Origin of the sequence: Mesorhizobium sp. M6A.T.Cr.TU.014.01.1.1 (assembly GCF_004022765.1) — a bacterium.
Lineage (GTDB): Bacteria > Pseudomonadota > Alphaproteobacteria > Rhizobiales > Rhizobiaceae > Mesorhizobium > Mesorhizobium mediterraneum.
This window is the reverse complement of record NZ_RZPG01000022.1, coordinates 1-56,002: the sequence shown is the minus strand read 5'-3', so window position 1 is coordinate 56,002 and position 56,002 is coordinate 1. Positions and strand designations below refer to the sequence as shown.

At 63.1% G+C, this 56,002-nt stretch carries 53 protein-coding genes and 1 riboswitch (1 of these 54 cut by a window edge); of the genes, 22 read left to right on the top strand and 31 right to left on the bottom strand.

Features of this window, described 5'->3' with window-relative positions; all coding sequences use genetic code 11:
- Positions 1-863, bottom strand: partial view of a LysR family transcriptional regulator gene (locus tag EN885_RS23265; protein WP_128243463.1) — the 5' portion only. Its footprint begins 49 nt before the window's first position; 863 of the gene's 912 nt are visible here — the first part of the coding sequence; its start codon is at positions 861-863; the stop codon falls past the left edge of the window.
- Positions 864-1,021: 158 nt separating this feature from the next.
- Between EN885_RS23265 and EN885_RS23260 the strand changes: the two genes are divergently transcribed.
- Positions 1,022-1,918 (top strand): MBL fold metallo-hydrolase, encoded by an 897-nt coding sequence (locus tag EN885_RS23260; protein WP_206616841.1) that lies wholly within the window; start codon positions 1,022-1,024, stop codon positions 1,916-1,918.
- A gap of 223 nt (positions 1,919-2,141) precedes the next feature.
- Here the strand turns inward: EN885_RS23260 and EN885_RS23250 are convergent, their stop codons facing one another.
- On the bottom strand, positions 2,142-2,960 hold the full coding sequence (locus tag EN885_RS23250; protein WP_128243460.1) for a phosphosulfolactate synthase: 819 nt from the start codon (positions 2,958-2,960) through the stop codon (positions 2,142-2,144).
- Positions 2,961-3,076: 116 nt separating this feature from the next.
- Between EN885_RS23250 and EN885_RS23245 the strand changes: the two genes are divergently transcribed.
- Complete coding sequence (locus EN885_RS23245) at positions 3,077-4,204, top strand: CapA family protein (protein ID WP_128243459.1); 1,128 nt, start codon at positions 3,077-3,079, stop codon at positions 4,202-4,204.
- A 27-nt stretch (positions 4,205-4,231) separates the two neighbouring features.
- On the opposite strand, the gene EN885_RS23240 is transcribed toward EN885_RS23245, so the two are convergent.
- The 3 genes from EN885_RS23240 to EN885_RS23230 form a co-directional block, all read right to left on the bottom strand.
- A complete protein-coding gene (locus EN885_RS23240; protein ID WP_128243458.1) occupies positions 4,232-4,636 on the bottom strand; it encodes a c-type cytochrome in 405 nt (134 codons plus the stop codon).
- A gap of 163 nt (positions 4,637-4,799) precedes the next feature.
- Positions 4,800-5,417 carry a cupin domain-containing protein gene (locus tag EN885_RS23235; protein ID WP_126107012.1) on the bottom strand — a complete coding sequence of 206 codons (618 nt, stop codon included), beginning with the start codon at positions 5,415-5,417 and terminating at the stop codon, positions 4,800-4,802.
- A 113-nt stretch (positions 5,418-5,530) separates the two neighbouring features.
- Positions 5,531-5,890, bottom strand: a complete 360-nt coding sequence (locus EN885_RS23230) for a hypothetical protein (RefSeq protein WP_128243457.1) — start codon at positions 5,888-5,890, stop codon at positions 5,531-5,533.
- A 357-nt stretch (positions 5,891-6,247) separates the two neighbouring features.
- Between EN885_RS23230 and EN885_RS23225 the strand changes: the two genes are divergently transcribed.
- Complete coding sequence (locus tag EN885_RS23225; RefSeq protein WP_128243456.1) at positions 6,248-7,399, top strand: LuxR C-terminal-related transcriptional regulator; 1,152 nt, start codon at positions 6,248-6,250, stop codon at positions 7,397-7,399.
- A gap of 11 nt (positions 7,400-7,410) precedes the next feature.
- On the opposite strand, the gene EN885_RS23220 is transcribed toward EN885_RS23225, so the two are convergent.
- On the bottom strand, positions 7,411-8,112 hold the full coding sequence (locus EN885_RS23220) for a response regulator transcription factor (RefSeq protein ID WP_095485638.1): 702 nt from the start codon (positions 8,110-8,112) through the stop codon (positions 7,411-7,413).
- Positions 8,113-8,397: 285 nt separating this feature from the next.
- On the opposite strand from EN885_RS23220, the gene EN885_RS23215 reads away from it, so the two are divergent.
- On the top strand, positions 8,398-11,058 hold the full coding sequence (locus tag EN885_RS23215) for a PAS domain-containing sensor histidine kinase (RefSeq protein WP_128243454.1): 2,661 nt from the start codon (positions 8,398-8,400) through the stop codon (positions 11,056-11,058).
- A complete protein-coding gene (locus EN885_RS23210) occupies positions 11,055-11,768 on the top strand; it encodes a response regulator transcription factor (protein WP_128243453.1) in 714 nt (237 codons plus the stop codon). Before EN885_RS23215 ends, EN885_RS23210 begins: the two co-directional genes overlap by 4 nt.
- 49 nt (positions 11,769-11,817) lie before the next feature.
- Here EN885_RS23210 and EN885_RS23205 read toward each other — a convergent pair whose 3' ends face one another.
- Positions 11,818-12,513, bottom strand: coding sequence for a hypothetical protein (locus tag EN885_RS23205; RefSeq protein ID WP_128243452.1), 696 nt, complete (start codon positions 12,511-12,513; stop codon positions 11,818-11,820).
- A gap of 411 nt (positions 12,514-12,924) precedes the next feature.
- On the opposite strand from EN885_RS23205, the gene EN885_RS23200 reads away from it, so the two are divergent.
- Together EN885_RS23200 and EN885_RS23195 are read left to right on the top strand one after the other, a co-directional pair.
- Positions 12,925-13,233: a hypothetical protein gene (locus EN885_RS23200; protein WP_128243451.1), complete on the top strand. Its 309-nt coding sequence runs from the start codon at positions 12,925-12,927 to the stop codon at positions 13,231-13,233.
- Positions 13,234-13,335: 102 nt separating this feature from the next.
- Positions 13,336-14,202: an ADYC domain-containing protein gene (locus EN885_RS23195; RefSeq protein ID WP_095485633.1), complete on the top strand. Its 867-nt coding sequence runs from the start codon at positions 13,336-13,338 to the stop codon at positions 14,200-14,202.
- Between the two features lie 112 nt (positions 14,203-14,314).
- On the opposite strand, the gene EN885_RS23190 is transcribed toward EN885_RS23195, so the two are convergent.
- The 5 genes from EN885_RS23190 to EN885_RS23170 form a co-directional block, all read right to left on the bottom strand.
- Complete coding sequence (locus tag EN885_RS23190; protein ID WP_095485632.1) at positions 14,315-15,184, bottom strand: patatin-like phospholipase family protein; 870 nt, start codon at positions 15,182-15,184, stop codon at positions 14,315-14,317.
- A gap of 20 nt (positions 15,185-15,204) precedes the next feature.
- Complete coding sequence (locus tag EN885_RS23185) at positions 15,205-16,497, bottom strand: pitrilysin family protein (RefSeq protein ID WP_245465560.1); 1,293 nt, start codon at positions 16,495-16,497, stop codon at positions 15,205-15,207.
- Positions 16,498-16,723: 226 nt separating this feature from the next.
- Complete coding sequence (locus EN885_RS23180) at positions 16,724-18,088, bottom strand: pitrilysin family protein (RefSeq protein ID WP_126107022.1); 1,365 nt, start codon at positions 18,086-18,088, stop codon at positions 16,724-16,726.
- Positions 18,089-18,185: 97 nt separating this feature from the next.
- Positions 18,186-18,740 carry a 16S rRNA (guanine(966)-N(2))-methyltransferase RsmD gene (gene rsmD / locus EN885_RS23175; RefSeq protein WP_128243450.1) on the bottom strand — a complete coding sequence of 185 codons (555 nt, stop codon included), beginning with the start codon at positions 18,738-18,740 and terminating at the stop codon, positions 18,186-18,188.
- A complete protein-coding gene (locus EN885_RS23170; RefSeq protein WP_128243449.1) occupies positions 18,721-20,880 on the bottom strand; it encodes a pseudouridine synthase in 2,160 nt (719 codons plus the stop codon). Before EN885_RS23170 ends, rsmD begins: the two co-directional genes overlap by 20 nt.
- A gap of 77 nt (positions 20,881-20,957) precedes the next feature.
- On the opposite strand from EN885_RS23170, the gene EN885_RS23165 reads away from it, so the two are divergent.
- Complete coding sequence (locus EN885_RS23165; RefSeq protein ID WP_095485627.1) at positions 20,958-21,410, top strand: nucleoside deaminase; 453 nt, start codon at positions 20,958-20,960, stop codon at positions 21,408-21,410.
- A gap of 23 nt (positions 21,411-21,433) precedes the next feature.
- On the opposite strand, the gene EN885_RS23160 is transcribed toward EN885_RS23165, so the two are convergent.
- Complete coding sequence (locus EN885_RS23160; RefSeq protein ID WP_128243448.1) at positions 21,434-22,111, bottom strand: hypothetical protein; 678 nt, start codon at positions 22,109-22,111, stop codon at positions 21,434-21,436.
- Positions 22,112-22,421: 310 nt separating this feature from the next.
- Complete coding sequence (gene ileS / locus EN885_RS23155) at positions 22,422-25,421, bottom strand: isoleucine--tRNA ligase (RefSeq protein ID WP_127204653.1); 3,000 nt, start codon at positions 25,419-25,421, stop codon at positions 22,422-22,424.
- 43 nt (positions 25,422-25,464) lie between these two features.
- Here ileS and EN885_RS23150 point away from each other — a divergent pair, with 43 nt between their 5' ends.
- Entirely contained in the window at positions 25,465-25,650 is a 186-nt protein-coding gene (locus EN885_RS23150) for a hypothetical protein (protein WP_127204652.1), read from the top strand.
- 104 nt (positions 25,651-25,754) lie between these two features.
- Here the strand turns inward: EN885_RS23150 and EN885_RS23145 are convergent, their stop codons facing one another.
- Positions 25,755-26,567 carry a MipA/OmpV family protein gene (locus EN885_RS23145; protein WP_127204651.1) on the bottom strand — a complete coding sequence of 271 codons (813 nt, stop codon included), beginning with the start codon at positions 26,565-26,567 and terminating at the stop codon, positions 25,755-25,757.
- Positions 26,568-26,775: 208 nt separating this feature from the next.
- Between EN885_RS23145 and EN885_RS23140 the strand changes: the two genes are divergently transcribed.
- On the top strand, positions 26,776-27,330 hold the full coding sequence (locus tag EN885_RS23140) for an HdeD family acid-resistance protein (RefSeq protein ID WP_095485827.1): 555 nt from the start codon (positions 26,776-26,778) through the stop codon (positions 27,328-27,330).
- 58 nt (positions 27,331-27,388) lie between these two features.
- On the opposite strand, the gene EN885_RS23135 is transcribed toward EN885_RS23140, so the two are convergent.
- On the bottom strand, positions 27,389-28,372 hold the full coding sequence (locus EN885_RS23135; protein ID WP_128243447.1) for a bifunctional riboflavin kinase/FAD synthetase: 984 nt from the start codon (positions 28,370-28,372) through the stop codon (positions 27,389-27,391).
- A gap of 26 nt (positions 28,373-28,398) precedes the next feature.
- Entirely contained in the window at positions 28,399-29,259 is an 861-nt protein-coding gene (locus EN885_RS23130) for a TIGR01459 family HAD-type hydrolase (protein WP_128243446.1), read from the bottom strand.
- A gap of 340 nt (positions 29,260-29,599) precedes the next feature.
- Between EN885_RS23130 and EN885_RS23125 the strand changes: the two genes are divergently transcribed.
- On the top strand, positions 29,600-31,552 hold the full coding sequence (locus EN885_RS23125; protein ID WP_128243445.1) for a pilus assembly protein: 1,953 nt from the start codon (positions 29,600-29,602) through the stop codon (positions 31,550-31,552).
- A 172-nt stretch (positions 31,553-31,724) separates the two neighbouring features.
- Positions 31,725-32,357 (top strand): LysE family translocator, encoded by a 633-nt coding sequence (locus tag EN885_RS23120; RefSeq protein WP_127290471.1) that lies wholly within the window; start codon positions 31,725-31,727, stop codon positions 32,355-32,357.
- Positions 32,358-32,471: 114 nt separating this feature from the next.
- Here EN885_RS23120 and EN885_RS23115 read toward each other — a convergent pair whose 3' ends face one another.
- Both EN885_RS23115 and EN885_RS23110 read right to left on the bottom strand, forming a co-directional pair.
- Positions 32,472-33,299: a DUF2189 domain-containing protein gene (locus EN885_RS23115; protein WP_127290469.1), complete on the bottom strand. Its 828-nt coding sequence runs from the start codon at positions 33,297-33,299 to the stop codon at positions 32,472-32,474.
- A 233-nt stretch (positions 33,300-33,532) separates the two neighbouring features.
- On the bottom strand, positions 33,533-34,282 hold the full coding sequence (locus tag EN885_RS23110) for an SDR family oxidoreductase (protein WP_095485622.1): 750 nt from the start codon (positions 34,280-34,282) through the stop codon (positions 33,533-33,535).
- 94 nt (positions 34,283-34,376) lie between these two features.
- Between EN885_RS23110 and EN885_RS23105 the strand changes: the two genes are divergently transcribed.
- Positions 34,377-34,748 (top strand): helix-turn-helix domain-containing protein, encoded by a 372-nt coding sequence (locus EN885_RS23105; protein WP_095485621.1) that lies wholly within the window; start codon positions 34,377-34,379, stop codon positions 34,746-34,748.
- A 92-nt stretch (positions 34,749-34,840) separates the two neighbouring features.
- On the opposite strand, the gene EN885_RS23100 is transcribed toward EN885_RS23105, so the two are convergent.
- Complete coding sequence (locus tag EN885_RS23100) at positions 34,841-35,545, bottom strand: glutathione S-transferase family protein (RefSeq protein ID WP_128243444.1); 705 nt, start codon at positions 35,543-35,545, stop codon at positions 34,841-34,843.
- Positions 35,546-35,653: 108 nt separating this feature from the next.
- Here EN885_RS23100 and EN885_RS23095 point away from each other — a divergent pair, with 108 nt between their 5' ends.
- Positions 35,654-36,019 carry a helix-turn-helix domain-containing protein gene (locus EN885_RS23095; protein ID WP_128243443.1) on the top strand — a complete coding sequence of 122 codons (366 nt, stop codon included), beginning with the start codon at positions 35,654-35,656 and terminating at the stop codon, positions 36,017-36,019.
- A 270-nt stretch (positions 36,020-36,289) separates the two neighbouring features.
- Here EN885_RS23095 and EN885_RS23090 read toward each other — a convergent pair whose 3' ends face one another.
- The 5 genes from EN885_RS23090 to EN885_RS23070 are packed head-to-tail and all read right to left on the bottom strand — an operon-like array spanning position 36,290 to position 40,748.
- The gene (locus EN885_RS23090; protein ID WP_245493128.1) at positions 36,290-36,607 is read right to left on the bottom strand and encodes an acyl-CoA thioesterase; all 318 of its coding nucleotides are present in this window, start codon (positions 36,605-36,607) and stop codon (positions 36,290-36,292) included.
- Positions 36,604-37,539: a 3-keto-5-aminohexanoate cleavage protein gene (locus EN885_RS23085; protein WP_128243442.1), complete on the bottom strand. Its 936-nt coding sequence runs from the start codon at positions 37,537-37,539 to the stop codon at positions 36,604-36,606. Before EN885_RS23085 ends, EN885_RS23090 begins: the two co-directional genes overlap by 4 nt.
- A gap of 31 nt (positions 37,540-37,570) precedes the next feature.
- Positions 37,571-38,677: an ABC transporter ATP-binding protein gene (locus EN885_RS23080; RefSeq protein ID WP_128243441.1), complete on the bottom strand. Its 1,107-nt coding sequence runs from the start codon at positions 38,675-38,677 to the stop codon at positions 37,571-37,573.
- Positions 38,677-39,414 (bottom strand): GntR family transcriptional regulator, encoded by a 738-nt coding sequence (locus EN885_RS23075; protein ID WP_128243440.1) that lies wholly within the window; start codon positions 39,412-39,414, stop codon positions 38,677-38,679. Before EN885_RS23075 ends, EN885_RS23080 begins: the two co-directional genes overlap by 1 nt.
- Positions 39,414-40,748 carry an aminotransferase class III-fold pyridoxal phosphate-dependent enzyme gene (locus EN885_RS23070; protein WP_095485615.1) on the bottom strand — a complete coding sequence of 445 codons (1,335 nt, stop codon included), beginning with the start codon at positions 40,746-40,748 and terminating at the stop codon, positions 39,414-39,416. Before EN885_RS23070 ends, EN885_RS23075 begins: the two co-directional genes overlap by 1 nt.
- Positions 40,749-40,869: 121 nt before the next feature.
- Between EN885_RS23070 and EN885_RS23065 the strand changes: the two genes are divergently transcribed.
- From EN885_RS23065 to EN885_RS23035, 7 genes are all read left to right on the top strand, one after another.
- Positions 40,870-41,805 carry an ABC transporter substrate-binding protein gene (locus EN885_RS23065; protein WP_128335220.1) on the top strand — a complete coding sequence of 312 codons (936 nt, stop codon included), beginning with the start codon at positions 40,870-40,872 and terminating at the stop codon, positions 41,803-41,805.
- Between the two features lie 127 nt (positions 41,806-41,932).
- Positions 41,933-43,156 (top strand): ABC transporter permease, encoded by a 1,224-nt coding sequence (locus EN885_RS23060; RefSeq protein ID WP_206616840.1) that lies wholly within the window; start codon positions 41,933-41,935, stop codon positions 43,154-43,156.
- Entirely contained in the window at positions 43,153-43,962 is an 810-nt protein-coding gene (locus tag EN885_RS23055) for an ABC transporter permease (protein ID WP_095485612.1), read from the top strand. Before EN885_RS23060 ends, EN885_RS23055 begins: the two co-directional genes overlap by 4 nt.
- A complete protein-coding gene (locus tag EN885_RS23050) occupies positions 43,959-45,137 on the top strand; it encodes a M20 aminoacylase family protein (protein ID WP_128243438.1) in 1,179 nt (392 codons plus the stop codon). Before EN885_RS23055 ends, EN885_RS23050 begins: the two co-directional genes overlap by 4 nt.
- Entirely contained in the window at positions 45,137-46,570 is a 1,434-nt protein-coding gene (locus EN885_RS23045) for an FAD-binding oxidoreductase (protein WP_128243437.1), read from the top strand. The genes EN885_RS23050 and EN885_RS23045 overlap by 1 nt, the downstream gene beginning before the upstream one ends.
- A 3-nt stretch (positions 46,571-46,573) precedes the next feature.
- Positions 46,574-46,936, top strand: coding sequence for an AraC family ligand binding domain-containing protein (locus EN885_RS23040; protein ID WP_095485609.1), 363 nt, complete (start codon positions 46,574-46,576; stop codon positions 46,934-46,936).
- 177 nt (positions 46,937-47,113) lie between these two features.
- Positions 47,114-47,629 (top strand): CAP domain-containing protein, encoded by a 516-nt coding sequence (locus EN885_RS23035; protein ID WP_128243436.1) that lies wholly within the window; start codon positions 47,114-47,116, stop codon positions 47,627-47,629.
- 27 nt (positions 47,630-47,656) lie between these two features.
- Here the strand turns inward: EN885_RS23035 and EN885_RS23030 are convergent, their stop codons facing one another.
- The 6 genes from EN885_RS23030 to EN885_RS23005 all read right to left on the bottom strand — a co-directional run bounded on the left by EN885_RS23030 (position 47,657) and on the right by EN885_RS23005 (position 54,149).
- Positions 47,657-49,183 carry a DHA2 family efflux MFS transporter permease subunit gene (locus EN885_RS23030; RefSeq protein WP_128243435.1) on the bottom strand — a complete coding sequence of 509 codons (1,527 nt, stop codon included), beginning with the start codon at positions 49,181-49,183 and terminating at the stop codon, positions 47,657-47,659.
- A 451-nt stretch (positions 49,184-49,634) separates the two neighbouring features.
- The gene (locus EN885_RS23025; RefSeq protein WP_126107046.1) at positions 49,635-50,813 is read right to left on the bottom strand and encodes an HlyD family secretion protein; all 1,179 of its coding nucleotides are present in this window, start codon (positions 50,811-50,813) and stop codon (positions 49,635-49,637) included.
- Positions 50,810-51,289, bottom strand: coding sequence for a MarR family transcriptional regulator (locus EN885_RS23020; protein ID WP_095485822.1), 480 nt, complete (start codon positions 51,287-51,289; stop codon positions 50,810-50,812). The genes EN885_RS23025 and EN885_RS23020 overlap by 4 nt, the downstream gene beginning before the upstream one ends.
- An 81-nt stretch (positions 51,290-51,370) precedes the next feature.
- Positions 51,371-52,357, bottom strand: coding sequence for an iron ABC transporter permease (locus EN885_RS23015; RefSeq protein ID WP_128243434.1), 987 nt, complete (start codon positions 52,355-52,357; stop codon positions 51,371-51,373).
- Positions 52,358-52,386: 29 nt separating this feature from the next.
- Positions 52,387-53,334, bottom strand: coding sequence for an ABC transporter substrate-binding protein (locus EN885_RS23010; RefSeq protein ID WP_128243433.1), 948 nt, complete (start codon positions 53,332-53,334; stop codon positions 52,387-52,389).
- Positions 53,331-54,149, bottom strand: coding sequence for an ABC transporter ATP-binding protein (locus EN885_RS23005; RefSeq protein ID WP_128243432.1), 819 nt, complete (start codon positions 54,147-54,149; stop codon positions 53,331-53,333). Before EN885_RS23005 ends, EN885_RS23010 begins: the two co-directional genes overlap by 4 nt.
- 91 nt (positions 54,150-54,240) lie before the next feature.
- Positions 54,241-54,445, bottom strand: a riboswitch (cobalamin riboswitch).
- A gap of 278 nt (positions 54,446-54,723) precedes the next feature.
- Between EN885_RS23005 and EN885_RS23000 the strand changes: the two genes are divergently transcribed.
- Positions 54,724-55,557 (top strand): AraC family transcriptional regulator, encoded by an 834-nt coding sequence (locus tag EN885_RS23000; protein WP_128243431.1) that lies wholly within the window; start codon positions 54,724-54,726, stop codon positions 55,555-55,557.
- The last annotated feature ends 445 nt before the right edge of the window (positions 55,558-56,002 follow it).

The following is a 56,002-nucleotide window of genomic DNA, read 5'->3' as shown; positions in this document are numbered from 1 at the left end:
ACAAGCATCTCAACAAACCTCGTCACCTTGGGCGGGCGGAAGCGCGCGGCAGGGTAGACCGTGTAGATGCCTCCGGAGGGCAGCTGCCACCCGGGCAGGATTTGGACGAGCCGCCCCGCGGCCAGCTCGTCCCGCACCAAAAAATCCGGCAGCACCGACAGGCCGGCACCCGCGCGTACAGCCGCCAGCACTGCCGGCGTCGCGTCGATGGCGATCGTTGCCTGCATGCGAACCGCTTGATGCTCGTCGTCGCCGCGCGAAAATTGCCACAGCAACGGTTCGCGCAGCGCCAAGTTGGCGACGAAGGGCAGCCCGGCGAGGCCTTGCGGTTCGCCGACCGTGAACCGCCCGGCAAACTCGGCGCCGCACACCATGAACTGCCGGAAGGTGCCGATCCGCCGCGCCTGCAGGCTGGAATCGGCCAGCCAGCCGACGCGGATCGCCACGTCCATTCCACCAGAAGCCAGGTCGATCGTCTCGTCGCCCAGCGTCAGTTCCACCCGGCAGGCGGGATAGCGCGCGCTGAAGGCGGCGACCACCGGCACCACCACCGACGTGCCGTAGTCGTTGGGCGCCGCGATGCGCAGCGTGCCGGTCGGCTCGGTGGCCGCCTGCGCGAGCTCGTCGAAGGCATCCTCGGCCTGCTGCAGGACTTGTAGGCAGCGGGCATGGAATGTCCGGCCGGCCTCGGTCGGATGGACCCGCCGCGTCGTGCGGATCAGCAGCGTCGTTCCGACATCGCGCTCCAGCCGCGCCACCTGCTGGCTGACGACCGCCTTGGTGATGCCCAGCCGCTCGGCAGCCCGCGTGAAGGAGCCGGCGTCGACCACCGCCGCGAAATAGGCCAGCCGGTTCAGGTTCATGCGCGGCTCATGGCAAATGCGGCCTCATTGTCAGGCAATGGCATACATTACGTCTATTTTGTTGGCCTTCAATACGCGTCCCGCTTTTGCCATCTTCCTGAGATCGAGGCTGCGCGGGAGCCGCCCGAATTCGCATTCTCAAGCCTTAGGAGACATCCATGTTCACACGGAGAGCCATCATGAAAACCACCCTCGCCGCCGGCGCCGCTGCCGTCTTTGCTCCCGCCGGGCTTAGTCATGCAGTCGGCGGGCTTTCCTGGAAACATTTTCCGGCCGGGGAAAACGGCTTCTTTCGCGCCCCGGTGCTGATCACCGGCGCCTCCGAGGCGCTGCTGATCGACGGCGGTTTCACCTTCCCCGACGGCCGAGCCGTGGCTGAGGCGATCAAGGCGACCGGCAAGACGCTCACCACCGTCTATGTCAGCCAGTCCGATCCGGACTATTATTTCGGCCTCAAGCCGATCAAGGAGGCTTTCCCGCAAGCACGGGTGATCGCCGCAGCCGAGACGGTGGCCGCCATCAACGGCAGCGTCGACAAGAAAATCGCCGTTTGGGGGCCGCAGATCAAGGAGAATGGCCCGCAGGCGCTCGCCGATGTCGTCATCCCAGAAGTGTTCGACGGCAAGACGCTCACTGTCGATGGCGAGACCATCGAGATCGTCGACGCGGAAGGCCTCGCCAACCGGCGCTATCTCTCGGTGCCGTCGCTGAACGCGGTATTCGGCGGGGTGATGATTTTTTCGGGCGTGCATGTCTGGACCGCCGACACGCCGACTAGGGAACAGCGCGCCGCCTGGCTCGCCAATCTCGAAAAGATCGCGGCCGCCAAGCCAGAAATCGTCGTGCCCGGCCACATGACGCCGCAGGCCGCCACCGACCTGTCGGGCGTCGAGCACACCAAAACCTACCTCATTGCCTTCGAGGAAGAATTGGCCAAGGCCAAGGACGCGGCCGCGCTCAAGGGCGCCATGGAAGCCCGCTTCCCCGGCCTCGGTATGGGGGTCGCGCTCGACATCGGCTCCAAGGTCGCCACCGGCGAGATGAAGTGGGGCTGAGATGGGCAATCTTTCCTTCTCCCCTTCTTGTGGGAGAAGGTGGCCGCGAAGCGGTCGGATGAGGGGTGCTCCAGCTTGGCAAGGACGGCGCTCCGTCCAACACCCCTCATCCGGCTCGACGCTGCGCGCCGATCCACCTTCTCCCACAACAAGGGGAGAAGGCAAGGGGCGAGGGGCGGCGCAAACCTGGAGTGATTGCCCTTCGCGGTCGCTCAAACGCCCCTCACCCAATATTCTGAATCCGCCCCCAGGTGCTCTTGGTTCCCCAGATGCCGGAGCGTAGCGCCTCGAGCTGCACGATCTGGCTGTGGTCGACGAACAGATTGATCTCGTTGCCGTAGTTCTTGACGTACCATTCGAAGACCGCCGGGTCGGCGGCTTCGAACATCACCTTCTCCAGCTCGAGCTCGTTGATTATGCGGGCCACCACGTCGGTGCGCCAGGACGTGACGTTTTCGGTGACCCCTTCACTCTCGATCATGATGATGTCGGCGCCGGCATCGAGGGCGCGCCGGGCCTGTGCGACCAGCCAACCGGCATCCCTGGTGCCTTCGGCTTCGAGCTCGTTGGCCGACGTGTCGCCACCGGCCCCGAACTGGATTCCGAGTTCCGGCTTGGCCTTGAGCCCGGCCTTTTTCACGGTTTCGACCAGGCGCAGCAGCGCTTCCGTGGGGAGGCTGATGAAGCCGGTGGAGATCTCGATCACATCGAACCCGAGCGCCTTGGCTTCCTCGATGTAGCGGTCGACGGCGTCCGGGCCGAAACGGAGGACATTCTCGATCCAGCCGCCCGTCGACACATAGGCATCGTGATCATGCGCAAGCTTGTTGATCGATTTCACCGCTTCGGGCGGCATCAGGGCGAATGATCCGCCGGCAAACTTGATGCCGTCGATCCAGTTGCCCATGATTTCCAGGACGTCGGCCAGATGGCGCGGCCCATAGGCGCTGTAATAAGGCCCGCGAATCTCGGTCAGGCCGGTCTTGCGCGGCTTGGAAGAGCGTGCGGCGCGCGGGATGAAGGAGAAGGCTGTGTCGGGCATTTCTGGCCTCGGCGGTCGGTTCTCCTGCGTTAACGATTTGGCCCGCGATCCGATCCCGCGCAAATTGGGCTGGAACCCTTGGCGTCACTGGTTGTTGGCGGGGAAGGAGGTCTGGGATGCCGCAGATCGCGAACAATGCCGCCGCCCGAAGCAGCGCAAAACTGTTCCTGTGCGGCGACGTGATGCTCGGGCGCGGGATCGACCAGATCCTCGCCAATCCGGGCGACCCGCACCTGTCCGAGCGCTATGTCAAATCGGCGACGACCTATGTCGAGCTTGCCGAACGCATCAATGGCCCGATCCCGAGAAAGGTCGCCGATGCGTATGTCTGGGGCGATGCGCTCGCCGAATTGGAGCGTGAAGCGCCCGATGCGCGGATCATCAATCTCGAGACCAGCATCACCACCAGCCTGTCCTTGGCGCCCAAGGGGATCAACTACAAAATGAACCCCGCAAACATCGGCTGCCTGGCGGCGGCGCGGGTCAGCTGCTGCGTGCTCGCCAACAACCATGTGCTCGACTGGGATGAGCCTGGCCTCGTCGAGACCATCGACACGCTCCGGCATGCCGGCCTCGCCTATGCCGGGGCCGGGCTTGACGCGGACGAGGCGGCGGCGCCTGCCGCCATCGAACTGGCCGGCGGCGGCCGCGTGCTCGTCTTCGGCTTCGCGCTCGAGACAAGCGGCGTTCCAGCTTCATGGGCAGCCGGAGCCTACAAGCCAGGGATCAATCTGCTGGCGGATGTCTCTGCCCGGTCGCTCGCGCAGATCGCCCGATCCGTGGAGGCCATAAAACAGCCCGGCGACCTCGCGGTGGCCTCGATCCACTGGGGCGGCAACTGGGGCTACCAAGTCCCCGCGGAAGAACGCGCGCTTGGCCATGCTCTTGTCGATGTTGCAGGTTTCGACGTCGTGCATGGGCACTCTTCCCACCATCCCAAGCCGATCGAAATCCATGACGGCCGGCTGATCCTTTATGGATGCGGCGACTTCCTCACCGACTATGAGGGAATTACGGGCTACGAAACCTTTCGCGGTGAACTTGCGCTGATGTACCTGCCGCGGCTCGCCATACCGGACGGCACGCTTGTTTCGCTCGACGTCGTGCCGTTCCAGCTCCGCAAATTCCGGCTAAACCGCGCCTCGCCCGAAGATGCCGCCTGGCTCGCGGCGATGCTTGAGCGTAAGAGCTCGCCTTTCGGCACTCATGTGGCGCTCGATAACCGTCTCACTGTCCTTTGGTGAAGCGCCTGCGGTCAGCAGCCAGCGATACTAATTTTCAAGCCTCTCCGGCCGTCCTCGGCCAAGCGCACCGTCGGCGCGGGCCTGCAGGTAGGCATAGATGTCGTCGATGTAGGGTGCGACGTTGGGGTCGTCGGCGAAGCCCTTCATCACCGAAGGGCCGATGCGCACGCCGTCGCGAACGTTGCGGCGGAAGACCTCGATGGCGGGCAGCCGGTCGACAAGGGCCGAGGCGAACGTCGAGCCCATGCCATCGGGGCCATGGCAGTGATTGCAGCTGCCATGGTAGCGACGGAAGCCGTTGTAGGTTCGCGCGTCGACCTTAGCGCCGACAACTTCGTAGAACTTGCCCGCGGCCAGCTCAGCTTGCGAAGACGCGCCGAAGCCAGCGGCAACGGTAAAGACGACGACAGCCGGGATGAGCCATGGAGACATCGCCAAGGACGCGCGTGCGAAGAGTGACTGACTTCGACTAATCGCCGCTGAGCGCTGTCGCGAGCGCAAGCGAAAATCCAAAATAGTTGGAACCGTGCGGATTTTCGCTGGGTTTGGCGCGCCTCCGCTCGTCCCAAACATTCGCGCCGCTACTCGAAACGTCTCAGTCGAAATTGGCCGGTGACGAGAACGGCCGATTGGCGTCGACAACGAAGATGGCCAGCTCATCGAGATCGCTTGTGCCGGCGTTGAACACCTCCATCGGCGTGTCGGCCCCGTGTCCGACCATCGTCGTGCCGGCTTCGGCATAGGCCACCCCGTGGGGTGTTCTCTGGCCGAGCTTGCCGGCCAGCACATAGAAGGCCTCCGGTCCCGGATGCGTATGGATCTTCGTCTTGACGCCGGGCGCTCCACCGGCGCGGTTGACGCGCAGCAAATACTCGCTTGCGCTGATCGGAGGGACCGGTCCGATCTCGACGACCTTGGTTCCGCCGGTCGTAGAGCCATCCTTCGCTCCAAGCGTGAACAGCCAGACCTTGCCTGCAACCTCCGCCGCAAGCGAGGTCGGGCCCGCAGCGCTTTGGGCCTGCGCCAGCGTTGGGAAATTTTCCAGCCGCCAGTACAACGGTCCGGAGGGCAGTTCCCTCACCTTTTTCTCAACCACCGGCTCGACGGCGAATTTGCCGTCTGCGGGCATTGAGGCTGACGTCGTCAGTCCGAAAGCACACAGTGAGAACATAAGCAGGCCAATACGGCGGGCGCTGAGGGAATGCCGCTTCATGGTTGGTCCTCCTATCGATGCAACGTGCCCCGGATTGCGGTTGATCGGCGGCTACGATGATGCAGCCAGCGCCGCCGCAACGCGCCTGCCCCCGGATCACTCGACGGCGGTCATCAGTCAACGGCGAGCTTCGGAGAAGAAACCACGATCCCGTCTATCGGATGCGGGCTGACGACAAGCTTACCGCCAACGCGCAATATCTCGACGATCTGGTCCGACTCTCCCAGCTTGCCTGGCACCGAGAGCGCGACCTTCTGATTCTCGGTCAGTGTCGCCACGAAACGCACGGGCAAGCCAGCCTCGCCCTGCGCAATTGTGGTGACCACCCGATAGCCGTCCTCCTCCGGCGTGTAATAGACGACACCAAGAAAGCCGGCGAGATCGATGCTTTCGGCCTTCATGGCTCCAAGCTCGCCGGCATGCGCGGGCATCGCCGCCACGCAAAGTGCTGCAAAAGCAATGTACCTGTACATAATGCTGCTCCATCCCGAATTGTCCGGGCCGAACCCGGCTCAAGGTTTCAGCAATAGCGGTCGTGCGCCGTGATAGTCGGCGCACGCAGGCAGAATTCTTGATTAGTCCCCCCGGCTGCATCACTGTGGCGAAGGCTCGCGAGCCGGGAACGGCGCTGAACCCCACTGGTTGTCACAGTTCCGTGTGACCTTTTCTTCTGGGGCGCAAGCATTTCACTGCCCGGTTGCTTGCGCATCCCCTGTTTGGGGGAGATAATCGGAATTTAAGCGATCGCTAAAGTTTGGAGAGGCGAGAGCACCTGTGAGAGCGCGCGGCTTTCCGCGTCGGACGCGCTGTCGACATGCGGGGGGCCGTCGATGGCCAAGGCATTGTCGCATCATGAGCTGTCGAAGCTGATCGGCTCGATCTACGATTGCGCACTCGACCCGGAGCGATGGGAGCACGCGCTTGCCGGGATCAGAGATGCGCTCAACGCCCAGACCGCGGTCCTGCACCTTGACGACCTCACCAACGACCGGCTGCTGATCCACAGGACCGTGGGAATAGAGCCATACTGGCTGGAGCAACAGGCGAAACATATCCCCGAGATCCATGCTCGGCTGATCGAGGATCTCGCGACATGGCCTTCACTCGAAATGCCGCATGTGGTCTCACGCCATATCCCTCAAACCGCCGTGGAGACCTCCCGATATTTTCAGGAGTGGCTGAAGCCGCAAGGCCTGGTCGACGTCATGTCGTTCTTCCTGATCCACACCCCTACCCGCCTTGCGGGCTTCGCCATTGCCCGGCATAAGCGGCAAGGCATTATCACCCAGCGTGAAATCAAGCTTGGTGGATTGTTGCTGCCGCATGTGCGCCGCTCCGTGATGATCAGCAACATGCTCGACATGGGCACGATCGAGCGCGCACGGGTGGCCGAGGCGCTCGATGCGCTCACATGCTTCGTAGTCCTCACTAATGAACGCGGCGCGATCCTGCACGCCAACCACGCGGCCAAGCACATGCTGCGGAGCGGCGGCCCGGTCCAGGATGTCCGGGGCATTCTGCAAGCGAAGATCCCGTCGGCTTCCAGGGAGCTTCACAGCGCCATCATGCTTGCGGCTCAGGATGATGCGAGCATCGGCAAGACAGGGCTTGCCGTCCTCCTTACCGAACCCGGCCTGCCGCCCGTCTTCGCCCGCGTGCTGCCGATGGCCGGTGGCGATCTGCGCGCCGGCATGGACCCCGCGGCGGTAGCCGCAGTGTTCATCGGCAATGCACCGGACGAGCACGACGCCGCCGACATGCTGGCGACAGCCTTTGGCCTCACGCTCGCCGAAACCCGCGTGCTCGCCAGTCTTCTCGCCGGCCACACCCTGGCCGAGACCGGCGCCAGCCTTCACATTGCCAGCACGACCACGAAGACGCATCTCGACAATATCTTCCAGAAGACCGGCGTCTCCCGCCAGGCCGATCTGATGCGCCTAGTCATGCAGATCGTTCCGCCCGCAGGGCAGCCTGGTCCCTGAACTACAGTCATTCACCGCTTTGGATACAGGTATCCAACGCCGCGGATCGTCTTGATCAGCTCCGGCTTGGCCGGGTCCTTTTCGAGCCGGCGGCGCAGCCGCGTGATACGGCTGTCGATGCTGCGGTCGAAGGGCTCGTCGCCCCTGGGTGGCGCAAGGTCGAGCAATTCGTCGCGACCAATGACTTGGCCGGCTCGGGTGGCGAAGGCGGCCACCAGATCAAGCTCCATCGGCGTCAGCGGAATGGCCACGCCGTTGGTGTCGACGAGGTTTCTCGCGCGGGCGTCAAACACATAGGTTCCGAAGGCGAAATGCCCGGCCGGCAAAGCGTCGGCATTGTTCAATCCCTTCGGCCTGCGCCTGCGCAACACCGCGGCGATCCTGGCTTCCAGCTCGACCGGTGCAAAGGGCTTTGCCAGATAGTCGTCCGCGCCGACCTCGAGACCCGCCACCTTGTCGAAGACCGAATCGGCGCCGGTCAGCATCAGGATGCCGGTGTCGTGATGCTCGCGCAGCCAGCGGGCCAGGCTAAAGCCGTTCTCGCCCGGCATATTGAGGTCGAGAACGACAAGATCCGCCTTCGCCGCCGCGATCGTCTCGCGCAATTCGGCACCGCCGGATGCCGTGCGTATGCGGTAGCCTTTCGCCTGCAAATAGTCGGCGATCATGAACGCAACGTCGGTCTCGTCGTCCACGACAATGATGTCGGCCATGCGTTCCCCCCCGCGGCGAGCGACGCTCCAAACTACAGGGCGCATTAACCCCGGGTCAATGTGCCCCGTCTGCTGCCGATTTCGGGCTGGTTCGACACAATTGAAACAATAGAGGCCGGGAGATTCGGTTCGCGGCATCTTCGTGAAACATTGCGCGGTTATTTGTCGAACGGCCCAGGCGGATGGCCGAGCAGGCGGCTTGACAGGCCGCGGGCCGTTCAGTCCATTGGCCCGCACGGGAACAGCAACCGTCGTGACGGCGCATCCGTCTGTGGAGACCTCGCCGTGCCGACCTCCTCGAAGCTGTCCAGGCATTTCGCGTCGTTGATGGCGGCCTGCGTTTTGCCTCTCGTCGCGCTTGTCGCCGGCATCAGCCTCTACCAGTCCTACACCCTGCAACAGTCATTTTTTCCCTATTCGATCATTTTGGTCGTGTTGCTTGTCTCGGCATTCGCTTTGCACCGAATGCTTCTGAAGGAGGTCGTCGGCCCGGCGATCTCGCTTGTCGAGCATGTCCGCTCCGGCGCCGCCGGCGAAAGCACCGACCCCGGGGCCGCGATCAAAACCTCGGCGCTTTGGCAGCCCTGGATAGACATGGCTTCGAGCATCTTCGCCGAAAACCGCAGGGCGCTGCGCGAATTGGCCGACAGTGAGCAGCGCTACCGCAATGTTGTCGAGGCACAGACGGAATATATCATCCGGGTTGCGCCGGATGGGCGCATGAGCTTCGCCAATGACGCCTACTGCCGTCTTGTCGGCAAGACGCGCGAAGAGTTGCTGAGCCCGGACTGGCACTATTTCAACTCGTTTTCCGCCGATTTCGGCAGCTTCGACGAGATCATCGGTCGCGTCACCCCCGAACGGCCCGTTTGCGAAGTGGAAGAGACCGGCGCCCTGAGCGATGGCCGCGAGGTCCACATTCATTGGACCGATCGCGGCATCTTCGACGCCAGCGGCAAGCTCATCGAAATACAGTCGATCGGTCGCGATGTTGCCGAGCAGAAACTCGCCCGTCAGGCACTCGAGGCCAGCGAGCAGCGCTATCGCAGCGTGGTCGAGCTGCAGACCGAGTTCGTCGTCCGGATGTCGCCGGAGGGTCATTTGAGCTTCGTCAACGACGCCTATTGCCGGGCGTGCCGGATGACCCGTGAACAGCTTCTCGACCCGTCCTGGTGCGAACTCGATGTGCTGCCGCCCGACGAACGGCGCAGGTTCCTGGACCACCTTGCCCGCCTCACCCCGCAGGCGCCGGATGCCAGCATGGAACTTCTCAATGCGATGCCGGATGGCGTGCGCCGATGGCTCGCCTGGAACGATCATGGCATTTTCGACAGCGACGGGCGCCTTGTCGAAGTGCAGTCCGTCGGCCGCGACATCTCCGACCGCGTCCTGGCCGAGCAAGCCAGAATTGAAGCCGAGAAACTGTTGGCCGAACGGGAGGCGCAGTTTCGCGCCATAGCCGAAGGCGTGCCGCTGCCGATCACCATCTCGGCAATAGAAGGCCCCGAAATCCTGTTCGTCAACGAACCGGCGCGCAGGACGCTCGGCATCGAAGTCGGCCAGACCGGAGCCGAAGCGACGTCGACCTGGGAAGACCTCTCGCAGCGAGACCATCTCCTGCGGCTTTTGCAAAGAGACGGCATCGTCGATGCATTCGAAGCCGGCATGACCAATATGCAAGGCTCAAGAATGGATACGTTGGTTTCGGCGCGGCTGATCACGCAGGCCGGCCGTTCGGCCATGCTTGCCGCCGTCACCGACATTACCCGCCAGCGCGAAGCCGAGGCGGAGATCGCCCGCCAGCGCGAAACGCTGTACCAGTCGGAAAAGCTCTCCGCTCTCGGTTCGCTGCTGGCCGGCGTGGCGCACGAACTCAACAATCCGCTGTCGGTCGTCATCGGCTACAGTTCGATGCTAAAGGAATTCTCGACGGACAAGGCGACAGTGGGACGCGCCGACAAGATCCACGCGGCGGCCGAGCGATGCTCGCGAATCGTCCGCACCTTTCTGGCGATGGCCCGCAAGAAGCCGCCGACACGGGGCGCCGTCGACATCAATGAAGTCGTGGTCGCTTCGCTGGAGCTCGCCGCCTACAGCCTGCGTTCGGCTGGGGTCGAGATCCGCACCGAGCTGGCGGAACCGCTCCCCAATATCTGGGGTGATAGGGACCAGCTTCATCAGGTCATCACCAACCTGGTGGTCAATGCGCAGCAAGCTCTGCTGCAGGTCCCGCACCCGCGGCGGCTGACCATCGTCACGTCAGGGGAAGGCGATGCCGTCGAGGTGGTTGTCGCTGACAATGGCCCAGGCATGCCGGAGACTGTGCGCGCGCGCGCTTTTGAGCCTTTCTACACGACCAAAATGGCCGGCGAAGGCACCGGGGTCGGGCTGTCTGTCTGCCAGGGCATCGTGACGGCACACGACGGCAGCATAGAGCTGGATTCGACGCAGGGCGGCGGCGCACGGTTCACGGTCCGGCTTCCGAGCGGCAAGGCAGAGACGGCTCCTGCGCCCGAGGCTGCCGGAAGGGCGCCGCCTGCGCCATCGGCGGCACGAATTCTGGTGGTCGACGACGATGCCGACATTGCCTCGATGATCGCCGAGATGCTGCGCCGCGACGGCCACGACGTCACCATTGCCGACGATGCGAATGCCGCCCTCAAGGCTGTGCGCGCGGATGGAATCGATCTGTTGATCAGCGATATACGCATGCCCGGCCTCGACGGCCCCGGCCTCTATCGCGCGCTGGAGCAACTGCGTCCCGGACTCGCCAATCGGCTTCTGTTCGTGACCGGCGACACGCTGGCGCCCGAGATCGATCGTTTCATCGGCGAGACGGGCGCGCCGGTGATCGAGAAACCACTCGATCCGCAGACCTTTCGCAGGCTCGTGATGGAGCGCCTGAGGGCGATGGAGACCAGCGCAATGGAAGAGGCTAAAGCGTGACAAAACAGAAATTGCTCATTGTCGACGACGAAGCGCCCTTGCGCGAGATGCTGTCGGATTACCTGCTCATGCACGGCTTCGACGTTCGATCCGTTCCGGATGGGGCGGGAATGCTGACCGAACTCGATCGCTTTGGCCCCGACCTCGTCATTCTCGACGTCAATCTCGTCGGCGAAAGCGGCTACGACCTCGCCCGCGAAATCGCCAAGGGCAGCCGCGTCGGCATCCTGATGCTGACCGCGGTCGGAGACCTGCCGCATCGGCTCGAAGGTCTTGCCGCCGGCGCCGACGACTATATGGCCAAGCCGTTCGAGCCGCGCGAACTCCTGGCGCGTGTCAGGAGCGTCATCCGGCGCCTGGGCGAGGAAGAACAGACCCCGGAAAATCGCATCCGTTTCGGTGACTGCATCCTCGATATGGACGGCCGCACGATGGTCGATTTGGATGGCGCCGACGTGCAGTTGACGTCCATGGAATTCGACCTGCTGTGCGTCTTCGCGCGCCATCCCCGGCAGATATTGTCGCGCGACCAGCTGTGCAGGCTGGCCCACAACCGCGACCTCGAGCCGGGCGACCGGAGCATCGACATCCGCATCACCCGACTGCGCAAGAAGTTCGAGAGCGAGCCCGACGCTCCGACCGTTCTGGTGACGGTTCGCGGCGAAGGCTATGTCTACGAGCCTGCCCAGGACGAGGCGCGGCGCCGGTAGATACGGCGCTTCAAAGAGGCTGAGCCGTCCAGCTGTGACGGTTCACAGCTTACGCGATCGGCTTGCGCGCCCGGCGAAATTCCCTTCGCAGGCTTCGAGCCGTGTCGCGCGCGACCGGTATGGTCCAGCGCGCGGTCATCGTCGCGATCAGCAGCCCGGCAACCGGATCGATGAAGCGGGCAATGATCGTGCCTTCCCAAATCATGGCTGTTGCGAGCGACGCGGCGATGAGCAGGTTCGACGAGAGCTTATCCGAGAACAGACAGATTTGCGCGCGGGCCAGCGCGGAGGCGGCAACCATGTTGCGGGCCTTCCACCGGCGCAGAATCCAGAAATTGATCGCCGCGTAGGCCACGTTCAGGCTCATGGCGAGAACAACGCCGGAGCCATGCGGTTCGACACCGCCGGCCCCGATGCGCTGGACCGCGACGCCGGCGACGACAGCCATTGAAAGGCACATGCCGACGGCAGCAAGCGCGTTGACGAGCGTTTCAGCCATGGCCGCTCGCCGCGTGCTCATGCCCAGTTTCTTGCTGCCGCCAGCCACAACCAGGACGGAGACCAGCACCAGCATGTCTATCAGCGTCAGCGCGAGATCGGCGCGAATGGTCAGCGATGTGGATGTCGCCGCCGCATATGCCGTCAAAAGCAGGCCCGGGGTGCCCGCCAGCACCGCCAGACGTGCCGTTCGGGCAGCCGTCGCCTCGCCGTTCAGTCTGTCATCGGTTTTTCGCGCAGGTTGCATCGCCAGAGATCTCCTCGTTCTGGCGTCACCGATGAGGCAGGGATGTTGCACTGATTTGCCGATTTGCCGGCTGAAGGTTTCCTTTGTGTCGCCGCACCGGGCGCACGCCGCGATTGTTCATTTGAGGGGATGCAGACGCGGGGCGTCATGCCCGTCTGCATCACGACAAGGCGGACGTTCGCTGATCAAGCGCACTGCCCGGATCGCAACAACTGAAACAATTCGGACGGATTTCGGCATTCGTCCGAAACAGTCGGGAGCGAAAAGCCGCGCCCATGGAGCGAACCCGATGGGACGGCTCCGCTGAAAACGAAAAGGGAAATCAAGATGAATCGCTTCAAGACTTACCTGGCTGCTGCCTCGGCAATGGCCTGCCTCGCCGCACCGGCTAGCGCCGGAGGCCCGGAAGGCATGAACGGCAAATCGCTGAACGGCCTGCAGCTCAATGCTGTGACCAGCAACGCGGTGACCAGCAACGGCCTCGGCGTTCTTGCACTCAACGGCGTGCATGCCGACGGCATCGTTCTGGCGAAAAGCCTCGCTCCGGCCGGCGGCTCCGTCGTCCACTCGAACAACGGCAATTTGCCGGCTGTTCAGCACGGCAATGTCCAATCCTCGACCATTGGTAAGAAAAGCAATGGCCTTCCGTCTGCCCAGCACGGCACTGGCAGCGACGCCGGGACTAACCCTGACCGGCCGACTCCTTCGCCGAGGCGTTGAGGTCCGCACCCCGGCGCCCGTCGTCAATAGAACGGATGGCGTTGTGCTGTCCGTTCTCATTGGCCGCGCTTCACCTGCCAGATATGCCGTCAGGAGCCAACAATGTCAGCCCACAGAAACCGCCTCGTTCAAATCGGCCGCCACGCGTTGGTCGCTGTCGCCGCAGCCATTTCCAGCATGGCCGCCATGCCTCCCGCCGAGGCCGGGACCGGACAGGCGATCAGCTCGATCTCCGTTGTCGGCACCAGATTTGAGGTGACGACGGCAGATGGTCGCGTTGTCGCTCAGGAGGATCTCGTCGGCGCCGTTCTGACGATTGGCGATGGACAGGACCGGGTGCCGCTGCGCATCGACGCCGTCGAGATCGATCCGAGGAACCCGGATGGGGAGATCATGCTCTACACCATGTCGGCCCGCGACGCGGCAAGCGGTGCATGGCGCAACATCTGCGAGCCGGACATAGAGGGCCGGCGCATGGGCTTTCCGCTTGCCGGCACCTGGACGCAGGACGGCCGCCATTTGCCGTCCGACACGGCGTTCAGCATTACCTGCACTGGCGGCGCCCAGGCGAAATGCGTGCGCTTTGGATATCGGCCTTGGAAGACGTCGTCGGACGGCACATCGCTGTGGGATCATCATCAAGCATGCACCCGCATGATCCGCGCTGATTATTGCGGCGATGGCGTCGGCCATACCCGCAACGGGACGCCGATCGTCATCTATGATCGCAAGGGCATTCAGCAGGACGAGGCCGCGCCTGATATGTCGTTCGAGGCGGCGTGGAGTGCCGACGGCGCGCTTTGCGTCAGCCACACCAGAATACCCGACGTGCTCACGATGGAGGGTCTGGCGGCGATCTGCCCAGGCGTGCGGCAGCAGCCACAGATTGCGGCGTGCGAAAGCGATGCCGGGGCGCTGATCCTCAACCGTTCGATCGATCCGCGAACGGTTCAGGCCGCAGCGAAATAGTCATAGCGCGGAAGATCTGCTGGGCTTGTCGGAGTGCGGTTGTCCCGAATGGTCAAACGCATGCGCTCGTTCGACTGAGGCCATCAAGCATCCGACCTTCCGCGCCACTCCCTCACCCACCCACCTGCTTGGTGCGCTTGGCCGCGTCGACCTTGGCTCGCGCCTCCACCGCCTTCTCGATCTCGCGCTTCAGCTCGTCCTTGATCGCTACCGTTTCGGCCATCAAGGCGTCGATCTTCATGAAATCGAGCACCCGGTATTTCGACACTGCCGGGCGGATCAGAATGTCGGGCCGGCTCTGCATCAGCTTGGCGGCGATGATCGACTGCATCATCAATTGCGTCGCGCCGAACATCAGGTCGACGGAGGTTGGATGTTTGCGCCCGGCTTCGGTCGGTGCGCCGACCACGTCGACGGCGATGATGATGTCGGCGTCGAGTTCGATCAAGTCGAACGGCACCGGATTGTAGATGCCGCCGTCGATCAGCAGCGTGCCGTCGCGCATCACCGGGCGGAACACCGCGGGAATAGCCGCCGAGGCGGCCAGCGCCGAGTGCAGGTCGCCGTCGTTGAGCACGGCTAGCTTATGGCCGAAGAAATCCGTCGCCGTCACCTTCAGCGGTATGGACAGTTCGGCGAAGGTTTCGGGAATGGCGTCGGGCAGGAATGCCTTGAGAATGCGCTCGACATTGAACTGGCTGACCCGCAGCCCGCCTTGCAGCACCTCGGCGAAGGTGCCGGGCCGCGCCCGCCACATGCGCGTCGCCACCTCGGCGCGGCGGCTGAGGATTGAGCGCGTATAGGCGTGCATGTCCTTGCCTGTCATGCCCGACGCCATGCAGGCGCCCATGATGGCGCCGATCGACGAGCCTGAGATGGCAACCGGTCTTATGCCCAGCTCGTCCAGCGCCTCGATGACATGGATATGCGCCAGACCGCGTGCGCCGCCGCCGCCAAAGGCGATGCCGAAGCTCGGGCTCATCCTTTGCCCCCCATTTGGGCTCATTCCTTCTTGGCCTCGCCGAGTTTCGGCCCGACGACCATGATGGCCGGCTCGGCGGAGAGCAGCTTTTTCGCCACCGCCTTGACCTGGTCCAGCGTCACCCCGTTGATGAAGGCGGCGCGCCGCTGCATGTAATCGATGCCGAGCTTGTCAAGCTGCAGTTCGAGCAGCGTCGCGGCAATGGCGCCGGAGGAGTTCAGATTGTTGATTGCATAGGCGCCGATCATGTATTTCTTGGTCGCGGCCAGTTCCGCTTCGGTCGGCCCCTCCTCAGCCATGCGCCTCACCACCTCGCGCACGACAGCCAGCGTCTCCGCCGCCCGGTCCGAGCGGGTCGCAGTGGTGATGGCCAGTGCGTTGGCATGCTGATGATCGACCAGGTCGGAACTGACGCTGTAGGCCAGGCCACGCTTTTCGCGCACCTCGTCGAACAGCCGCGAGGTGAAGGCGCTGCCGCCGAGGATCTCGTTCATCAGCACCGCGGCGAAGAAATCCGGCGCATTGCGCTTGACACCGGGATAGGCCAGTTGCAGCGAAGTCTGCGGCTGGTCGTAATTGACCTCAAGCTGCTGGTTGAGTTTCGGATCCGTATCGGCGACCGCGCTGAGCGCCTGGTGTTCCGGCAGGCCGCCGAAGACCATATCGAGCTTTTTCTTCAACGTCTCGGCATCGATAGCGCCGACCACCGCCACATGCAGCCCGTCGCGGGCGAAGTTCGCCTTGTGAAAGGCGATGAGATCGTCCGGTGCGATCGTGGCGATGCTTTGCCTGGTGCCCTGGTCTGGTCGTGCATAGGGATGGGTGCGGTATAGTGCTTCCAGCCATTTGCGCTGGGCGACCGTGTCGGGGTCAAGCTCGTTGGCGATGATGCCGGACAGCACTTGCGCGCGGATGCGGTCGATTGGCGCCTGGTCGAAACGCGGCTCTGTGACCGCCAGCCGCAACAGGTCGAACGCCGCGTCCCGCTGCTCGGCCAGCATGCGCATCGAGCCGTAGGTGCCGTCGCGCGCCGCTTCGAAGCTCATCTCGGCGCCGACGTCGTCCAGCTTTATCTGGAAGGCCTCGCTGTCGAGATCGCCGGCGCCCTCGTCGAACAGGCCGCTCATCAGATTGGCGAGACCTTCCTTACCAGCCGGATCCTGCGTCGTGCCGCCGTCGAAGACGAAGCGGATGGCGACGAGCGGCACGGAATAGTCCTCCACCAGCCAGGCAGTGATGCCCTTTGACGAGGTCACCTCCTGGATGCTCATGGCCGCGCGAGCGGAAAGCGCCGGCAGGACGAGGAAGAGCAGGGAGAGAAGTAAAGTGAGTACAGGTGCGACGGCACGCCGGGCCTTTCCTTCTCCCCTTCTTGTGGGAGAAGGTGTCGCCGAAGGCGACGGATGAGGGGTGCTGGACGGATCGCAGCGTTGGAGTTTCTTCCAACACCCCTCATCCGTCTTGGCGCTGCGCGCCAATCCACCTTCTCCCACAAGGGGAGAAGGGAAGTCGCCGCTATGCTGTTTCCTCATCATCAAATCAATTCCCTGCCTGTGTCTGCGGCAAGAGATAGCCTGATGTCGAATGGTTGAGATTGAGGTAGCGCGCGGCAACCGCCTTGACTTCGTCGGCGGTGACCTTGCGGATGCGGCCCGGCCATTCCTCGACATCCCTGACGGTGCCGCCGGTGGCGAGCGTCGCGCCGTAGATGTTGGCCATCGAATCCTGCTTGTCGCGGGCGAAGATCATCGAGCGAACGAAACGATCCTTGGCCTTCTCCAACTCGCCTGGTGTGACGCCGTCCTTGGCGATGCGGGCGACCTCGACCTCGACTGCCGCCTGGACGTCGGCCAACTTGGCGTCGCCGCGCGGCGCGCCATAGACGGTGAAGTTGCTGGCATCGAGCATGGTGCCCTGGAAGAAGGCTCCGGCCTCGGCGGCGATGCCTTGCTTGACGACCAACTGCTGGTGGAGCCGGCTGCGGCTACCGCCGCCGAGGATCTCCGCCAGCAGGTCCAGCGCTTCCGCTTCGCCCGGCTTTGCAGTGTGATAGGAGGGAACCACCCATTGCGTCGAAAAGTTGGGCACGCTGACGCGCGCGTCAGTGAGCGTCACCGTGCGCCTAGTGTTCTGCTCGGGTTCGACCGGACGGATACGCGGCGGCAGGTCTGGACCACGCGCTATCTTGCCATAGGTCTTTTCGGCCAGCGCCTTGACCACCTCCGGCTCGACATCGCCGGCCACCACCAGCACGGCGTTGTTGGGCGTGTAATATTTGTCGTAGAAAGCCTTGGCGTCGGTGCGGTTCAGCTTCTCCATCTCCTGCATCCAGCCGATCACCGGAATGCGGTAGGGCTGGTTTTGCCAGAGCGTGGCGTCGACCTCCTCGCCGAGCACTGCCTGCGGATTGCTGTCGATGCGCGAGCGGCGTTCCTCGAGGATCACGTCGCGCTCGGTGGCGATGACATCGTCGTTGAGGATGAGGTTGCGCATGCGATCGGCCTCAAAGTCCATCATCTGCTCGAGCGCCTGCGGCACCACCGTCTCGTAAAAGGCGGTGTAGTCATATGAGGTGAAAGCGTTGTTGGAACCGCCGATGGCGGAGACGGCGCGGTCGAACGCGCCGGCGGCATGATTGGTCGTCGCCTTGAACATCAGATGCTCGAAGAAATGGGCGATGCCGGACTTGCCCGGCGGCTCATCCGCGCTGCCGATCTTGTACCACACCATATGAGTGACGATCGGCGCACGGTGATCGGGAATGACGACAACCTCCATGCCGTTATCGAGCAGGAAATCCGTCACCTTGCCGTCGTCCGGCTTGGTGTCGGCCAGAACCGGGCCGGTCATCACGAGAGCCAGCGCCAAGAGCGTTCCGCGCAGCCATTCAGCCTGAGATGTCATCAATGGCTCCAGGTGTCATGGGGTGGGACGATAGGCGGGGATTGCGAAACAGGCAAAGTGATTTGTTGGTCATTTTCGCGCGCAAAGGCGGCCGAACTCAGGCGGCTTCGATGAAGCGGATGACGGTCTCGCCGTAGCTGCGCTCGTCGACAACCGAAAAGCCCGGCCCTGCCTCGAAGGGCGCCACCGCCGCCTCCTCGACGACGCAGAGCCCGCCGGGCGCGAGCCAGCCGCCAGCCTTGGCCGAGCGCAAGGCACGCTCACCCAGGCCCTTGCCATAGGGCGGATCGGCGAATACCAGGCTGAACGCGGCCATCGTGCCCGCCTCGCCCAAAGCCGTGGCGTCGCGGCGGAATATCTTGGTGCGCCCGGTCAGGCCGAAGGCCTCGACATTGGTGCGGATCAGGCCGCGCCCTTCGGCCGATTCTTCGATGAAGACGCCGTAAGACGCACCGCGTGACAGCGCCTCGAGGCCGAGCGCGCCGGTGCCGGCGAACAGGTCGAGCACACGCGCCCCGTCCAGCCTATCGGGGAAGCGATGCGCCAGCACGTTGAAGACAGCCTCGCGCGTGCGGTCGGTCGTCGGGCGGATGGCGCTTGAACGGGGCGTCGCCAGCGGACGCCCGCGAAATTCACCGCCGACGATCCGCATTGCCTCCCCTTGATCCCCCAGGGCCACTGCGCGGCCGGTCGCCATCACTCTTGCCGGAATTTGGGCGTTCGCCACGCGGCTTGCCGAACGGCTTTGCGCCTCCGGGTTTTCCACCTCCCGGTCCACTGGCGGGCTTGCCATAGGACGGCTTGAACGAGGCCTTGCGTGCCTTGGTTTCGGCTGCCTTGGCGGCATCGGCCTCCGCCCTGCCTTTGCCGATCGGCCGCGCGCCTGGCGCCATCCAGACATTGGCCTTGCGCTGGCCCGGCGGCTCGATCGGGCGCTGCTCGCGTTCGGACTTCTTCCCACCGCCCGGTCTGCCGCCAAAGCCGCCTGGCCCGCTACGTTCAGATTTGGGGCCGCGATCGCCAAAGCCGCCGCGTTCGGGCCCGCTCCGTTCAGATTTGGGGCCACGCTCACCAAAGCTCTTTTCCGGCCCAAAGCTTCTGCCAGGACTTGTCGACAGCTTGCCCAGCGCCTCGTCGCGGCTGCCTTCGCGGCGCTTGCGGTTCTTGATCAATCCGCCTTCGCCGATCGGACGGCGTTCGCCGTCGCGGGTGAATTTCGGCCGCTCCGGTTCCTCTTCCCGCACCGCTTCACGCCGTACCGGCTTGTTGGAAAACGGCTTGGTGATCTCGGCGTCGAAATTGGCGCCGGATTCCTCTACCAGGCGTTCGCCGAGCTGGTCGCGCAGCACGCGGCCCTTGATCTCCAGCACATGGCCCTCGGGCAGGTCGTCGAGCTGGAACGGTCCGTATGAAATGCGGATCAGCCGTGTCACGTCGAGACCAAGCGAGCCCAGTATGTTCCTGACCTCGCGGTTCTTGCCTTCGCGCAGGCCGAGAGTCAGCCAGGCATTGGTGCCTTGCTCGCGGTCGAGCGTCGCCTCGATGGCGCCGTAGAAGACGCCGTCGACGGCGATGCCTTCGCGCAAGCCGGCGAGCGCACTTTCCTCGACCTTGCCGTGGACGCGCACGCGGTAGCGCCTGAGCCAGCCGGTGGCCGGCAATTCGAGCACGCGCGACAGGCCGCCATCATTGGTAAGCAACAGCAGCCCTTCGGTGTTGATGTCGAGCCGGCCGATGGTCATCAGCCGCGGCAGGTCGGCCGGCAGCACGTCGAAGACGGTCTTGCGGCCCTCGGGATCACGGTTGGTGGTGACCACGCCAGCCGGCTTGTGGAACAGGAACAGCCGGGTGCGCTCGATCGGCGGGATCTCCATGCCGTCGAGATGGATGATATCGCCGGGCATCACATTGAAGGCGGGCGAGGACAGCACCCTTCCATTGACCTTGACGCGGCCGGCTGCGATCAGCTCCTCTGCATCGCGGCGCGAGGCAAGGCCGGCGCGGGCCAGCCGCTTGGCAATGCGCTCGCCAGCCTCTTCCGTCGCCTCGGCGGGACGCGGGCGCGGCTTGAAACCACCGCCTGATGTCCCCTGGGGTCGATCACCGCCGAAATCGCGCTTGGGCCGATCGCCGAAGTCGCGCTTGGGGCGATCACTGAAGTCTCCCTTGGGACGGTCGAAGCGCCTTTCGCCACGCTCGCCTTCGGCAGCCGCCGGCCGGTCGCCGCGCGGCGCGTAGGGCTTGCGCGGACCTTCGCGCTTCTCATAAGGCTTGCCTTCCGGACGCGGCCCTTTGCCGAACGGCCTGTCGCCGCCCTTGAAGTCGTGCGTCGGCCGCTCGCCTTCGGCCGCCATCGGGCGGTCGCCCCGCGGCGCATATGGCTTGCGCGGCCCCTCGCGCTTTTCATAGGGCTTGCCTTCCGGACGCGGCCCTTTGCTGAATGGCCTATCGCCGCTTTTGAAGTCACGCTTTGGCCGCTCGCCATCAGCCGCCATCGGCCGGTCGCCGCGCGGCGCGTAGGGCTTGCGTGGACCCTCGCGCTTTTCATAGGGCTTGCCTTCAGGGCGCGGTCCCTTGCTGAACGGCTTATCGCCGCTTTTGAAGTCGCGCTTCGGCCGCTCGCCATCAGCCGCCATCGGTCGGTCGCCGCGTGGCGCGTAAGGTTTTTTCGCGCCGAAAGACGGCTTACCGCCTTTGCCGGCAGCGGCGTCACGACCACGCGGGCCCGACGGTTTCGGGCCGTTCTTGCGCGGGCCTTTTTGACCCGGGAATTTCTTGTTTTTGTCGTCCATGTGGCCTTTGCTCGTTTGGGCGGGTAGATAACAGGATCGCGCCTGAGTAGCGAGGAGATAATAGGAATGGAAACCGCTTGAGGCGGCCGGATTTCATGGCGCTGGCGCTGAAAGAGGCCGAAACTGCCGCCTTGCGCGGCGAAGTGCCGGTCGGCGCGGTCATCGCCAGCGGCGATACGGTCGTTGCCAGTGCCGGCAACCGCACCCGCGAGCTTGCCGATCCCACGGCCCATGCCGAAATGCTGGTGATCCGCGAAGCCTGCAGCAAGCTGTCGAGCGAGCGGCTCACCGGCCACGATCTCTATGTGACGCTGGAGCCCTGCGCCATGTGCGCCGGCGCCATTTCCTTCGCCAGGCTGCGCCGGCTCTATTTCGGCGCCGCCGACGAGAAGGGCGGCGCTGTGGTCAACGGCGTCCGCTTCTTCGCCTCACCGACCTGCCACCATGTGCCAGACATCTACCCAGGCATGGCCGAGAGCGACGCGGCGCTGCTTCTGAAGGATTTTTTCAGGGAGCGACGCGAACCGTAGCGGCGCCAGCTTTCCCTAGCAGCTTACCACGGCAGCCAGTCGAACATGCCGCCGCTCTTGTTCTTGGCGGCCGCTTCCTTCTTGAGGCGGCGTTCTTTCTTGTACTCGTCCTCGCCGAGATCGCCCGCAGGCGCGGTGCCGGCAGCGGCGCGGTATTGCACGGGCGGCTCGCTCAGATATTTGCGGGTGTTCGGGTCGCCCTGCTTGCCTTGGGCGAGGCGGCGCTTGACCTCGGCGGCGCGGCCCTTGTCCGAATCCGCCGGAGTCCAGGCCGGCGGATGGCTGGATCCCGACTGCGCCATCGCAGCCTTGATCGCCATTGGATCCGTCTGGACGTCATCGACGATCTGCGCCTGGTAGTCCGGATCGTCCTGATGGAGCGTGGCGTCGGCGCGCAGGCGAGCACGGCGTTGCTCCGGCGATTCGGGCCAATCGGCGCTCGCCGTCGCGATACTGTCTTGCGGCGGCGGCAGTTCCTTCTGCCCCGGCGCCGGCTTCACCAGCTCGGGACGCGGCTTGTAGTCGATCCTGTCCTTGTTCTTCGGCACGACTGAAAAAGCGCTGGTGAGATCGCCGGCAAGCTGTGCAGCGGCGGGCTTGTCGGTGCCGTAGGTCGGCGAGCCCATGCAGCCGGACAGGGCCAGGCCGGATACGACAAGCGGCGCCAGCAGCGCAACGCGCGCGCAAGTTCTTTCGGTCATGCCAAAAAGTCCCACTCTAGACAGCCTCTCGATCGCACCGGCCAAAAGGTCCGGTCCCCATCGCTTATGCTCTTCCGACGGAAATCCGGCGACAATTTGTCGTCCGGAGTTTCGCGTGTTTACCTCAACCACTCGTTAAGGGCAACGCGCGGGGGCCGATCAGCCGCCCGCCGTGGCATTTGTGCACCGATATGGCGGCTGTGCATGTCGTTATCCCAAAACCGCTCCACACTTTTGGGCGACATGCACCGATATGGCGGCTGTGCATGTCGTTATCCCAAAACCGCTTCACACTTTTGGGCGACATGCATCATATACGACCAAGCGACTTCAACTCGTGCAGCACAGCGGCATCCCGGGCCGAAACATCGGGGAATTCCGCGTCGCTGCCGACATCTGCGGTATAGCGCCATGAGCGCGCGCATTTGACCAGGCCCCGGTCCTCGGCCTTCTCGACCACGACGGCGACGCCCTTGACGTCGTCCAGCGTGAAGGCGCCAGAAGGCGCGCTGCCATGCGCAATGACCAGATCGCTGGTGATCGCCATCTCGGCCATGTCGACATCTGATATCGCCGCTTCGAGCGCCGCATCGTCGAGCGTGACGACCGGCACCGCTTCCAGCGACGAGCCGATGACCTTCTGGGCGCGTGCGATCTCCAGCGCGCCGGTGACGACACGGCGGACCTGCCTGACCTTGCGCCATTTTTCCGCCAGCGCCTCGTTCTTCCAGTCGGCCGGGATTTGCGGAAACTGGTCGAGATGAACCGAGACGGCGTCAGGATGACGGTCGAGCCAGGCTTCCTCCATCGTGAAGGGCAGCATCGGCGCCAGCCATTTCACCAGGCAGTCGAACAGATGGCGCACCACCTGAACGGAGGCCTTGCGCTTCACGCTGGACGGGGCCTCGCAGTACAGCGCGTCCTTGCGGATGTCGAAATAGAAGGCCGACAGCTCGACCACCATGAAATCGAGCAGCATGCGGGTGATGCGCTTGAACTCGAACGCGTCGTAGCCCGCGCGCACGACCTCATCGAGTTCGGAGAGCCGGTGCAGCATCAGCCGCTCCAGCTCCGGCATCTTGTCCAGCGGCACTTCCTCGCCATCGTCATGGGCAAGCGTGCCCAGCATCCAGCGGATGGTGTTGCGCAGCTTGCGGTAGGCGTCGATGTTGGTCTGCAGCACATTCTTGCCGAGCCGCTGGTCTTCCCAGTAATCGGTCGTCACCACCCATAGCCGCAGGATATCGGCACCCGACTGCTTGATGACGTCCTGCGGCACCACGGTGTTGCCGAGCGACTTCGACATTTTCCGTCCCTCCTCGTCCATGGTGAAGCCATGGGTGACGACGGTGTCGTAAGGCGCCCTGCCCCTGGTGCCGCAGCTTTCAAGCAGCGAGGAATGGAACCAGCCGCGATGCTGGTCGGAGCCTTCCAGGTAGACGTCGGCCGGCCACTTCAGGTCCGGACGATCCTCGAGCGTAAAGACATGGGTCGAGCCGGAATCGAACCAGACGTCGAGGATGTCCATAACCTGCTGCCATATCGAGGCATCGTGATTGCCAAGGAAACGCTCTTTGGCGCCGGCCGCAAACCAGGCGTCGGCGCCTTCCTTCTCGAAGGCATCCATGATGCGCTGGTTGACGGCCTCGTCGCGCAGGACGTTGCCGTCGGCATCGGCGAAGACGGCGATCGGCACGCCCCAGGCGCGCTGGCGCGACAGCACCCAATCGGGGCGCTCCTCGATCATGGCGCGGATGCGGTTCTGGCCGGCGGCCGGCACGAAGCGGGTGTCGTCGATCGCCTTCAAGGCACGGCTGCGCAGCGTCGTGCCGTCGCCCAGTTCCTTGTCCATATAGACGAACCATTGCGGCGTGTTGCGGAAGATGATCGGCTTCTTCGACCGCCACGAATGCGGGTAGGAATGCTTCAATCGCCCGCGCGCGAACAGCGCGTTGCGCTTGATCAGCTCGTCGATGACCGCCTGGTTGGCATTGCCCTTCTTGCCGTTGTCGTCGATGACGCGCGCAGCTCCGCCCTCGCGGTCCGGGCCAAGGCCCGGCGCATCCTTGGTGAAGAAGCCGGCATCGTCGACGGTGAACGGGATGGCGGTGTCGATGCCGCGCTGGCGCAGGTCCGACGCAGCATCCATCCAGGCGTCGAAGTCTTCGCGGCCATGGCCCGGCGCGGTGTGGACGAAGCCGGTGCCGGCTTCGTCGGTGACATGATCGCCGGCGAGCATCGGCACGGGGAAATCGTAACCGCCATTCAAACCTTTGAAGGGATGGGAAAGCGTAAGGCTTCCAAGCTCTTCGGCGGAAACGCTACGAAGACGATTCATCGTCACTTTGGCCTTGAGAGCGGATTCTTCCGCCAGAGCGTCGGCAAAGATCAGTCTTTCGCCGGACTGCGGGCCGAAAGCGTTCTCCGCTGCCGTGACCTCATAGAGGCCATAGTTGATGCGTGGCGAATAGTTGACGGCGCGGTTACCGGGGATCGTCCACGGCGTCGTCGTCCAGATGACAACGTGGGCCTCCAGCAAGTCCAGTGACGTCTCCGTCAGCTTTGGATCCAAGGCTGGCTGCCCATCTTCGACGTTGGTGACCTGACGAGCGAGGCTGACGACCGGAAACTTCGCCCAGATCGTGTCGCTCTCATAATCCTGGTACTCGACCTCGGCCTCGGCCAGCGCGGTGCGCTCGACCACGCTCCACATCACCGGCTTGGAGCCGCGATAGAGCTGGCCCGACGTGGCGAATTTCAACAATTCGCCGGCGATGCGCGCCTCAGCATGAAACGCCATCGTCGTATAGGGATTGTCGAAATCGCCGACGACTCCCAGCCGCTGGAATTCTGCGCCCTGCACCTTGATCCAGTGCGCGGCGAACTCGCGGCATTCCTTACGGAACTCGTTGACCGGCACCTCGTCCTTGTTCTTGCCCTTGGCGCGGTATTGCTCCTCGATCTTCCATTCGATCGGCAGGCCGTGGCAATCCCAGCCGGGCACATAGTTTGAGTCATAGCCGCGCATCTGGAACGAGCGGGTGATGACGTCCTTGAGGATCTTGTTCAGCGCGTGGCCGATGTGGATATTGCCGTTGGCGTAGGGCGGCCCGTCATGCAGCACGTATTTTTCGCGGCCGGCGGCGTTTTCGCGCAGCTTGCGGTAAAGGTCCATGTCCTGCCAGCGCTTGACCAGCAACGGCTCCTTCTCGGGCAAGCCGGCGCGCATCGGGAAGTCCGTCTGCGGCAGATAAAGCGTCTTGGAATAGTCGATCGTTTCGACGGCGTCGGTCGTTGGGGTGTCGGTCATTGGTCTGCCATATGCATTGCCCGGCGGCAAAAGAGCCCGGGTGTTGAACTATCATGATCTGGAAAAAGCGCGAGAGGCCGTGCGCAAAATTCCCGGCGGCTCCGGCGGCGGTCAGGCCGCCCGGAACACCGGGCTTGTAATTCGTATCGTCAGCGCGAGAAGGCGCGAAAAGCTCTTCATCGCAGGGCTTTTAACCGAGACAGCCGATATTGAAAAGCCCGAACTCTGATGCTTGCCCTAGGAGCGTGTACCAATTGCGTGGAAGACGAACCGCATCGCCTACGGCATAGTCGCCTGAGCCATGCGGCTGCGCGCAATACACAACCCGCGACATCACATCGAGAAATCAAACCGATAAGTCGTCGACACGCCGATCGTGAACTGGTTGCGGTCGCCGCGCTCCTTGACCAGGCTGGAATCGGCCGCCGGAGCCATCAGGCGCGAATATTCGCCGAACAGGCTGGCCGTCATCGGCTCGGTCACCTTCCAGGTCACCGCGCCACCAAGGCCCGCCGATCTCACCCCGCCGCCCGGATGGTATTCGCTGAGGCCCGAAGCCACGGCTTCCTCGGCATTGACGCCGTAATAGGCGTCGAAATAGTCCGATGAGGCGAACGAAACGCGCGGCCCGCCCGAAATCCTGACCTCCGGCGTCACATCATAAAAGGCGTCGGCGGCGATGTCGGCGACAAAGCCGCTATGGGCGCGAATGCCGTGCCGCAATTCGGCGCGAGCGCGCAACCAGTCAAAAGGATAGAATTCGAAGAAGCCGCCGGCCTCGCCGCCCCAGCGCACCGGGTCGAGGCCCTTCAGCTCGTCGGCGTCGCCGCCATCGCGCGAAAACAGGATCTTTCCGGTCAGGCCGGCGCGCAGGCCGCCATCGTCGATCAGCGCCAGCGAGATGTTGTCGTTGCGTGAGGTGAAGCGGGCCGCGGGACCCGCCTTGCCGAGCGAGATGATCGGCGAGGCGCTGAGCAGGTATTTCTTGCTGCCCTCGAAATCCGGCGCGACCATGCCGGTGGCGCCGACCGTCAGATACCAGTCGCCGGACAGCCAGCCCAAGGCCCCCTCGCCTGCTTCGGCGGCACCGGGCGCGCCAAGCATGAAGGTGGCCAAGACCAGCTGAAACACCCTGACAGAACGCATCGTCACTCCATACGCACGGAACACCGGCAGGAACAACCGGCCTGGCCAAGAGCCATGGCGCCGGTTCAGTAAACTTTGATTTAAATTCGAAACGCTTCCTCGCTTTTTTGGCATGCGTCTGGCGCACGCTGCTCGCTGGACGGGCAAGGCCTTCGGCGCTACCCTCCAATTGGCAAGATGCCAGGCAACTTCGATGGAGATGGCGGCAATGACCCTGCAAGGCGATGTTTTAAAGGATGCGATTGGGCAGACACAGGCGAAATGGGGGTGGTTCGTCGGGCTCGGCGTGCTGCTGTTGATCCTCGGCGGCATCGCCTTCGGCAATCTGTTCATTGCCACGGTCGCCTCGGTCTACGTCGTCGGCTGGCTGATGCTGATGGCCGGTGTCATCGAGATCATGCATGCCTTCGGTGTGAAGACATGGAGCCGGTTCTTCTATTGGCTGCTCAGCGGTCTTCTCTATGCAGTCGCCGGGTTCTTCGCCTTCTATAATCCGCTGCTGGCCTCGGCGGTGCTGACCTTCCTGCTGGCGGTCGCCCTTCTCGCTTCAGGCGTGCTCAGGGCCTGGGTCGGGTACAAGCACAGACCGGCCAAGGGTTGGGGCTGGCTCGTTGCGGCGGGTGTCATCAGCGCGCTGGCAGGCCTGGTCATCGCCATGGGCTGGCCAGTCAACAGCGTATGGGTGCTGGGACTGTTTCTCGCTATCGACCTGATCTTCCAGGGCTGGGCCTTCATTGCCGTCGGCCTGGCGCTGAAGAAATAGGTTCTTGTTTTAGCATGATCTTGTCCGAAAACCGGTTCCCACTTTTTGGGATCATGCTTTAGAAAGCAATGGCCGCGTCGAGCTCGGAAAGCGGGCTGACGCCGGCCAGCAGCGCCCTCGCCTCCGCTTCGTCGCGTTTCATCTGCGCGACCAGCGCGTCGAGCCCGTCGAACTTCACCTCGGCGCGCAGGAAGCCGAAGAAGGATACCGCGCATATCTCACCGTAGAGGTCGCCGTAAAAATCGAAAACGAAGGTTTCCAGAAGCGGCGTGCCGTTGTCGTCGACGGTCGGGCGGCGGCCGAAGCTGGCAACGCCGTCATGAAGCTTGCCGTCGGCGCGACGGAAGCGGACGGCATAAATCCCTTCCTTCAGAGTGGCTTCCGGCGAAAGCCTCATATTGGCGGTTGGAAAGCCCAGCGTCCGGCCAAGCCGTTGGCCGCCGATCACCTCGCTCTCGACCGTGAAGCGATAACCGAGCAGGCCGGCGGCCTCGGTCACCTCGCCCTCGCCGAGCTGCGCGCGAATGCGGCTCGACGACACCACCTCGGCGCCCTCGTCGCGAAACGCGTCGACCAGCGTGACACCGAAGCCGTGGCGTTCGCCGGCCGCCATCAGATAGGCCGGGCCGCCCTGCCTGTCCTTGCCGAAGTGGAAGTCGAAGCCGGTCACGGCGTGAACGATGCCGAGATTCCTGTCCAGCACGTCGGTCACGAACGCTTCCGCCGACAGCGCGGCGAAGTCGCGCGTGAACGGCTGTTCGACGAGTGCGGCAAAGCCTAGATACGACAGCAGTCGTGCCTTCATCGGCGGCGGCGTCAGCACGAACAGCGGTATATCAGGCCGGAACACCTTTCTCGGATGCGGCTCGAAGGTCAGCACCAGAGCCGGCACGTCGCGCTGGCGGGCCTCGGCAAGCGCGCGCTCGAGCACGGCCTGATGGCCGCGGTGAACGCCGTCGAAATTGCCGATCGCCACCACGCCGCCGCGCAAATGGGCCGGCAGCGGCGAGATTGCAGAAACGCGTTCGAAGGCTTGCGTCATTTCGAGGCTTCCGTCATCGAGCGACCCTACCGCAGTCTCGGAATGACCGCGACCGGCCGGTAGCCGTGCTTTTCCAGAAAGGCAATTAGCCTGGCCGGATCCGGTTGTAGCGGATCGCCATAGTCGCGGGCATGGATGCCGCCCGATACGTAGAGCACGTCGAAGCCGTTGTCGGCAGCACCTTTGATGTCGGTCATCATGCCATCGCCGATGGCCAGCACGTCCGAGCGCTCGATCGGGCCGCCGAGCAGTTCGGCGATCTCTTTCATCGCGACGTCATAGACGGGGGCATAAGGTTTTCCGGCGATCAGCGTGCGCCCGCCGAGCTGGGCATAGTCGCGGGCCAAGGCCCCTGCGCACCATATCATCCGCTCGCCGCGCTCGACCACGATGTCGGGATTGGCGCAGATGAACGGCAGGTTCCTGGCGCGCAACCGCCGCAGAAGTTCGGCGTAGTCTTCCGGCTTCTCCACCTCGTCGTCGAACAACCCGGTGCAGACCACGCCGGACGCCTCGAACTCCTCGACGAGCTCGACATCAAGACCGTCATAGAGCGTGAGATCGCGATCACCGCCGATGTGGAAGATTTTTCGCGGCCCCTCGATGATCAGGTCGCGGGTCACGTCGCCGGACGTGACGACGCGGTCATAGGCGCTTGGGGGAACACCGATCGCATTCATCTGCGCCACCACGTCGGTGCTTCGCCGCGGCGAATTGGTGATCAGCACGACAGGTATTTTCGCCTCGCGCGCAGTGGCCAGCGCCAGAGCCGCGGCCGGAAAATGCCGTTCGCCATTGTGAACCACGCCCCAGACATCGCACAGGATGGCCGAATAGGCTCCCGACAAATCTGCGAGCGAGCCGATGATGTCGGGTGAATCCGCCATACTATTTTTCCCAAGTCATGATCGGCCGCTACCGACGGTCCGTGCGGCAGGCCCGCATTAACCGAAGCGCTTGATCCTGTCACCAGCTTTCGCAACGTTCAGGATTGCCTGGCGATGATCAAGGCAGGCGCACAAAGCATAAAAGCCGCCTCTTTCCAGAGGTTTAGCCCATTGCGGAGTCTTCCCCGGGGTCCAATCGTGGGCAGCACTGCCGCCATCTGCGGCATGGTTAACGAGCTTTAAAAAACTGTGCCGATCTTGGACATATTTTAGCAATCTGAAATTTAACTATTGGTGGCATCGTTCGCCGACAAAGGGTTCTGGCGGGGTTCTGAAGGCAATGTTCCGTAAATTCGGTAGGGACCGGCGTGGCAACTATACGCTCATGACGGCCATCACGATTGTGCCGCTCATGGGGGGCTTGGCGCTCAGCGTCGATTACTCGGAACTGCTCCGCCAGAAGCACGGTACGTTGAACGCCCTTGACGCCGCCGGCCTCGCCACCGCTCAGCACATCGTCGCCGGCGCAAGCGACGCCGACACCGTGGCCTTTGCCAAGACCTTCTTCGAAGCCAATCTTGGTCCCGTCGATCCGGCGAATACGTCGCTTACCGTCACCCTGCCCAACAACAATGCGGGTGGCGGCACGTTGAAGCTCTGCAGCGCCCTGACGTATACGCCTTATTTCCTGCCGGCTGCCGCCATGCTGACGGGTGGGAGCGGCACAGCCTTCACGGCTTGCTCGGAAATCCGCCTCAAGAACACGCTGGAAGTAGCCCTTGTGCTCGACAATTCCGGCTCGATGAACAACCTCGGTTCCGGCACCGGCGTGAAGCGAATAGACCTGCTGAAGACTGCCGCCAAGCAGCTTGTCGACACGCTGGCGCTGCAGGCACAGCAGATGAAGCAGGTCAGCAAACCGGTGCAGTTCTCCCTCGTGCCGTTCGCTGCTTCGGTCAATGTCGGCCCCACCCATGACCAAGAAGGCTGGATGGATCAGGACGGCATCTCCCCGATCCAGCACGAGGATTTCGATTGGACGACGATGACCCCCGCCAACAATCCGGACAAATACGCCGAGAAGCTCAACGGCGTCTGGTACAAGCGCGGCACCGGCTGGGGCGACACTCAGGATCAACCACTGACCCGCTTCAGCCTTTACGCCGACATCACGGTCGAGTCCGGCCGCGAAGAAGTGCCTAACACGAAACAGTACATCTGCGACACCTATAACAAAAAAGGCAACTGCAGCAGCGGCCATTGGACCACCCCGGAATACATCTACACCACCAGCCGCTATGCGAGCTGGCAGGGTTGCGTGGAGGCGAGGCCGTACCCGTATAATAACGACGACACGACGCCGACCAGCGCCGCGCCTGCCACGCTGTTCGTGCCAATGTTTGCGCCGGACGAAGCTGGCACCCTCTGGCTCGATTTCGACCGAGACGGTGTCAACGACGCGACCTACCTGTCCTATAGCTACGGCAACAACTGGTGGGCCGACTGGCCGTATTACAGCGATAGCCCAACCGCCTCGCAGCGGCAGTCGGACATGCGCAAATATTTCCTGGTGAAGCCTTACGGTTCGAAGTCGGCTGCCGCGGGCGACGGCCCGAATGCGTCCTGCACGACCAACCCGGTCACGACGCTCAAAGACGTAAGCCAGCTTGCCCAGAAAGAGGAGATCAACGACGCCATCGACGCCATGGCACCGAACGGCAACACCAACGTGCCGGAAGGCCTTGCCTGGGGCTGGCGGACGGTGTCGAGCAACGAACCTTTCACGGAAGGCCGACCGAACGCCGAAAAGGGCAACGACAAAGTGGTCATCGTGCTGACCGACGGCGCCAACACCTACAGCGCCGTCAGCGACAGCGACTATGCCAATAACAGGTCGACCTATGCCGCTTACGGCTACACCGGCCTCACATATCCAGGGTCGGGAAGCGTGACGCGCCTGTTCATGAACACAAGCACCGACATCGGCAAGACGACCTATACCGGCGGCAACTACACGGCCGCGCTGGACGAGCAGATGCAGACCCTTTGCGCCAATGCGAAGAATTCGAACGTTCTCGTCATGACCGTTGCGCTCGACCTGTCGACCACCGACGCCGGCGACAAGAAAGCGCTCGACGCCCTGAAGGCATGCTCCTCGGACTCGCGCTTCCGCAAGGATCCCACCGATCCGACCAAGCCGGCCAAGCTGTTCTGGAACGCTACCGGGGCGACTCTGTCAGACAATTTCAAGGAAATCGCCAACGAATTGTCGAACCTGCGCATCGTCGGCTGAGGGGCGCCATCGCCCAGAAATGACAGGTTGGCAGGACAAAGGGGGCGAAGGATCGCTGACCTAACCGTTCTTCCGGCTGACAGCGGGGCTGGCGCAAAGGCTATCGCCACCTTGCCCTTGCGGCGGTCGAACGGACATGGTGAGTGTCCCCACCGCCACCGGAGATGCGCCCGTGCCCGACGCCGCCAACCATCTCGCCTTCGCGCTGGTCTGCCTTGGCATGGTGCTGACGCCTGGCCCGAACATGATCTATTTGATCTCGCGGTCGCTGTCACAGGGGCCGAAGGCCGGCCTGATTTCGCTCAGTGGCGTGGCGCTCGGCTTTGTCTTCTACGTGTTGTCGGCGGCATTCGGCATCACCGCGCTGCTGCTTGCCGTGCCTTACGCCTATGACGTGCTGCGCTTTGCCGGCGCGCTCTACCTCTTGTGGCTTGCCTGGCAAGCAGTGAGGCCAGGCGGACGCTCGCCGTTCCAGGTTCGGGAACTGCCGAAGGACAGGCCGCGCAAACTGTTCGCCATGGGCCTGATGACCAATCTGCTCAACCCGAAGGTGGCGGTGCTTTATCTGTCGCTGCTGCCGCAGTTCATCAGCCCCGGTAAGGGCCACGTGCTGTCGCAGCTTCTGGTGCTCGGCACCACCCAGATCGCGATAAGCCTCACCGTCAACGCGATCATCGCGGTCACCGCCGGCTCGATCGCCGTCTTCCTCGCCGGCCGGCCGCTGTGGCTGGTGATCCAGCGCTGGATGATGGGCACGGTGCTGACCGTGCTGGCCCTGAAGATGGCGACCGACGCGCAGCGTTGACTTGAGCATCGGATCCAAAAGCATGCCCTCGGGCCTGACCCGAGGGTGGATACCGGTTTTGGGAAAATCCGATGCTCAAACAAAAAGATAGAGCGGCGGCACCGCTGCGCTTGCTTACATCGGCCGCCGGTCCTGCTGCACCCGCTCCGGCTCGACCACCCTGCGATAGAGATGCCACGTCGCATGGCCAAGCACGGGCATGACGACGGCGAGCCCGGCAAACAGCGGGATCGAGCCGATGACCAGCAGCACGGCGACCATCAAGCCCCACAGCGCCATCTGCAGCGGGTTAGCCATCACCGCCCGTGCCGAGGTCTCGATTGCCGAGACAGCGCCGACATCGCGGTCGAGCAGCAGCGGAAAGGCGATGACGGTCGTCGCCAGCACGATCACGGCGAAAACGAACCCAGCCGCATTGCCGAGCAGGATCAGCGTCCAGCCTTTGGTCGTCGTCAGCACCTCGCGCACAAAGCCGCCGATCGAGGCCGGCGGCTGATTGCCAAACAGGCTGGTGTAGATGGATTGCGCGGTGAACAGCCAGAGCAGGAACAGTGCCACCAGCATGACGCCGATGACCGCGATCGCGGGCAGCGCCGGCGAGTGACGCACATCGAGCGCGTGCCACCAGGACGTGTCCATGCCGAGTTCGCGGCGGCGGCTGATCTCGTAGAGCCCGATCGCGGCGAAGGGTCCAAGCAGGGCGAAGCCGGACATCAGCGGGTAGAGGAGCTGGATGGCATAGGACCCGGATGTCGTCCACTGCGCCAGGATCAATCCGACCACCGGATAGATCAGGCACAGGAACACGTAATGCGATGGCTTGGCCCAGAAATCCTCGACGCCGAGCCGCAGCACATCCATCAGGTCCGCCGTCGTGATGCGGCGCACCGTGGGCTGCACGTGCATTCCACGTGCGTCCGACATGACATGAAAGCTTGCCATGACCATTCTCCCGTGTGTCGGGGCGGTCACCGCCAGGATGGCCGCCCGTAGCTGCCACTTCTCGTACAAGCACTATGATAGTCGATTTAGGGGTGATTGTCGCCAAGTCGACGGTCGCGATGGTAAATCCGGCTAGAGCGGGATGCATTTGGGTTGAACGGGGCATCCCGCTTTATCTGTGTTTCAGCCGCATTTGTGCGACGCCAAGTGTAACCACTTGGCTGCAAAATGCTCTAGAGATTTCCGACGCCGCCATCGACGAGCAGTTCCGTGCCGACGACGAAGCTCGACTCATCCGAGGCCAGAAACACCGCCGCCTTGGCGAGCTCCCAGGGTTTGCCCATCCGGCCGATCGGCACCAGCGCGCGTATCCGATCGCCCAGCGCCTTCTCTTCCGCTTCGGGCAGACCCAGCTTGCCCAGGGCCGGCGTCTCGGTCGGGCCGGGGCTGAGGCCATTGACGCGAATACCGCGCTCGATCATCTCCCCCGAGAGGGTGCGCGCCAATGACAGGAGACCCGCCTTGCTGGCGGCGTAGGCGCTGCTCTGGGGCAGGCCGATATGGGCACTGACCGAGCCGCACAGAATGATCGACGACGGGTTGGAAAACATCGGCAACAGGGCCTGGATCAGAAAGAACGGCCCCTTCAGGTTGGTCTGCATCAGACGGTCGTAGACCACCTCGTCCCAATCCTGCAGCGGCTGGTGCATCACATCGCCGGCGTTGACGTTGAGTATATCGAGCCGAGGCCAGCGCTGCGCAAGCTCGGCGGCAAGCGCACGCTGATCGGCGAGATTGCCGGCATCATTCCTGATCACCTGCGCCGATCCGCCCAGCTCGCGCTGCGCAGCGTCGAGCCCGGACGGGTTTCTGCCAGTGATTGCCACCGTAGCGCCCTCGGCCAGAAACTGGCGCGCGGTTTCGAGACCGATGCCGCTGGTTGCCCCGGTGATGAGGGCATATTTGCCTTTTAAGCGACCCATGATTTGCCTTCCCAATGAGATGAGAACGGCATTGTTTGCATGATAGTATGCTTTGTATAGTAGGCACCGAATGGGTACTAAAGGAAATAATTTCATGGCACAGGCAAAAGCCATCGAGGTCCCGCCAATCGAAGGCGGAAATGGCGCGACCGATCGTTGCCCGATGATCGATTTCGTCAATCTGGTTTCGGGAAAATGGGCCATTCCCATTCTTTATCGCCTGATCGTCACCGGTTGCCCGATCCGCTTCGGCGAGCTCCAGCGGGCCGTCGCGCCGATTACGCAAAAGGAGCTCACGCGGCAGCTGCGCCTGTTCGAACATCGCGGCCTGGTCTATCGGAGGGTCTATGCCGAGATGCCGCCGCGCGTGGAGTATGAGATAACGCCGCTGGGCAGAACCTTGCGCGGCACGCTGGATTCGCTGGCCCACTGGATGCGTGTCAACGCATCCCACCTGATCACCTGACTTGACGGATTCTCCACCCTGCCCGACCAAGCCACAGCCGGTCACCGCGCGGCGCCACACTTTGGCGCCGCGCGGTGAGACGCGTGACAAAACTAGGCAGCGAAGCGTTCGATCACCTCGGCCAATGGAACATGGCCGAGGCAGGCGCCCGAACCAGCGAGCTTTTCGCCATCCTCGATGGCTTGCGCATATCGCACGGCCGGATCGGCTTCGATCCTGCCGCGCAACGCAGCCAGCTTGGGGTAGCTCGTCGCGTCGACGGCCTGGTGGAATCCCGCCCAACGTGCCACGCCAATCAGCGTGGTGTCGGCAAGCGTCAGGCGGTCGCCGACCAGAAAGTCGGTGTCGGCGATCATCGCCTCAAGCCGGTCATGGCGTTCGGTAACGGCCTTGCGGCCGAAGTCGCGCAAGGTCGCCAGCAGGACAGGCTCGGCCGATTCCATTTCATATGCGGCCCAGAGTGGGGTGAAAGCGGCGGTGAAGCCGGTGTTCACGAAAGCCATCAGCTGATGCATCCGATCGGCTTCCGGCGAGCGAGGGTCGAAGCTGATACGACGTTGCGTGTCGCGGGCTTCGAGCCAAGCGGCAATCGCCATGGTCTCGGTGAGCACCTTGCCTTGGTCCGTGATCAACACCGGCGTTTCCTGACGGCCGTTGATGCTGGCATAGGCGTCGTTCTTCATTTCAGCGAGCATGTCGACGCGGCACAGGCGGTAGGGCTGTCCGACGCGTTCAAAAGCAGCGACAAGCCCCATCGAACTTCCCGCCGGGATGCCGTAAAGGAGGATAGGTTCCATTTCTTTGTCTCTTCCATGATTTAGGGATCACGCTGCGCAGCGAAACTTGACCCTAAACGCTGGTCGCCCCATGTAAATTACGCACTATTCTGTAACCAGGTCCCCGCCATGAAAGATGTCGTCTCACGCTGCCCGATCGAAGAAACCATGCGTGTGCTCAGCGGTCGCTGGCCCACTTTGCTGCTTTACTATCTGAAAGACGGGACCAAGCGCTTCAGCGATCTGAGGCGTGACAACCCGACCGTATCGCACCGCATTCTGGCGCTGGAACTGCGCAAGCTGGAAGAGGCCGGGATCGTGCGGCGAACGGCGCATGCCGGCTATCCGCTACGCGTGGACTACGACCTCACAGCGCCTGGCCTGAAGCTTGTGCCGCTCATCGACGCCCTGGGCGACTGGTGGGAAGTTATCGAGGACGATCGGGCCGGCCGGGTCGGGTCGGCGGCGGAAGCCAGGCTGGTGAAGGCGGCCTAGTGGTGAAAATCTGACGCTTGATAGCCTGAGGCTGGGCAACCGCTTTGGGTAGGATCTGCCGGCCGGGTCGGATACCGGAATGCGCAGGCAGCGCCAGAAGCGCGGGTAGCGCCAGAGGCCGTCATTGCCGAATTGTGCCGTCACGACACTTTGCTCACCGTCACCGGCGTGTATCGCCTTCAACCCTCAGGAGTTTCGTGGCCGCATGACGCGCATCCGCATCCAGGTCGATCTTGCTGCGTGACTTCAGATCGAATCGTACCGTAACGGTCAACGAGCGCGCATGCAGTACTTCGTCCAGCCACGCATTTCATGCAGATAAGTCAGCGACGACCTCCCGACCTTTTCGACAACGGTGCGGACGGTGATCAGCGTTCCCGCCGCGGTTTCATGCGTGTAGTCGATCTCCATCCTGACGTCCGCCCAGCCGAGTGACGGCGTCAGACGGGGATCGGCAATCCTGCCGAGTAGCTGGAAACTGGCGTCGTCGAACATGGCGACGTAGTGACGGACGTTGAGGTGGCCCATCGCGTCGCACATCCAAGGATGCACCACGCCGACATAGGTTTCGATGCCGGGGGCCGTCAAAACCCGACCTCGTTTGCGCCCTTGAGATCCAGCAGCTGACGGGCTTCGTCCGGCGTTGCGATTTCAAGCGACAATTCGTTGAGGATCCGCTTTATCTTGGCAACCTGCTCGGCATTGCTCCTGGCGAGCGTGCCCTTGCCGACATAAAGGCTGTCTTCCAAACCGACGCGCACATTGCCGCCCATGATCGCGCCCATCGTGCAGAGGCTCATCTGGTGCTTGCCTGCGGCAAGGATCGACCAGAGATAGTCGTCTCCGAACAGTCGCTCCGCCGTCCTGCGCATGTGCATCATGTCTTCTGGGTCGGCGCCGATTCCGCCCAGAAGTCCGAAGATCGTCTGAACGAAAAGCGGCGGTTTCAGCAGCTTCCGGTCGAGAAAGTGCGCAAGCGTGTAGAGGTGACTGACATCATAGCACTCGAACTCGAACTTCGTGCCATAGGCTTGGCCGACCTCGACGATGATGCGCTCGATCTGCTCGAACGTGTTGGAGACGATGCCCTTCTTCGTATCTTCCAGGTAGCCCTTCTCCCAGTCGTACTTCCATTCGGTATATTTCGGCGCGATGTGGTGCAGGGCGAAATTCATCGATCCCATGTTGAGCGAGCAGAGTTCCGGCTTCGAAGCGTGAGCGGCCTCAAGGCGCTCTTCAAGGGTCATCTTCAGCCCGCCGCCGGTGGAGATGTTCATCACGGCGTCGGTCTGCTGCTTGATGCGCGGCAGGAAGTCCATGAAGAGCTTGGGATCGGGCGTCGGTTTGCCCGTCTCGGGGTCGCGGGCATGCAGATGGATCACCGAGGCGCCGGCTTCGGCGGCGCCGACGGCCGCATCGACGATCTCGGACGGCGTTATCGGCAGATACGGGCTCATCGTCGGTGTGTGGATCGAGCCGGTGACCGCACAGGTGATGACGACTTTCGGCGATTTCTTCATGGTTGGAGTCTCCCTTGTCTGCCTTTTGTTGTTATCTATCGAGCGCGAGGCAATCCTCGCGACCACAGCCCAACCGAACCGCCTCGCCCGCATTGAGTTCGAGGTGAGACGACGATGCGGCAAGCTTGACAATGAATTTCAGGCCGCTCTCCGTCACTGCGACGAGCCGGATGTGATCGCCGACATAGACGGATTGGACGACGGTCGCCGCAATCACGTTGAGAGCGGTGGCGCCATCCTGCAACATGGACATGCGCTCCGGCCTGATCGACAGCGTCACCCTGGCGCCCGCGGAGAGCGTCGCGCCGTAGGACATGGCGTTCAACACCATATCGCTGTCATCGAGATGGACGGCCACGCCACCATTTTCACCGCCGGTAAGCACGGTGCCGGACATGCGGTTGTTCTCGCCGATGAAGCTTGCGACAAAGCTGGCCGCCGGACGCTCATACAGTTCGCGCGGCGTCGAAAGTTGCTCGATGCGGCCGGCGCTGAACACCGCGATCCGGTCCGACATGGTGAGCGCTTCGGTCTGGTCGTGTGTCACATAAACGAAAGTGACGCCAAGCCGGGCATGGATGTCCTTGATCTCGAACTGCATCTGCTCGCGCAGCTGCTTGTCGAGGGCGCCGAGCGGTTCGTCCATCAAGACAAGGTTTGGCTCGAAAATCAAAGCGCGGGCAACGGCGACGCGCTGTTGCTGTCCACCCGAAAGCTGCGCCGGACGCCGATTGCCGAATTCGGGCAGCTGAACCATGTCCAGAACGTTCCTGACGCGTCGCGTGACCTGCTCGCGGCCGAGCTTGCGGACTTCGAGCGGAAAAGCCAGGTTTTCGGCGACCGTCATGTGCGGGAACAGCGCGTAGTTCTGGAATACCATGCCGATGCCGCGACGATTGGCAGGAACATTGTCGATGCGCTGCCCATCGATGAGGATTTCGCCCTCGGTCGTATCCTCGAACCCCGCCAGCATCATCAACGCGGTCGTCTTGCCAGACCCGGAAGGCCCTAGCAGGGTCAGGAATTCGCCGCGCATGATTTCGAGGTCGAGCTGGCGCACCGCCTGGACCGTCTGCCCGTAGCGCTTGCTGACGCCGCGAAACTCGACATGAACCGGGCCACGCTGAGATTCGTCCATCACCGTGCCTGCGCCTTCGGCTCACGACGGGCCAATGTCCGGCGCATGCGGGCAGGCTGAGCCTCAGCCGCTGCCGCGGCGCGAAGAATGATGTCGGCAGCTTCGCGCAGATCGGCTACCAAGGCTTTACGCGCAGCTGCGCCATCGGCGCGGCGCAAGGCGGCGAGCATGTCGTCGTGATGGTCCAGGCCCAGTCCATAGGTCACGTCCGAGCGGACGATGTTCAGGAACGGTCCTGCCTGCAGCCACAATTTCTCGATGATCTGCTGGACGACAGGCGATCGCGCGGCGTGGTACATGGTGAAATGGAAGCGCCTGTTCAAGCCGAGATAGTCAGCCATGACGTTCCTCTCGACGCAGTCGCGCATCAGGCTGTTCAGCTTCGCCAATTCATCAAGCTCGTTGGGCGTGATGGTCGTCGCCGCCCACTCGGCCGCCGTGCCCTCGACGCTGCAGCGCACACGCACCAGATCCGAGATACGTGCCACCGTGGCCTCAGGGACGATGACGCCCCGGTTTGGGTGGTCGAACATCGCCTCGTCGCTGACGAGTTGCCGCAAGGCCTCGCGCACCGGCATGGCGCTGGTCCGGTATTGCTCGGCGAGCCGACGCACGACCAGCCTTTGGCCGGGCAGGAAATCGCCGTTCATTAGCGCTTCCTTCAAGCCCGCATGCACACGAACATGAGCGGTCTTTTGCGCGGCGGAGCCCACGTCGATGTTCTTGCGATCGAGCATCAGTTGGTCCGGCGCGGCAGTACTTTGAGGTTGCTCGACAGGAAATCGTCGAAGGCGGCGGTAAAGCCGGCGAGTTCGGCGTCTCCGAATGGTAGCGACAGCGCCAGCATGCCGCGCGGGGTCACGTAGTATCCGCGCAACAACATCTCGACATGCCACAGGGCAATCACCGATGGATCGGCGTTGTCGAGCGGCGCCGGCGTCTCAACGGGCCCCTTGACGAAATGCAGGTTCATCAACGACCCGCGCCCAATGACGATACCTTCGACGCCTTGCCTTTCAAGTGAGACGTTCATCGCTTCACGCAACCTGTCGCCGCGCGCGTTGATCGCGCGGCTCGCCTCTTGCGTCAGCACCTGCGTCAAGCCGGTGTAGCCAGCAGCCATGCTCAGAATGTTGTTGTTGAAAGTCCCGCCATGCGAGAACGCACCAGGCGAGGCCGGATCGAAGCGATCGATGAGGTCGGCGCGCCCGCCGAAGGCGCCAAAACTGGCACCGCCGCCGATATATTTTCCGAGCGTCACGAAATCGGGAAAAACTCCGTGCGCGCCATGGAGCGCGCGATAGTCGAGCCGCGAGGTCATCACCTCGTCGAAAATCAGCAGCGCGCCAGTTTCTTTCGTCGCCGCACGCAGCGCCTCCAGGAACTCACGCGTCGCCGGGATGCAGCCGCCGCCGCCCAACATCGGCTCGACGATGACGGCGGCAAGGTCGCTGCCCTGCTCCCTGACAAGCGCCGCGGCACCGGCAATGTCGTTATAGTCGGCGAAAATGAAGGGGAACGGCAGATTGAGCGGCGAGCCGCCATGCGCAAAGGTCAATACGCCGCCATGATAGCCCTCGCGGAAGGCGAGTATGTTCGAGCGTTGCGTGATGGCGCGGGCCGCCGAAATCGCCATGACGTTGGCTTCAGTGCCGGAATTGCAGAAGCGCACGCGCTCGATGGCGGGAAAACGGTCGACCACGGCCGCTGCAAGGCGCGCCTCGTAGCGGTTGGGCGCACCAAGCAGGATGCCGCCCTGGATAACGTCCACAAGAGCTGCAGAAATCGCCTTGTCGGAGTGGCCGTAGAAGCCGGCGCTGTATTCCGAAACCAGGTCGACATAGGTATGGCCGTCGAAATCCGTGACCCTGCAGCCTTCGCCGGAAACAAACGAGACGGGAAATGGCGGATACCAGAGCACAGCCCTCGTATTGCCGCCCGGCAAGGATGCCGCAGCCTCATTCTGACGCGCCAGGCTGTTCGGGTTGGCATCCGCAAAACGCTGTCGCGCCTCGTCTAGAACGGCTGCGAGGCTGACATTGGAGCGCACGTCTCTATTGCCTTGCAGCATTCGATCAAATCCTGATAAATTTTCAACTATCTCGGACCTTATCGCAAATTCCTGTTGCTAATCAATCCATTTTGCGTTTGAAATTTGATCAAATCCACAACCATAAGAAAGGGGAACTGCTATGAGGACTTATCTGCAAATCGTATCTGCCGCCGCGATCTGCTTCGCGACCTCAACTTTTGCCGCGTCCGCGGCCGATCCCGTCACAGTGGTCGGCTGGGGTGGTACATGGGACAAGGCCTACAAGGACGGGGTCTGGGACAAGTACACCGAGCAGACCGGAACTCCGATCATCATGGAAGAATGGGGCGGCGAAGTCGCCAAGGTTCGCGCCCAGGTGCAGGCGGGCAACATCACCTATGACGTCGTCTCGGTCGAAGCGCCCGCCATGGAAGTCGGCTGCGCCGAAGGCCTGTTCGTTCCGCTGACGCCGGAAATCACAGGCGACGCGGCCAATTATCTGCCGGGCACCCTGCACGAATGCGGCGTCGCGTCCGACACATGGGCAACGATCCTCGCCTACAACACGGATGTCTACAAGGGCGACGCCGCGCCGAAGAGTTGGGCGGATTTCTGGAACGTCGAGAAATTTCCGGGAAAGCGCGGCCTCTACCAGCAGGCGCAGTTCACGCTTGAAAATGCGCTAATGGCCGACGGCGTGAAGCGCGAGGACATGTACAAGGTGCTAGGCACGCCGGAAGGCGTCGACCGGGCTTTCGCCATGCTCGACAAGATCAAGCCGCACGCCGTCTGGTGGTCCACCACAACGCAGGGCATCCAGAACCTCGACAGCGGCGAAGTGGCTCTCAGCGATGGGTTCAATGCGCGCATCACCAACGAAGTCATCAACGAGAAGAAGCCCTACGCGATCGCATGGGACGCCGGCTTCTTCTACGGCACCGACTACTGGGCCGTGGTGAAGGGCGCGCCGCACCAGCAGGGCGGGCTGGATCTCCTCAAGTGGTTTTCCATCCCGGAAAATCAGGCCGGCTTCTCGAAGCTCTATGCCTATGGCACCGGCCGCAAGGAAGCCGCCGATCTCATTCCCGCGGATTAGAAAGCCAACCTGCCGACGTCGCCGGAGCACCTGCAGCACGGGGCATCCTATGACAACGACTTCTGGACCGAGCACAAGGAAGCGCTGGAAGAACGCTTCAAGGCCTGGCTCGCGAAGTAAGCCAAGCATGCTGGTCGGGACAAAGCCGGCTATGAAGCGGCGCCAACGGGGCGGCATGCTCGCCCTGTTGACGGCTCCGCTTGTTCTGTTCGTCGTCATTCTGTTTCTGTGGCCCGTGGCGCGCTTCCTCGCTCTGGCCGTGGACAACTCGGATTTCTCGAACAACCTGCCGCGCACAATTGCCGCTCTGGCCGACTGGAAAGCGGAGAGCGGCCTGCCTGACGAACCTGTCTTTGCAGCACTCGTCGAGGACCTCGCCGACGCGCGGCGCGCCGGGAAGGAAGGCGTCCTTGCGCAACTCGTCAACCAGCGCGTCGTCGGCAGCCGCTTCCTCGTCATCAAGACGGCAAAGGATGCGGCCGACGGCAAGCTCGACATGCGCCCCGTGCGCGACGAGGTGCTCTCCAAACAGGCTGGCTGGAAAAATGTCGATCTCTGGCAGGTCATAGCGCGTCAGCAAAGCGCGCGAACGGACTATTATCTGCTTGCGAGCCTCGACCTGAAGCGAGGGGCAGACAATACGATCGAGGCCGTTTCTGACGACCGCGCCATCTTCGTCGACGCGCTGCTGCGCACGATCTGGATCAGCATCGTGGTGACCGTCATCTGCGCGGTGCTCGCCGTGCCGCTGGCGCAAGCGATCGTCAGCGCGCCGCAAGTCTGGTCGAAGCTGATGTTCGCGCTGATCCTGTTTCCGCTCTGGACATCGCTGCTGGTGCGTACCGTCATCTGGATCATCGTACTGCAGAAGAACGGCCCCGTGAATTCCACGCTGCTCGCACTGGGCATCGTCAGCGAACCCCTCGACCTCATCTACACCCGCTTTTCGCTCTACCTGGCGATGGTTCAGGTTCTGCTGCCCATGATGGTCCTCTCGGTCGTAGCCGTCATGCGGCGGGTCCCGACCACCTACATGCGCGCGGCGCTGTCGCTGGGCGCGCCGTGGCTCACGGCATGGCGCCGCGTCCAGTTGCCGTTGATCCTGCCCGGAATCCTGTCCGGCGGGGCGATCGTTTTTGTCTTCGCGCTCGGCTACTACATTACCCCGACGCTTGTCGGCGGGCCGACCGACCAGATGATCTCCAGCTACATCGCTTTCTACACAAACAACACTCTGAACTGGGGCATGGGCGCGGCGCTTTCGCTGCAACTGCTGATGATCCTCGTGCTGTTCGCGTTCCTCTTCTGGACGGCGTCCGCCCTCTTCCGCCGCAAGGCGCATGTCGCATGAGCGCCGATCGCTTCCGGAAATGGCTGATGTATGCCTATGCGGCGACGTTGCTGGCGTTCATCATCCTGCCACTGCTGATCGTGGTCCCTATGTCGCTGACATCAAGCAATTCGCTGGCGTTTCCGACGCCGGGCTGGTCGCTGCGCTGGTATGCCGAACTGTGGGTCGACCAGCGGTGGCCGAACGCGCTGTGGAACTCGGTCGTCATTGGGCTATCCACCACGGTCCTGGCCTCGCTGCTCGGCATACCGGCGGCGATCGGGCTCGCCTGGAGCGATTTTGCCGGCAAGCGCATCATCTACGCGATCATCGCCGCGCCCTTGGTGACACCGGTCGTCATCGTCGGCGTCGCTGCCTTCTCATTCTTCGCCACACTCGGACTCGTTGGCAACAAGCTATCGATCATTCTGGTGCATACGGCGATGGCCGTGCCTGTGATGCTGACGACCGTCGTCGCCAGCCTTTCGACCTTCGACCGGACGCTGCTTCGCGCGGCGGCATCGCTCGGCGCCGGCACCATGCGCACCTTCTTCAAGGTGGTGCTGCCGCTGATAGCGCCGGGCGTCATTACGGGGGCCATCATCGCCTTCATCATCTCTTTCGACGAAGTCGTCGTCGCAAGCTTCCTCTCGACGGGCGCGGAGCGAACCTTGCCTCGCATGATCTTCTCCGGCGTTCGCGAGTCCATCAGTCCTGCCATTGCGGCCGTTGCCGTGCTGCTGATCGCTTTCTCAGCGGTCCTGCTTGGTGTCATTGCCATCCTGCAGAGCCGCTCACAAACTCTCCGCGCAAAGGTCTCGGCATGAAACTCGTTCCGTCGGTGCAGCAACTCGAGACCGAGATGACGGCGTGGCGGCGGCATCTGCATGCCAATCCCGAACTCGGCTTCGAGGAGTTCGAGACGGCGTGTTTCGTGGCGGACAAACTGCGGTCGTGGGGCATCGAGACGACCGAAGGCGTCGGCCGGACAGGCGTCGTCGGCACGCTCAGGGGCAGGCTCGGCACCGGTCGCAGCCTTGGCATCCGCGCCGACATGGACGCCCTGCCGATGACCGAGGCCCGGCCGCTGCCGCATGCGTCCCGCATTCCCGGAAAGATGCATGGCTGCGGCCATGACGGTCACACGACGATGCTGCTCGGCGCAGCCTCGGCGCTTGCCCGCTCGCCTGACTTCGCCGGCACGGTACATTTCATCTTTCAGCCGGCCGAGGAGGGCCGAGGTGGGGCGGTCGCCATGCTGAACGAAGGCCTTTTCGAGCGTTTCCCCTGCGACGAAGTCTACGCGCTGCACAATTCCGAACGGCCGCTCGGCGAGATCGCCGTCCACCGCGGGACGGTGGCCGCGGCGGCCGATCGCTTCGAGATCGTCGTGCACGGAAGGGGCGGCCATGCGGCGATGCCGCATCTTGCGATCAATCCACTTCCCAGCGCCGCGCGCATCCTGCTGGCGATAGAAGCTCTGCCCGGCCGCCTGACCGATGTGCACTCTCCGGCAATCGTCACCGTTGGCAGCCTGCGCGCCGGCGAAGCCTTCAACACTATCCCCGACACTGCGTTTCTGACCGGCACCGTGCGCACCTTCGACCATAAGGTTCAAATGACGCTGGAGACAGCAATCCGCCGCATCGCGAATAACGAGGCCGAAGCTTTTGGCGCTAGCGTCGACATCCGCTACGAGTCGCCCTTCGCGCCGACGATCAACACTCCGGCGCAAGCCGATGCGATGATCGCGATTGCCAGCGAGGTGATGGGACCGGAACGTCTCGTCGTCGATCCGCCTCCCGAGATGGGCTCGGAAGATTTCTGCTACATGCTGCAGCAGCGGCCCGGCTGCTATTTCCTGCTCGGCCAGGCCGACGATGCGCACCAAGCCGCCGCGCATGACACCAATTACGATTTCAACGACGCTATCCTGCCCATCGGCGCGAGCCTTTGGGTCAGGCTAGTGGAGCGCCGCCTGTCCGCGGGTGGCGAATCGTGATGCAGCTGCCGGAAAAGGACATCGGCTGGCGCAGCCACTGGCTGCGGCAGGCGCTGGCGGAGGACCCGGACCTTGCGCCTCCGCTCGAAGAGGCGACGCAGGCCGACATCTGCATCGTCGGCGGCGGCTATCTCGGACTGTGGACCGCCATTCGCCTCAAGGAGCACAATCCGGGCTTCGACATTGTCATCATTGAGCGCGACATTTGTGGTGGTGGCCCGAGCGGCCGCAATTCCGGCATGGTGCTTTCGGCATGGACGAAATACAGCGCGCTTGCAGCCCTGCGCGGCGGAAACGATGCGCTTTCGATCATTAAGGCATCCGAAGCCGCAATTGGCGGCATCGAGGCTTTTTGCAAGGCCGAGGGAATCGACGGCTGGTTCGATCGTATCGGCTGGATCTGGGGCGCGACGTGCCAAGCCCAGCTTGGTGCCTGGGACGACGCGTTGAACAAGCTGGTAGCGCATGGCTACGTGCCGGCGCGGCGCGTTTCGCGCGACGAGATCGCGGCGACGACCGGCACGACGAGCCACCTCGGCGGCGCGTTCGATGCTTCGTCGGCAACCGTGCATCCGGGATTCCTGGTGCGCGGCCTGCGCCGGGCAGCGCTAAAACGCGGCGTGCGCATCTATGAAAAGTCGCCGATGACGCGGTTTTTACGAGGCGGCAAACTCAAGGTGGAAACGGCAAAAGGCACTGTGTCCTGCGGCAAGATCGTGCTTGCCCTGAATGCGTGGTCTGGCGCCATTCCGGAACTGGCCCCGGCAATCTTCAACATCTCCAGCGACGACGCCATGTCGAAACCCATTCCAGACCTTCTCGAAAAGGTCGGCTACCGCCGCGCGCCGCTGATGATCGACTCCCGCGTCTTCGTTGGTGGTTGGTCGCCGACGCGTGATGGCCGGCTATCCGTCGGCGTCAGTGGCGGCTTCATCGGCCTCGGCGGCATCGTCGACCAGCGTTTTCATGGTTTGTCGCCAAGGGTCGCCGACATGCGCCGCGCGTTGCGGGACGGTCACCCGGCGCTCGCCGAGTTTCCGCTCGAGACATCGTGGAACGGCCCGATCGATCGGACCGTCAGCGGCGTGCCGCTGTTCGGCGCCCTGCCCGCCAACCGCGACATCGTCTACGGCTACGGCTTTTCCGGCAACGGCACGACGATGGCCTATCTCGGCGGCAAGATCCTGACCAACCTGTTGACCGGCGGCGAATCCGAACTCACCCATTCAGCGCTCGTGCGCCCGGTGACGCGAGGCTTCCCTCCCGAACCATTCCGTTTCGTCGGCGCGCATTTCGTCCGTGGCGCGGTGCGGCGGCGCGACGATCTCGAACATGCCGGCCGCAAGCCGGACCTCGTGACCAGATGGCTCGCGGGACTGGCCCCGTCCGGCGTCACCCCTTCGAAAGCCAACCTCCGCGCAAGGAAAGGATGAACGATGTCCAAGGCCAAGATCTTCAAGCACAGCGAATTGACCCTGAAGCCATCGGTAACGCCGACCGGCACATCCTCGATTGCCCGCGTCATCAATGCCGAGATCAGTCGGACCATGGGCGGCGGCATCGAATATCTCGAGAACGCCTCGATCGACTGGACCGTGACCTACGACGAGGTGCTGTTCATCCACGAAGGCACCTTGACGATCGAACTGGACGACGGCCGCTATGAGTGCAATCCCGGCGACATCGTCTGGCTGCCCAACGGCACCCATCTGAAATATATCGCCACCGAACGCGCCGGCTATTTCTATTGCCTTTACCCGTTCGACTGGGCGGCGCGGCAGGGAACGATAGAACCTTAAACTGAGAGGCACTCCTTTCCAAGGGTTGGCCATTTACGGAGGTCAGCGATGGAGCAAACTGATATTCCGTGTCGGCACCACGTATCAGATTTCACCACTAGAAAGACGAACGGCAGTGAGCGAGATTTTTGATCGCCTGCCCGGCAAAAGCCATGATCGCGCTTATGTCAGGCAGGCATGACCATTGCGAAAATCGAAAATTGCGAAGTCCGATCAGACCTTAACAGGCGAATGCTGCTTGGAGCTGCCGGCCTTGCCGCACTGGCCGGGCTTGCCGCTTGCGCCACTGTCCTGTCCACCGGCGAAGGCGCCGGTGTCTCTGCTTCCGCCGCCGGCACCCTGACCAGCATTCGCGCCTCAGCCGGCCTCGGGCCGCTTGTCCCCGATCCTCAGCTCGAACAGGCAGCCCTGCAGCAGGCCGGCTATATGGCACGAGGCGGCCGCATGACCCACACCACCGGCTGGGGCAAGGGATTTGCCTCGCGCGTCAAGGGTAACGGCATCACCGGTGCGGCCGCCGAAAACATCGCCGAGGGTCGCTTCGATCAGCAGAAGCTGTTCGATATCTGGATGCATTCGGCCGGCCACCGCCGCAATATGCTCGACCCGCGCTTCACCCGCTTCGGTCTGGCCTATGTGCGGGACGGCCGCGACAGCTCGTTGCGCTACTGGAGCCTCGTTCTCGGCAAATAGGAGACGTGACCGGCACGTCGACGGCCGTCAGTCCATATGCGCGGGACCGGCGGGCGGACCAGCCTTTGGCTTGCGCAGCAGAAAAACAAACGGGATAGCAAGCAGCGTCATCATCATCAGCAGCTTGAAGTCGTTGACGTACGAGATCATCATCGCCTGGATATTGACCATGCCATCCATCCGGGAAAGCGCCGTCGGATCACCGCCCGCTGCTGCCGGCGACGCCGCCCACAGGTTGGGATTGAACGGATTAACGTAGGCCGAGAGCTCGGCATGGTTGACCTGGGTGTTGCGCACCAGCAGAACCGTCACCACCGACACGCCGATCGATGAGCCAAGATTGCGCACCAGGCTGAACAACGCCGTGGCATCGGTGCGATAGCGCACGTCGAGCGTGGCGAAGGCCACGGTCGACAGCGGCACGAATACCATGCCCATTCCCAGCCCCTGGATGACGCCGGAACTGAGGATCAGCCAGTTGTCCATCTGCGGCGAGAAGCTGGACATCGTGTGGAGCGACTGCGCGGTCAGCAAAAAGCCGATGACAACGAGGATCCTGGCATCGACCTTGTGCATGATGCGGCCGACCAGGAGCATCGCAATCATCGTGCCAACACCGCGTGGCCCCAAGACGATGCCGATTGTGAGGGTCGGATAGCCGAAGATGGTCGCCAGCATTGGCGGCAGCAGCGACATGCTCGCCAAAATGAGCACGCCCATGACGAAGATAAACGCCAGCCCGGTCACGAAATTGCGGTCGAGGAATATCTTGGGATCGATGAAGGGGTGTTCCGCCGTCACCGTGTGAATGATGAACACCCAGAAGCCGGTCAGCGAAAGACCGAGCTCGATCCAGATCTCGACCGAGGAAAACCAGTCGACCTCGCCGCCGCGATCCAGCATCAGCTGCAGCGCTCCGACGCCGAGCGAGAGCATGGCGAAGCCGAAGAAATCGAAGCTGCGTATCCGCCTTGCAACGGCCGGCAAGTAGGCGGCCATGCCAAGGAAGGCGATGATGCCGACCGGCAGGTTGATGAAGAACACCCAGCGCCAGTTGAAATTCTCGGTCAGCCAGCCACCGAGCGTCGGGCCCAGGATCGGCCCCAGCATGATGCCGGCGCCCCAGATGGCCATGGCCTGGCCGTGGCGCTCCTTCGGGTTGATGTCGAGCAGGAAGGTCTGTGACAGCGGCACGATTGCCGCGCCGAACACGCCCTGCATCAACCGGAAGAACACCATGGTCTCCAGGCTCCAGGCGATGCCGCACAGCATGGAGAATATGGTGAAGCCGACCACCGACGTCAGGAACAGCTCCTTGCGACCGAAGCGGTCGGCCAGCCAGCCGGTCACCGGCGTCATGATTGCCGCGGCAACGATGTAGGAGGTCAGCACCCAGTTGATGTTGTCGGGGGACGCGCCGAGATCGCCGGTCATGGTCGGCAGCGCGACGTTGGCGATCGTGGTGTCGAGCGCCTGCATGATCGTCGCCAGCATGAGCGCAACGGTGATCAGGCCGCGGTGCGGCACTTCGCGAAAGGGTTCTGGCGTGCTCATGATGTGGAACTTCCGGCAGGTAACAAAAAAATGTACACTAGAGCGACGTGCGTCCATTTGGACGCACAAAGTACGCTCTAGTACTTTGAGTCAGCGCATCGTGCTTTCCGAAAATCGATTCCGATTTTCGGGCCGATGCGCGAGGTTTCCGGGCGGCGCGGCCTTCCGTATGGAGAGACCCTCATCGCGGTGGGACGCGACTATCGATGTGGGGGTTACATCGACCGAGCGTCTCGATAAAACGGCGCCTGCCGCCCGGAAACCTGAGAACCGAAAGGGGTCTGCGTCGCGTTGTTCAGGCTTCGCTCAGGCCGCAACGCAGCCCGGTCCAAACCCCAACCCCTGGTGCATCTCCCGTCGGACCAATCCTGTCAGCTGCGTTCCTCTCCGTGCGCTGCCTGCATTCTACTTGTTGCGTCTCAGACCTCATCGTCCAATGGAACGAGGCGGTCTATTGCGCCTCACTCGCCGTGGCGTGGCCGAAGATGCTGGGAAGCCCGCGGGAAACGCCGGTGTCCACCGTGACGGTCGCGCTCATGCCGGTGCGCAGCGCCATCTTGGCGTCGGCATCGGCCAGTTCCAGGCGCACCGGAATGCGCTGGGTGACTTTGACCCAATTGCCGGTGGCGTTCTGGGCGGGCAACAGCGAGAACTCGGCTCCCGTGCCGGCGCCGATCGCCTTGACCGTGGCCTCGAACGTCTTGCCCGGATAGGTGTCGACCACGATTTCGGCCTTCTGGCCCGGCTTCATGTGGGTGAGCTGCGTTTCCTTGAAATTGGCATCGATCCAGGTGTCGCCGGTCTCGACCAGCGAAAACAGCGGCGTGCCAGAGCCGACATACTGGCCGACCTTGAACGAGGCAGCCTGGCTGACGATGCCGTCAGCCGGCGCCCTGACAGTGGTCTGCGCCAAATCGTAGGCAGCCTTGTCGCGCGCGGCGAGCGCCGCCATCACGGTCGGATGCTTATCGGTCTCGATATCGGGATTGCCGCCAAGGCCCGCCTTGGCGCTGAGGATGCCCTGCTCGGCCACGGCCAGTTGCTGCTTGGCTTTGTCGAGATCGTTCCTGGCCTCGTCGAGCGAGGACTTGGCATTGATGCCCTTGCGGGCAAGGTCGGCGGCTCGGTCGTATTGCGACTGCGCGTAGTCGACCTGGCTGGCGTCGGACTTCTCCTGCGCCAGCGCCTGGCTGTAGGCCGCACGCAGCTGCTCGACATTGAGGCGCGCGCCGGCCACCGCCGCGTCGGCCTGGGCCAATGCGATCCGGTAGGGCTCGGGATCGATGGCGAACAGCACGTCGCCCTGCTTGACTGACTGGTTGTCGAAAATATCGACCTGAACGATGCGACCCGCCGTATCGGCGGCTATCGAGACCTTGGCCTGCTGCAGATTGGCGTTTTCGGTCTCCTGGTAGCGGCCGCCGGTCACCCAGACGTAGCTGCCGCCGGCGATCAGTGCCACGGGGAGCGCAAACATCAATAGGAAGCGGCCGACACGGCGCTTCTTCTTCGGCACCACCGGCGCCGGTGCTAGCTGCGGAGCGACCGCCACCGGAGCCGCCGCCGGCTGCGCCGGAGCTTCCACCTCCAGCTTGGTTGCATTCTCATCTACCTTGGCTACCGCGTTCATGCTGCTGCGCCTTCTGCACCTTTGACTTTTTCGCCGGACGCCGTCTCGCCGTCCGCCAGGTTCTTGGCCATTGCCTCCAGACCCTTGATCAGGATGCGGCGATCTTCGAGCGACACGCCGGTAAGCGATTCCTCATAGACTTCGCCAGCAAGGCTCTTGATCTCTGCGTAGGCCTCGCTCGCTTTGGCGGTCGGGAAGATCATGCGGACGCGGCGGTCGGTGGCGTCGGAACGGCGCTCGATCCAGCCGCTCTCCTCCATGCGGTCGACCAGGCGCGACACGCTGATCGGCTCGATCTCGAGAAGCTCGGCGAGCCGCGCTTGCGTGATGCCTTCTTCCTTGGCGACGCGGACCATAAGCCGCCATTGCGCCGAGGAAAGGCCGAGCCCGCTGGCCTTCGCCTCGAAGCGCTTGCGCATCAGGCGCTGCACGTCGTGGATCAAAAAGCCCAATCTATCGATGCCGTCGGAAACCATGAGCGGCATATATTATAAGCGTGCTTACTATTCAAGATGCGGCATTATGCCAGAAGCCGGCAAGTGTGGATGGCAGTCACATCAGGAACGATTGCGAATGAGCATCGTGACCACGAAAAAAGCGCCGACCGAGCTGGTGATGATGCCGATCGGCAGTTCCTGCGGCGGCAGCAGCGTGCGGGCGAGAAGGTCGCTTGCCAGCAACAGCACCGCTCCAAAGAGGGCGCAGCTTGCAATCAGGCGCAGGTGCAACGGGCCGGCCAGGGGCCGGGACAGATGCGGGATCATCAGACCGACGAAACCTATGACGCCTACCACCGAGACGAGGATCGCCGTCGAGAAAGCGGCGACGAGAAATGTCGTCCTGCGCATCCGCGCAACCGGCACGCCGAGGCTTTCGGCGGCGTTTTCGCCGGCCAGGAAAGCGTCGAGCCGACGGTGGTTCCAAAGTCCGAAGACAAGGATGGTGCCTGCGCCCAGAGCAGCCAGTCCGACATTGTCCCACCGCGCCAGCCCGAGCCCGCCCATCGTCCAGAACAGCACCGAGTGGGCGGCGCGCTGGTCACCGGCAAAGACGAGATAGTTGGTCAAGGCGGTGAACATGAACGATACGGCAAGCCCGGCCAATATCAGCCGTTCGGGGCCTTGCCCCCTCACCCGCGAAACCAGCAACAGCACGATGCCGGCGGCCAAAATGCCGCCGGTGAAGGCAGCGACCGGCAACGTCCAGATGCCGAAATGGTCGCCAAAAATGGTGATAACGGAAACCGCGCCGGCCGCGGCACCGGACGACAGGCCGAACAGGAACGGATCGGCGAGGTCGTTGCGCGTTACCGTCTGCAGCAGCGCGCCGATGACGCCCAGCCCGGCGCCGACACAGATGGCCATGATCGTGCGCGGCAGCCTGAGATCGACAACGATTTTGCCGACCGGACCGGGCACGATGTCTCCGTCCAGTCCGGCCGCATGTCCGAGCGCGGCAACCACGTCGCTCAACGCTATGACCGTCGCTCCATAGGCGATCGACAGCAGTGCAAGAGTGGCAATCGCCACTGCTCCTGCTATCATTGCCAATTCGAACGCCCTGCGGCGCAAGCTCAGAAAGCTTCCGGGTGCATCGCCCTGGCGATCTTGCCGATCGCCTCGATGTTGGCTGGCCCGGGCGTCAGCTCGGCATAGCGCAGCGCGACGAAGCGCTCATTCCTGACCGCGTCGGTTTCCTTCATCGCCGGATGAACTTTGAGGAAATCGAGCAGTTTCCTGTAGCCGCCACCGTCCTGGTAATCGAGCAGGATCAGGAACTGCGGATTGCGGGAGGCGACCGTTTCCCAATCCGTATTGCCCCAGCTCGTCTGCATGTCGGCCATGATGTTGTCGCCGCCGGCAGCGGCGATCATGGCGCTGGGGATCGCGAACTTGCCTGATGTGAAGGGTTTGTCTTCGCCGGAGTCGTAAAGAAATACGCGCGTTCCCTTGTGGTCGCCAACCTTCGCCGTGATATCGGCGAGTTGCGCTTTCCAGTCCGAAACAAGTTTTTTCGCCTCGGCTTCCTTGTCGAAAATCCTGCCCAGCTTTTCGATGTCGTCGTAGAGCAGGTCCATTGAGGCGGCGGGGCGGTTGTTGTCGAGATGGACGCAGCTTTCCGTCAGCACCAGCGTCTTGATACCGTGCGGGACCAGCGTATCGGGCGTCACCTCGCCGCCCGGCTTCATGCCGTAGTACCAGCCGGCGAAGAAGAAATCGGGCTCGACGGCGACGAGGTTTTCAATTGTCGGATACTTTGGCGCGAGTTCCGGGATCGAGCCCTGCTCGGCCTTGAATTCCGGACCGACCTTGTACCATCCGGTGATGCCGGTCAGGCCGACGATCGACGGTTGCAGCCCCAGCGCGAAGGCCATCTCGGCCATGTTCATATCCTGGATGACGGCGCGCTTCGGCGCGGCGTCGAACGTCAGCGGCGTGCCGCAGCTGTCAACAGTTACCGGAAAAGCAAAGGCGGTCACCGGGAAAGCGAGGGAGGCGAAAGACAATGCGAGGCGTTTCACGAATATTGCTCCTTGGTCAAATCGGAATGTGAAGAGGCACGGTTCGGAACGTCGAATACCGTGAGTTCGCGGTCTTCGGTGGGATGGCGCAGCCGAAGCACGTCGACGCCGAAAATCTGGCGGATCAACTGCTTGGTCAGCGCCTCGCGCGGACCGGCGAGTGCCTGCAGGCGGGCCTCGTTCATCACCGCGACCCTGGTGGCAAATGGTGTGACCAGCGACAGATCATGAAGCACCGCCACGACGGTCATGCCAAACTGCGATACGAGTTCGAGAAGCTCGCTGCGGGCGCGCGGATCGAGATGATTGGTCGGTTCATCGAGGAACAGGATCTTAGGCTCCTGGGCGATGGCGCGTGCCAGCTGGGCGCGTTGCCGCTCGCCACCGGACAGCGAGCCGATCGTGCGGCCGAGCAGCGGCAGCAGGCCGGTTCTGCGAAGCGCTTCGACGACGATGTCGCGTTGCTCGCTCCTCCGTCGCAAGCCGGCATGCGGGACGCGGCCAAGCTCGACGTAGTCGATCACGGCAAGCCGCGGATCAGGCTGATCGGTCTGGCCGACGACAGCCATGTGCAGCGCCCGCTCGGCGGCCGAAAACGTCTCCAGCCGGCGTCCGGAAAATCTCACATCTCCCGCGCTTGGCCGCAGGGTGCCGCATAGCATGCGCAACAGCGTCGTCTTGCCGGCGCCGTTGGGACCGATGATTGCGAGGCGATCGCCCGCCGCCACCGAAAGGCTGACCGCGCTGACCAGGCATTGGCCATTCGCCGTCGCGCTCAGCTCACGCGCTTCAAGAAGAGGCTGGGAGGCGTCCAACTTACCGTCACTTTCTCAATGGCGACGGAAGGAAGCTGGACGGACCGGCCGACAAGACCGATGCCCACGTCTCCTCCCGGCACACCCCGTCCGGTCAACTCATGCTGATGGCAGGTCTCCTGGCTCGCGGGTCTTTGCGCCATCCTGCCTTCCCAGCCTTGCCGGCCAGTGGCATTTCGGATTTTGCTCGCCGCTTACAGTTGCGGGGGCAGCCACGGCCTCGATCCGAAGATCTCACCGTGTTCCCTTTTCACCCCTTGCCTTTCGACTCGGGGACCATCACTCAGCCACCCTAGTTTTCCGCCAATCACAGCGCAATAAATTTCCAGGGTTGGAACAGCCGATGGAGCAAAGGGTCTTATCAGTAGGGGCCATATGAATCTCGTTATGTAATAACGTTACTATGTAAAAGACGTTGCTTGCTCCTGTCAAGCTCTTTCGACCGACGCCTTCGACTTGCCGGCCGCCGTTGCTCGCGATTTGCGCAGTGCGCAATTTCGATCAAACTGCCTCCACCAGGAAACGGCACGATGACCTGCCGACGCGAAGACCCGAGACCATAGCAAGGAGCCATATGAACCCGACCGAGAAAGCGCTGTGGTTCGTCGAAAGCCATCTGCCGGAAGCGATCTCTCTCGAAGATGTCGCCAACAGCAGCGGTGTTTCGCGCTTTCACGTGACGCGGGCCTTTGGGGCTGCGACCGGCCGTTCGGTGATGGGCTACATGCGTTCGCGCCGGCTGACCGAAGCGGCGCGCAAGCTCGCCGCCGGCGCACCCGACATTCTCTCGCTCGCGCTCGACACCGGCTACGCTTCGCATGAGGCCTTCACCCGTGCCTTCCGCGACCAATTCGGCACCACGCCGGAACTGGTGCGCGCGCAAGGCTCGCTCGACAATCTCGCTCTCGTGGAGCCGATCCTGATGAACCAGTCTTTCCTCACCGATCTCGACCCGCCGCGTTTTGAGACCAGCCGGCCGTTTCTCATCGCCGGTCTCGGCGAACGCTACAGCTGCGAAACCAGCGCCGGCATCCCGATGCAATGGCAGCGGTTCGGCCCGTATATCGGCAATATTCCAGGCGAGATCGGCGACGTCGCCTATGGCGTCTGCGTCAACGGCGACGACACCGGCAATTTCGACTACATCGCCGGCGTCGAGGTGTCCGATTTTTCGGACCTGCCGAGGGAGTTTTCGCGCGTGCGCGTGCCGGCGCAGAAATACGCCGTGTTCGCCCATCGTGACCACATCTCGACCATCCGCCGCACGGTCAACACGATCTGGAACAAATGGCTGCCGGCCTCCGGGCACGAGATCGCCGATGTGCCCGAATTCGAGCGCTACGGCCCCGAATTCGATCCACGCAGCGGCAATGGCGGGCTGGAAATCTGGATACCGGTGAAGGGGTGAAGCGCGGCCAGCCAAGGGCAATTGCTTCAGACAAATGATGCTTCCAGCTTGTGTTGGAGATCATTGTCGAGGCGCGCTCCGCCCGGTTTTTGCCTTCTCCCCTTGTGGGAGAAGGTGTCGCCGAAGGCGACGGATGAGGGGTGCTCCAGCCTGGCGCCGATGGCGTTCCGTCCAGCACCCCTCAACCGTCTCGGCGCTGCGCGCCGATCCACCTTCTCCCACAAGGAGGGCTTTGCACGGGGAGCGAAGTGGATTTCGGTGGTCAGTGAGGGCCTTTTTGAAGGCCGGCAGAGCGGTTTTCCGCGGCCCTTGCGGGGCCTTTGTCGGTTTAGGCAGCCATCCTGCCGGATTGTGGACGCACTCCTCCCTCATGTCCGCCTCTCATCGGGTGGATAGAGGACGCCAATCATGGTGCGCAGATTGTAAGCGCAGGCGGCCAGTATGC

What these genes read in the sequence shown, in the direction of transcription:
- EN885_RS23260 (WP_206616841.1), top strand. Translation starts at nt 1,022, where the DNA reads ATGTTCACACGGAGAGCCATCATGAAAACCACCCTCGCCGCCGGCGCC.
- EN885_RS23250 (WP_128243460.1), bottom strand. Translation starts at nt 2,960, where the DNA reads ATGCCCGACACAGCCTTCTCCTTCATCCCGCGCGCCGCACGCTCTTCC.
- EN885_RS23245 (WP_128243459.1), top strand. Translation starts at nt 3,077, where the DNA reads ATGCCGCAGATCGCGAACAATGCCGCCGCCCGAAGCAGCGCAAAACTG.
- EN885_RS23240 (WP_128243458.1), bottom strand. Translation starts at nt 4,636, where the DNA reads ATGTCTCCATGGCTCATCCCGGCTGTCGTCGTCTTTACCGTTGCCGCT.
- EN885_RS23235 (WP_126107012.1), bottom strand. Translation starts at nt 5,417, where the DNA reads ATGAAGCGGCATTCCCTCAGCGCCCGCCGTATTGGCCTGCTTATGTTC.
- EN885_RS23230 (WP_128243457.1), bottom strand. Translation starts at nt 5,890, where the DNA reads ATGTACAGGTACATTGCTTTTGCAGCACTTTGCGTGGCGGCGATGCCC.
- EN885_RS23225 (WP_128243456.1), top strand. Translation starts at nt 6,248, where the DNA reads ATGGCCAAGGCATTGTCGCATCATGAGCTGTCGAAGCTGATCGGCTCG.
- EN885_RS23220 (WP_095485638.1), bottom strand. Translation starts at nt 8,112, where the DNA reads ATGGCCGACATCATTGTCGTGGACGACGAGACCGACGTTGCGTTCATG.
- EN885_RS23205 (WP_128243452.1), bottom strand. Translation starts at nt 12,513, where the DNA reads ATGCAACCTGCGCGAAAAACCGATGACAGACTGAACGGCGAGGCGACG.
- EN885_RS23200 (WP_128243451.1), top strand. Translation starts at nt 12,925, where the DNA reads ATGAACGGCAAATCGCTGAACGGCCTGCAGCTCAATGCTGTGACCAGC.
- EN885_RS23195 (WP_095485633.1), top strand. Translation starts at nt 13,336, where the DNA reads ATGTCAGCCCACAGAAACCGCCTCGTTCAAATCGGCCGCCACGCGTTG.
- EN885_RS23190 (WP_095485632.1), bottom strand. Translation starts at nt 15,184, where the DNA reads ATGAGCCCGAGCTTCGGCATCGCCTTTGGCGGCGGCGGCGCACGCGGT.
- EN885_RS23180 (WP_126107022.1), bottom strand. Translation starts at nt 18,088, where the DNA reads ATGACATCTCAGGCTGAATGGCTGCGCGGAACGCTCTTGGCGCTGGCT.
- rsmD (WP_128243450.1), bottom strand. Translation starts at nt 18,740, where the DNA reads ATGCGGATCGTCGGCGGTGAATTTCGCGGGCGTCCGCTGGCGACGCCC.
- EN885_RS23170 (WP_128243449.1), bottom strand. Translation starts at nt 20,880, where the DNA reads ATGGACGACAAAAACAAGAAATTCCCGGGTCAAAAAGGCCCGCGCAAG.
- EN885_RS23160 (WP_128243448.1), bottom strand. Translation starts at nt 22,111, where the DNA reads ATGACCGAAAGAACTTGCGCGCGCGTTGCGCTGCTGGCGCCGCTTGTC.
- ileS (WP_127204653.1), bottom strand. Translation starts at nt 25,421, where the DNA reads ATGACCGACACCCCAACGACCGACGCCGTCGAAACGATCGACTATTCC.
- EN885_RS23145 (WP_127204651.1), bottom strand. Translation starts at nt 26,567, where the DNA reads ATGCGTTCTGTCAGGGTGTTTCAGCTGGTCTTGGCCACCTTCATGCTT.
- EN885_RS23140 (WP_095485827.1), top strand. Translation starts at nt 26,776, where the DNA reads ATGACCCTGCAAGGCGATGTTTTAAAGGATGCGATTGGGCAGACACAG.
- EN885_RS23135 (WP_128243447.1), bottom strand. Translation starts at nt 28,372, where the DNA reads ATGACGCAAGCCTTCGAACGCGTTTCTGCAATCTCGCCGCTGCCGGCC.
- EN885_RS23130 (WP_128243446.1), bottom strand. Translation starts at nt 29,259, where the DNA reads ATGGCGGATTCACCCGACATCATCGGCTCGCTCGCAGATTTGTCGGGA.
- EN885_RS23125 (WP_128243445.1), top strand. Translation starts at nt 29,600, where the DNA reads ATGTTCCGTAAATTCGGTAGGGACCGGCGTGGCAACTATACGCTCATG.
- EN885_RS23115 (WP_127290469.1), bottom strand. Translation starts at nt 33,299, where the DNA reads ATGGCAAGCTTTCATGTCATGTCGGACGCACGTGGAATGCACGTGCAG.
- EN885_RS23110 (WP_095485622.1), bottom strand. Translation starts at nt 34,282, where the DNA reads ATGGGTCGCTTAAAAGGCAAATATGCCCTCATCACCGGGGCAACCAGC.
- EN885_RS23105 (WP_095485621.1), top strand. Translation starts at nt 34,377, where the DNA reads ATGGCACAGGCAAAAGCCATCGAGGTCCCGCCAATCGAAGGCGGAAAT.
- EN885_RS23100 (WP_128243444.1), bottom strand. Translation starts at nt 35,545, where the DNA reads ATGGAACCTATCCTCCTTTACGGCATCCCGGCGGGAAGTTCGATGGGG.
- EN885_RS23095 (WP_128243443.1), top strand. Translation starts at nt 35,654, where the DNA reads ATGAAAGATGTCGTCTCACGCTGCCCGATCGAAGAAACCATGCGTGTG.
- EN885_RS23085 (WP_128243442.1), bottom strand. Translation starts at nt 37,539, where the DNA reads ATGAAGAAATCGCCGAAAGTCGTCATCACCTGTGCGGTCACCGGCTCG.
- EN885_RS23080 (WP_128243441.1), bottom strand. Translation starts at nt 38,677, where the DNA reads ATGGACGAATCTCAGCGTGGCCCGGTTCATGTCGAGTTTCGCGGCGTC.
- EN885_RS23075 (WP_128243440.1), bottom strand. Translation starts at nt 39,414, where the DNA reads ATGCTCGATCGCAAGAACATCGACGTGGGCTCCGCCGCGCAAAAGACC.
- EN885_RS23070 (WP_095485615.1), bottom strand. Translation starts at nt 40,748, where the DNA reads ATGCTGCAAGGCAATAGAGACGTGCGCTCCAATGTCAGCCTCGCAGCC.
- EN885_RS23065 (WP_128335220.1), top strand. Translation starts at nt 40,870, where the DNA reads ATGAGGACTTATCTGCAAATCGTATCTGCCGCCGCGATCTGCTTCGCG.
- EN885_RS23060 (WP_206616840.1), top strand. Translation starts at nt 41,933, where the DNA reads ATGCTGGTCGGGACAAAGCCGGCTATGAAGCGGCGCCAACGGGGCGGC.
- EN885_RS23055 (WP_095485612.1), top strand. Translation starts at nt 43,153, where the DNA reads ATGAGCGCCGATCGCTTCCGGAAATGGCTGATGTATGCCTATGCGGCG.
- EN885_RS23050 (WP_128243438.1), top strand. Translation starts at nt 43,959, where the DNA reads ATGAAACTCGTTCCGTCGGTGCAGCAACTCGAGACCGAGATGACGGCG.
- EN885_RS23045 (WP_128243437.1), top strand. Translation starts at nt 45,137, where the DNA reads ATGCAGCTGCCGGAAAAGGACATCGGCTGGCGCAGCCACTGGCTGCGG.
- EN885_RS23040 (WP_095485609.1), top strand. Translation starts at nt 46,574, where the DNA reads ATGTCCAAGGCCAAGATCTTCAAGCACAGCGAATTGACCCTGAAGCCA.
- EN885_RS23035 (WP_128243436.1), top strand. Translation starts at nt 47,114, where the DNA reads ATGACCATTGCGAAAATCGAAAATTGCGAAGTCCGATCAGACCTTAAC.
- EN885_RS23030 (WP_128243435.1), bottom strand. Translation starts at nt 49,183, where the DNA reads ATGAGCACGCCAGAACCCTTTCGCGAAGTGCCGCACCGCGGCCTGATC.
- EN885_RS23025 (WP_126107046.1), bottom strand. Translation starts at nt 50,813, where the DNA reads ATGAACGCGGTAGCCAAGGTAGATGAGAATGCAACCAAGCTGGAGGTG.
- EN885_RS23020 (WP_095485822.1), bottom strand. Translation starts at nt 51,289, where the DNA reads ATGGTTTCCGACGGCATCGATAGATTGGGCTTTTTGATCCACGACGTG.
- EN885_RS23015 (WP_128243434.1), bottom strand. Translation starts at nt 52,357, where the DNA reads ATGATAGCAGGAGCAGTGGCGATTGCCACTCTTGCACTGCTGTCGATC.
- EN885_RS23000 (WP_128243431.1), top strand. Translation starts at nt 54,724, where the DNA reads ATGAACCCGACCGAGAAAGCGCTGTGGTTCGTCGAAAGCCATCTGCCG.